At 67.7% G+C, this 57,671-nt stretch carries 37 protein-coding genes and 3 pseudogenes (1 of these 40 running past the window's edge); 27 read left to right on the top strand and 13 right to left on the bottom strand.

Annotated elements, in window-relative coordinates; all coding sequences use genetic code 11:
* The 11 genes and pseudogenes from icmH to tssA form a co-directional block, all read left to right on the top strand.
* Positions 1-19: the final stretch of a type IVB secretion system protein IcmH/DotU gene (gene icmH / locus ACDH77_RS19300; RefSeq protein ID WP_372353601.1), read on the top strand. The gene continues 1,259 nt to the left of window position 1, outside the view; the window shows 19 of its 1,278 coding nt (coding positions 1,260-1,278); its start codon lies off the left edge, out of view; it ends in the stop codon at positions 17-19.
* Positions 16-3,546, top strand: a complete 3,531-nt coding sequence (gene tssM / locus ACDH77_RS19295) for a type VI secretion system membrane subunit TssM (protein WP_372353600.1) — start codon at positions 16-18, stop codon at positions 3,544-3,546. The genes icmH and tssM overlap by 4 nt, the downstream gene beginning before the upstream one ends.
* A complete protein-coding gene (gene tagF, locus ACDH77_RS19290; RefSeq protein WP_008574079.1) occupies positions 3,543-4,118 on the top strand; it encodes a type VI secretion system-associated protein TagF in 576 nt (191 codons plus the stop codon). The genes tssM and tagF overlap by 4 nt, the downstream gene beginning before the upstream one ends.
* Positions 4,115-4,831: a PP2C family serine/threonine-protein phosphatase gene (locus ACDH77_RS19285; RefSeq protein ID WP_031424802.1), complete on the top strand. Its 717-nt coding sequence runs from the start codon at positions 4,115-4,117 to the stop codon at positions 4,829-4,831. Before tagF ends, ACDH77_RS19285 begins: the two co-directional genes overlap by 4 nt.
* A gap of 4 nt (positions 4,832-4,835) precedes the next feature.
* Positions 4,836-8,519 carry a protein kinase domain-containing protein gene (locus ACDH77_RS19280; RefSeq protein WP_372353599.1) on the top strand — a complete coding sequence of 1,228 codons (3,684 nt, stop codon included), beginning with the start codon at positions 4,836-4,838 and terminating at the stop codon, positions 8,517-8,519.
* Entirely contained in the window at positions 8,516-8,977 is a 462-nt protein-coding gene (locus ACDH77_RS19275; RefSeq protein ID WP_109290458.1) for a hypothetical protein, read from the top strand. The genes ACDH77_RS19280 and ACDH77_RS19275 overlap by 4 nt, the downstream gene beginning before the upstream one ends.
* Positions 8,974-10,650, top strand: coding sequence for a ShlB/FhaC/HecB family hemolysin secretion/activation protein (locus ACDH77_RS19270; protein WP_372353921.1), 1,677 nt, complete (start codon positions 8,974-8,976; stop codon positions 10,648-10,650). Before ACDH77_RS19275 ends, ACDH77_RS19270 begins: the two co-directional genes overlap by 4 nt.
* An 11-nt stretch (positions 10,651-10,661) precedes the next feature.
* A pseudogene (locus ACDH77_RS20910) lies at positions 10,662-13,436 on the top strand (beta strand repeat-containing protein); the annotation flags it as partial.
* Positions 13,422-13,535, top strand: a pseudogene (locus ACDH77_RS20905) (hypothetical protein); the annotation flags it as partial. The pseudogenes ACDH77_RS20910 and ACDH77_RS20905, both read left to right, overlap by 15 nt.
* A gap of 78 nt (positions 13,536-13,613) precedes the next feature.
* Positions 13,614-18,845, top strand: a complete 5,232-nt coding sequence (locus tag ACDH77_RS19265) for a beta strand repeat-containing protein (RefSeq protein ID WP_409351287.1) — start codon at positions 13,614-13,616, stop codon at positions 18,843-18,845.
* Between the two features lie 49 nt (positions 18,846-18,894).
* Entirely contained in the window at positions 18,895-19,938 is a 1,044-nt protein-coding gene (gene tssA, locus ACDH77_RS19260) for a type VI secretion system protein TssA (RefSeq protein ID WP_008571144.1), read from the top strand.
* A 355-nt stretch (positions 19,939-20,293) separates the two neighbouring features.
* Here tssA and ACDH77_RS19255 read toward each other — a convergent pair whose 3' ends face one another.
* On the bottom strand, positions 20,294-20,584 hold the full coding sequence (locus ACDH77_RS19255; RefSeq protein ID WP_008571145.1) for a DUF2782 domain-containing protein: 291 nt from the start codon (positions 20,582-20,584) through the stop codon (positions 20,294-20,296).
* Between the two features lie 76 nt (positions 20,585-20,660).
* Between ACDH77_RS19255 and polA the strand changes: the two genes are divergently transcribed.
* Complete coding sequence (polA, locus tag ACDH77_RS19250) at positions 20,661-23,462, top strand: DNA polymerase I (protein ID WP_372353598.1); 2,802 nt, start codon at positions 20,661-20,663, stop codon at positions 23,460-23,462.
* An 849-nt stretch (positions 23,463-24,311) separates the two neighbouring features.
* On the opposite strand, the gene hemF is transcribed toward polA, so the two are convergent.
* The 4 genes from hemF to ACDH77_RS19230 all read right to left on the bottom strand — a co-directional run bounded on the left by hemF (position 24,312) and on the right by ACDH77_RS19230 (position 29,704).
* Positions 24,312-25,211: an oxygen-dependent coproporphyrinogen oxidase gene (hemF, locus tag ACDH77_RS19245; RefSeq protein ID WP_008571148.1), complete on the bottom strand. Its 900-nt coding sequence runs from the start codon at positions 25,209-25,211 to the stop codon at positions 24,312-24,314.
* 402 nt (positions 25,212-25,613) lie between these two features.
* Positions 25,614-26,198 carry a hypothetical protein gene (locus ACDH77_RS19240; protein ID WP_109290462.1) on the bottom strand — a complete coding sequence of 195 codons (585 nt, stop codon included), beginning with the start codon at positions 26,196-26,198 and terminating at the stop codon, positions 25,614-25,616.
* Positions 26,195-26,911, bottom strand: coding sequence for a hypothetical protein (locus tag ACDH77_RS19235; protein ID WP_372353597.1), 717 nt, complete (start codon positions 26,909-26,911; stop codon positions 26,195-26,197). The genes ACDH77_RS19240 and ACDH77_RS19235 overlap by 4 nt, the downstream gene beginning before the upstream one ends.
* Positions 26,912-27,343: 432 nt before the next feature.
* Positions 27,344-29,704, bottom strand: coding sequence for a prolyl oligopeptidase family serine peptidase (locus ACDH77_RS19230; RefSeq protein WP_372353919.1), 2,361 nt, complete (start codon positions 29,702-29,704; stop codon positions 27,344-27,346).
* A 592-nt stretch (positions 29,705-30,296) separates the two neighbouring features.
* Here ACDH77_RS19230 and ACDH77_RS19225 point away from each other — a divergent pair.
* Positions 30,297-31,640, top strand: a complete 1,344-nt coding sequence (locus ACDH77_RS19225; protein ID WP_031424779.1) for an AMP-binding protein — start codon at positions 30,297-30,299, stop codon at positions 31,638-31,640.
* Between the two features lie 308 nt (positions 31,641-31,948).
* Here the strand turns inward: ACDH77_RS19225 and ACDH77_RS19220 are convergent, their stop codons facing one another.
* Positions 31,949-32,956, bottom strand: coding sequence for a hypothetical protein (locus ACDH77_RS19220; protein WP_008571153.1), 1,008 nt, complete (start codon positions 32,954-32,956; stop codon positions 31,949-31,951).
* Entirely contained in the window at positions 32,953-34,302 is a 1,350-nt protein-coding gene (locus ACDH77_RS19215) for an NAD(P)/FAD-dependent oxidoreductase (protein WP_014091388.1), read from the bottom strand. Before ACDH77_RS19215 ends, ACDH77_RS19220 begins: the two co-directional genes overlap by 4 nt.
* 303 nt (positions 34,303-34,605) lie before the next feature.
* On the opposite strand from ACDH77_RS19215, the gene xanC reads away from it, so the two are divergent.
* The 8 genes from xanC to ACDH77_RS19175 all read left to right on the top strand — a co-directional run bounded on the left by xanC (position 34,606) and on the right by ACDH77_RS19175 (position 41,163).
* Entirely contained in the window at positions 34,606-34,875 is a 270-nt protein-coding gene (xanC, locus tag ACDH77_RS19210; RefSeq protein ID WP_005914783.1) for a xanthomonadin biosynthesis acyl carrier protein XanC, read from the top strand.
* Positions 34,876-34,912: 37 nt separating this feature from the next.
* Positions 34,913-35,596 (top strand): hypothetical protein, encoded by a 684-nt coding sequence (locus ACDH77_RS19205; RefSeq protein ID WP_008571156.1) that lies wholly within the window; start codon positions 34,913-34,915, stop codon positions 35,594-35,596.
* Positions 35,597-35,649: 53 nt separating this feature from the next.
* A complete protein-coding gene (locus ACDH77_RS19200; RefSeq protein WP_029820684.1) occupies positions 35,650-36,399 on the top strand; it encodes a 1-acyl-sn-glycerol-3-phosphate acyltransferase in 750 nt (249 codons plus the stop codon).
* A 71-nt stretch (positions 36,400-36,470) separates the two neighbouring features.
* A complete protein-coding gene (locus ACDH77_RS19195) occupies positions 36,471-36,698 on the top strand; it encodes a hypothetical protein (RefSeq protein ID WP_223866257.1) in 228 nt (75 codons plus the stop codon).
* Positions 36,695-37,669, top strand: coding sequence for an acyltransferase (locus tag ACDH77_RS19190; RefSeq protein ID WP_017156312.1), 975 nt, complete (start codon positions 36,695-36,697; stop codon positions 37,667-37,669). Before ACDH77_RS19195 ends, ACDH77_RS19190 begins: the two co-directional genes overlap by 4 nt.
* Positions 37,593-38,240 carry a LolA-related protein gene (locus ACDH77_RS19185; protein WP_014091387.1) on the top strand — a complete coding sequence of 216 codons (648 nt, stop codon included), beginning with the start codon at positions 37,593-37,595 and terminating at the stop codon, positions 38,238-38,240. Before ACDH77_RS19190 ends, ACDH77_RS19185 begins: the two co-directional genes overlap by 77 nt.
* Before the next feature lie 138 nt (positions 38,241-38,378).
* Positions 38,379-40,745: an MMPL family transporter gene (locus ACDH77_RS19180; RefSeq protein ID WP_057681278.1), complete on the top strand. Its 2,367-nt coding sequence runs from the start codon at positions 38,379-38,381 to the stop codon at positions 40,743-40,745.
* Positions 40,732-41,163 carry a hotdog family protein gene (locus ACDH77_RS19175; RefSeq protein WP_029820681.1) on the top strand — a complete coding sequence of 144 codons (432 nt, stop codon included), beginning with the start codon at positions 40,732-40,734 and terminating at the stop codon, positions 41,161-41,163. The genes ACDH77_RS19180 and ACDH77_RS19175 overlap by 14 nt, the downstream gene beginning before the upstream one ends.
* A 9-nt stretch (positions 41,164-41,172) precedes the next feature.
* Here the strand turns inward: ACDH77_RS19175 and ACDH77_RS19170 are convergent, their stop codons facing one another.
* A complete protein-coding gene (locus tag ACDH77_RS19170) occupies positions 41,173-41,712 on the bottom strand; it encodes a hypothetical protein (protein ID WP_008571166.1) in 540 nt (179 codons plus the stop codon).
* Positions 41,713-41,894: 182 nt separating this feature from the next.
* On the opposite strand from ACDH77_RS19170, the gene fabG reads away from it, so the two are divergent.
* Positions 41,895-42,626, top strand: coding sequence for a 3-oxoacyl-ACP reductase FabG (gene fabG, locus ACDH77_RS19165; protein WP_071118000.1), 732 nt, complete (start codon positions 41,895-41,897; stop codon positions 42,624-42,626).
* A 722-nt stretch (positions 42,627-43,348) separates the two neighbouring features.
* Here the strand turns inward: fabG and ACDH77_RS19160 are convergent.
* Genes ACDH77_RS19160 through ACDH77_RS19145 form a run of 4 tightly spaced genes read right to left on the bottom strand, consistent with a single transcriptional unit; the run spans position 43,349 to position 47,758 of the window.
* Complete coding sequence (locus tag ACDH77_RS19160) at positions 43,349-44,971, bottom strand: NAD(P)/FAD-dependent oxidoreductase (protein WP_338339860.1); 1,623 nt, start codon at positions 44,969-44,971, stop codon at positions 43,349-43,351.
* On the bottom strand, positions 44,968-45,789 hold the full coding sequence (locus ACDH77_RS19155; RefSeq protein ID WP_372353596.1) for a glycosyltransferase family 2 protein: 822 nt from the start codon (positions 45,787-45,789) through the stop codon (positions 44,968-44,970). Before ACDH77_RS19155 ends, ACDH77_RS19160 begins: the two co-directional genes overlap by 4 nt.
* Positions 45,786-46,559 (bottom strand): beta-ketoacyl synthase chain length factor, encoded by a 774-nt coding sequence (locus ACDH77_RS19150; RefSeq protein ID WP_014091382.1) that lies wholly within the window; start codon positions 46,557-46,559, stop codon positions 45,786-45,788. The genes ACDH77_RS19155 and ACDH77_RS19150 overlap by 4 nt, the downstream gene beginning before the upstream one ends.
* Positions 46,559-47,758, bottom strand: a complete 1,200-nt coding sequence (locus tag ACDH77_RS19145; protein ID WP_014091381.1) for a beta-ketoacyl-[acyl-carrier-protein] synthase family protein — start codon at positions 47,756-47,758, stop codon at positions 46,559-46,561. The genes ACDH77_RS19150 and ACDH77_RS19145 overlap by 1 nt, the downstream gene beginning before the upstream one ends.
* Positions 47,759-47,977: 219 nt before the next feature.
* Between ACDH77_RS19145 and ACDH77_RS19140 the strand changes: the two genes are divergently transcribed.
* The 5 genes and pseudogenes from ACDH77_RS19140 to zwf all read left to right on the top strand — a co-directional run bounded on the left by ACDH77_RS19140 (position 47,978) and on the right by zwf (position 55,585).
* A complete protein-coding gene (locus tag ACDH77_RS19140; RefSeq protein WP_005914803.1) occupies positions 47,978-48,238 on the top strand; it encodes a YcgL domain-containing protein in 261 nt (86 codons plus the stop codon).
* Complete coding sequence (locus ACDH77_RS19135; RefSeq protein WP_372353595.1) at positions 48,231-51,551, top strand: ankyrin repeat domain-containing protein; 3,321 nt, start codon at positions 48,231-48,233, stop codon at positions 51,549-51,551. The genes ACDH77_RS19140 and ACDH77_RS19135 overlap by 8 nt, the downstream gene beginning before the upstream one ends.
* 26 nt (positions 51,552-51,577) lie before the next feature.
* Positions 51,578-51,875: pseudogene (locus tag ACDH77_RS19130) on the top strand (phosphotyrosine protein phosphatase).
* A 63-nt stretch (positions 51,876-51,938) separates the two neighbouring features.
* Positions 51,939-53,738: a glycoside hydrolase family 15 protein gene (locus ACDH77_RS19125; protein ID WP_127167708.1), complete on the top strand. Its 1,800-nt coding sequence runs from the start codon at positions 51,939-51,941 to the stop codon at positions 53,736-53,738.
* A complete protein-coding gene (zwf, locus tag ACDH77_RS19120) occupies positions 53,735-55,585 on the top strand; it encodes a glucose-6-phosphate dehydrogenase (protein ID WP_164740349.1) in 1,851 nt (616 codons plus the stop codon). Before ACDH77_RS19125 ends, zwf begins: the two co-directional genes overlap by 4 nt.
* A gap of 104 nt (positions 55,586-55,689) precedes the next feature.
* Here zwf and ACDH77_RS19115 read toward each other — a convergent pair whose 3' ends face one another.
* On the bottom strand, positions 55,690-57,501 hold the full coding sequence (locus tag ACDH77_RS19115; protein ID WP_008575111.1) for a monovalent cation:proton antiporter-2 (CPA2) family protein: 1,812 nt from the start codon (positions 57,499-57,501) through the stop codon (positions 55,690-55,692).
* Positions 57,502-57,671 lie beyond the last annotated feature (170 nt).

The following is a 57,671-nucleotide window of genomic DNA, read 5'->3' as shown; positions in this document are numbered from 1 at the left end:
GTTCCAGCCTGGGGAATGACGATGAAGACGCTGTTGTCCAAGCTGAGCGCAACGGTAGTGGTTGGCCTGCTGGCGCTGTGCCTGCTGTCGGTGCTGCTGTGGGTGGGTGGGCCGTATGTGGCGCTGGCCGGCTGGAGCCCGCTGAGCAGCGTGGCGGCGCGGCTGCTGGCGATCGTGTTGCTGGTGGTGGCGTGGGTGGGCGTGCTGGCGCTGCGCCGCTGGCGCACGCAGGCACGTGCGGCGACCTTGTCCAGCGCGCTGGCGGCGCCGGGCCGCGACGACGACCGCGAGCTGCGCAGCGGGCAGGAACGCGCGCAGCTGCAGGCGCGCTTCCAGCAGGCGATCCAGTTGCTACGCAAGCGGCGCGGCGGCGCCGATCTGTACACGCTGCCGTGGTATGCGCTGATCGGCCCGCCCGGTTCGGGCAAGAGCACCTTGCTGCAACATTCGGGCCTGCAGTTTCCGCTGGCTGCGCGCATGGGCGATGCGGCGTTGCGCGGCGTCGGCGGCACCCGCGATTGCGAATGGTGGTTCACCGACGAAGCGGTGTTGCTGGACACCGCCGGGCGCTATACCACGCAGGATTCGGACCAGGCGGTGGATGCCGGCGCGTGGCGCGATTTCCTGCGCCTGCTGCGACGCTATCGCCCGCGCCGCCCGCTCAACGGCGTGTTGGTGACGATGAGCATGTCGGACCTGTTGCTGCTCGACGATGCCGAGCGCGACACCCACATGCAGGCGATCCGCCGCCGCCTGGACGAACTGGCCGAGCAGTTGCAGGCCAGCGTGCCGGTGTATCTGATCTTCACCAAGTGCGATCTGATCGGCGGCTTTGGCGAGTTCTTCGACGATCTGACACCGGCGCAGCGCAACCAGGTGTGGGGCATGACGTTTGCGCTGGCGCAGACCCTGGACGGGCAGGCGGCGCGCAGGTTCGCCGACGAGTTCGGCGTGCTGCAGCAGCAGCTGAGCGCGCGCCTGTTCGAACGCCTGCACCTGGAACGCGACCGTCTGCGGCGTGCGGCGATCCTGTCGTTTCCGCAACAGGTTGCCGCACTCGGCGAGCGTGCGCGGCAATTCGTCGAGGGCACCTTCGCCGGCAATGCGTATGGCCCGGCACCGTTGCTGCGCGGGGTGTACTTCACCTCCGGCACGCAGGACGGCACGCCGATCGACCGCATGATGGGCGCGGTGGCGCGCACCTTCGGCCTGGAAGAAGCGCGCGTGCAGGCGCCGGGCGCGCAACGGCGCACCTTTTTCGTCGAGCGGCTGCTGCGCGAGGTGGTGCTGCGCGAATCCGGCCTGGCCAATACCCCGCCCACCCGGCAGCGCCGCAGGGCGTGGCTGCAGGCCGCCGCGTACGCGGGTGTGGCGCTGCTGACCGGCGCAGTGCTGGCCGGGCTGGGGCTCAGCTACGTGGGCAACCGTGCGTATCTGCATCAGGTACGCGCTGCGCTGGACGCGCGGCCGGCAGTGCCCGATCCCAATGCCGCCACCGGCATGCCCGAGTACGTCGCGCGCACCCTGCAGCAAGCCGATGCGACGCAGGCGGTGGTGAAGGTGGCGCAGCAGTATCACGCCGGCGCGCCGTGGTCGTTGCGCATGGGGTTGTTCCAGGGCCAGGCGGTGGGCGAGCAAGTGCAGGCCGGCTACCTGCGTCAGCTCAACGCCACCTTGTTGCCGGCCTTGGCGGTGCGCCTGCGCACCGGTCTGGTCGATAACGCACAGGCACCGCAGGCGCTGTACTACACGCTCAAGGGCTATCTGATGCTGGGCCAGCCGCAGCATCTGGACCCGGCGCAACTCAGCGCGCTGGCCGCCATCGAAGCGGCAAAATTGTTCCCGCGCGAGCCGGCATTGCAGCAGGCGCTGGGTGCGCATCTGCAGGCCGTGCTCGATTCGCCCACGCGCGTGCGTGCGCTGTCGCTGGACAACCAGCGCATCGCCCAGGCGCGCGCCAGCCTGCGCGCCGCCGACCTATCGACACTGATCTACGGCAACCTGTTGCTGACCCCGCCGGACGGCACGCCGTTGCGGCTGGATAAAGCGCTGGGCCTGCTGGCCGACACCTTCGTGCGCCGCAGTGGCACGGCGTTGTCCACCCCGGTGCCGGCGCTCTACACCCAGCCGGTGTTCGCCGCGTTGCAACGCGATGGGATCGGCCAGGCGGTGGAACGCTTCGGCCGCGACGATTGGGTCTTCGGCGGTGCGGCGCTGAATGCGTCCGCCAAGGCCACGCTGGTGCGCGAAGTGGGGCAGCGCTACACGGCCGATTACATCCGTTACTGGGATGCGTTGCTGGCCGATCTGCAACTGCGCCCCTCGGCCGATCTGGCCGGTGCCAGCGCCACGGCCGCCAAGCTGGCCGGGCCCAGTTCGCCACTGCGGCTGCTGCTGGGCGTGGTCGGCGAGCACACCCAGGCAATGGACCGCGCACCACCGGTAGACCCCGCGCAGCGCGCGTTGGCGGCTGCCGCCAACTCGGCAGGCACCAAGGCGACTGCCGCCGCGGCCAAACTCCCCGGCGGGGCGGCGATGAGCGCCGCGCTGGCCACGCCCGCCGAGGGTGGCGCAGCTGCAGCGCCGGCACCGGGTGCGGCGATCAGCGAGCATTTTCTGGCGCTCAACGCCTTGGCCGCAGGCGCGCCTGGCAGCACGCCGCTGGACCATCTGCTGAGCGTGCTCGATCAGCTCGGCAAGCAATTGCTAGTGATTTCCCAGGGCGGCGGCGATGCCGCGGCGGCCAACGCGCAACTGGCATTGGCCCGGCAGGAAATGGCGCAACTGCCGCCGCCGGTGACCGACTGGCTGCAGAGCCTGGCCGGCAGCAGCGCCACCTTGATGACCCAGGGCGCACGCGCCGCGCTGGATGCGCAGGTCAGGCAATCGGTGGGCGAGGTGTGCACGGATTTCGTGCGCGGCCGCTACCCGTTCGATCCGCAGGCGCAGGTGGAGATCCCGCTGCAGAATTTCGGCGAGTTGTTCGGTAGCGGCGGCCGTCTGGATGCGCTGTATACCGGCACCGTCAAACCGCTGCTGGACACCCAGTCCCCGCAATGGCGCTGGAAGGATGGCCCGGACGCGGTCACCGGCGCGCCCGGTCTGCCGGTGCAACTGCAACTGGCGCAGCGGATCCGGCAGAAATATTTTCGCGGCGGGCCCACGCCGCAGATCGGCTTTACCGTGCTGGCGCCCACGTTGGGCGAAGGCGTGACCCGGCTGACGCTGGATATCGAAGGCCAGCGCTACGACTACCAGCCCGGCGCGGCGCAAAGCATGCCGATGATCTGGCCCGGCCCGGTGCCGGGGCATGTGTCCATCGCCGCCTTCGGCGCCGATGGCGTGGCGCTGGGTACGCTGGACTACCAGGGCGATTGGGCGCTGTTCCGCGCGCTGCAGGCCGGGCACCTGGAAAACCCGTCGGACCTGCGCTTTGTCGCCCGCTTCGCGCTTGGCGGCCACGACGTGCAGGTGCCGCTGCGTGCCGGCAACCTGCGCCACCCGTTTCTGGACAGCGACGTCCAGCACTTCGCGTGCGGCCGATGAGCATGCCGGCGCACGAACCACTCGGTTTCCACGGCAAGTTGCCCGGCGTGGGCGACTTCGTGCAGCGGCGCCTGCCGGCCAGCTTCGTGCAGCCGTGGGACCTGCAGTTCGCCAACTGCCTGGACACGGCGCGCCAGCAACTCGGGCAGCACTGGCCTGGCGCGTATCGCAACAGCGGCCTGCGCGCGTTTGCGTTGGGGCCGGGCGTGTGCGGCGCGCAGGCCTGGGCCGGCCTGCTCGGCCCGGGCGAAGACCGCGTGGGGCGCTGTTTTCCGCTGACCGTGGCAATGCCGTTGCCGCACCTGTGCCTGCCGTCGGCGGCATGGTTCGGCGCGGTGGCTGCGTGCCTGGGCCGCAGCTTGCGCGCACGCACCGATGCGGCCGGATTCGATGCCGCGCTGCGCGCGCTCGGCGTGCCGGCCGCGCCTTCCAGCACGCATGTACCGGCGCCCGGCCAATCGCTGTGGTGGCGGTTGGGCGCGGCCGCGCAATCGATCGACGGGCTGCCCACCGCCCAGATGTATCTGGAGTGGTTGCTGGCCGAGCAGGACATCACCGAGGTGACCCGATGAGCGCGCCCTACCAATCGGCCGGGCACACCGAAACCGGCAAGGTGCGCCGGCTCAATGAAGATGCCTTGCTGCTGCGCGAAGACGCCGGCCTCTGGGTGGTGGCCGATGGCCTGGGTGGCCACAGCGCCGGCGATTACGCCAGCCAGCTGCTGGTGCAGCGGCTGAGCGCATTGGTGCGCCCGGCCGACCTGTGCGATTTCCTGGATGCCATCGACGACACCCTGGCGCAGATCAATCGCGAGCTGCTGCAGGTTGCGCGCGAGCGCCGCGTGGACATGATCGCCACTACCGTGGTGGTGCTGGTGCACGACCCGGATTTCATGCTGTGCGGCTGGGTCGGCGACAGCCGCATCTACGCGCAGCATGGCGGCCCGCTGCGCCAGCTCACCCGCGACCACGTGCACGGCGTGCGCGAGGATGTCACCCAGTTCGGCAGCGCACACGCCAGCGCCGCGGCGGCCGGCGTGCTCACCCGCGCGGTGGGTGCGCAAGAGCCGCTGTTCGTCGATTGGGTGCTGACGCCGAGCCTGCCGGGCACGCAGTTTCTGCTGTGCAGCGACGGCATCAACAAGGAAATCCCGGACCCGGAGCTGGATGCCGAATGCCATCGCTTCGGCGATCCACGCGCGCTGCTGGCGCGTCTGTTCGAATTGGCGATGGGGAGGGCGGCACGCGACAACGTCACCGCCGTCGTCGTCCGCCTGCAGGAGTGAGTGCATGCACGAAGACACCGCCACCGTGACCGAACTGGTCACCGCCATGCGCCGCGGCGCGCTCGACCTCAATGCCGTTCTGGCCGCGCTGGGCAAGCGCGCCGCGGTACCGGAGGCCGAATACCGTGCCGGGGTGGAAACGCTGTGGACGCTGCAACGCCAGCACCTGCTCGACGATGCCACCGTGACCACGCTGGTGAGCCGGCTGGATGCGTTGCGCGATCGTGCGATTGCGCCTGCGCCTGCGCCAACGCAGCAGCCAATACCCACGCCAACGATGGTCGACGACGATGCCACCGTGGTGATGCCACGACCCGGCTCGGCGCGCGTGGTCGAAGACGACATCACCCGCGTGCAACCGGCGCAGCCCCTGCCCGGCGATGCGCCCAGCCTCACCAGCCTGGGGCTGGGCACGCCCACCCACCTCGGCACGCACACCGGCACCGGCACCGGCACGGCCGGTACCGCCAGCCTGTCCAGCTGGCAGCACCTGGCCGAAGCTACCGGTGGCGATCATGCCGGTGTCGGCAGCCTGCTCAAGGGCCGCTTCCAGCTCGAACGCGAACTCGGCCGCGGCGGCATGGGGGTGGTGTATCTGGCCCGCGACGAACGCAAGGTGGAAGCACGCGACCGCGATCCGTGGCTGGCGGTCAAAGTGCTCAGCGACGAATTCCGCCGCCATCCCGACGCACTGGTCGCCCTGCAGCGCGAAGCGCGCCGCTCGCAGAAGCTGGCCCACGACAACATCGTGCGCGTGTACGACTTCGACAAGGATCGCACCCTGGTCTTCATGACCATGGAATACATCGACGGTTGCGACCTGAAAACGCTGATCCGCGAACAGGCCTACAACGGCATGCCGCTCAAGCAGGCCTGGCCGCTGATCGAGGGCATGGGCCGGGCGCTGATGCGCGCGCACGCGGCCGGCATCGTGCATTCGGATTTCAAGCCCGGCAACGTCATGGTCACCCGCGATGGCGTGGCCAAGGTGTTCGATTTCGGCATCGCACGCGCCGGCAAGCATGCGGCCGATGTCGCCGGCGAACAGACCGTGTTCGATGCGGCCACGCTGGGCGCATTGACGCCGGCCTATGCCAGCCTGGAAATGATCCGCGGACAGGCGCCCACCCCGGCCGACGATCTGTACGCGCTGGGCTGCGTGTGTTTCGAATTGCTGACCGGCAAGCACCCATTCGACAAACTCAGTGCCGAAGTGGCGCTGCGCGAAGGCCGCCGCCCGCCGCCGGTGCCGGGCCTGACCCGTCGCCAGTACGCCACGTTGTGCGCGGCCGTGGCATTCCCGGCTGCGCAGCGGCTCACGCGCGTGGACCAACTGCTCGACGGCCTGCGCCAGGTGCCGCTGCGCGAGCGCGCGCTGCCGTTGATCGGCTATGGCGCCACCGCGCTCGCGCTGGTCGGCGTGGGCGGGTGGGGCGCATCGCGTTATCTGCATCAGCGCCATCTGGATGAGGTCATCGCACGCTTCGGTGCGCAGGACCCGCAGCAGTACCGCAACGAAACCCAGGTCATGCAGGCGCTGTCCAGCCTGAGCGCAGACGACCGCCGGCGCGTGCTGATGGACCGCAGCGACCTCATCGAAGATTTCCTGCTGCGTCGCCTGGACGCGCTGTGGAATCCGGCTAACGGCCGCGACGATTACCGCGGCGCGTTGCAGGTGTTCGCCTTGCGCGACCGGTTGCGGCTGTATTCGCCCGCGCTGGATGCGCGTCGCCAGGCCATCGAGCGCGAAAAGAACCAACGCCTCAACGCGCTCGACACCACACTCAATCGCCAGCTCGATGCCGGGCTGTTGTTCCGCACCCAGCCCGACAACGCACTGGCCACGCTCGACCAGGTGCGCCGCATCGATCCGGGCAGCAGCCTGCTGCGCCATTCCGCACTGGAAGTACGCCTGGACGCGGCCATCGCGCAGGCGGTGGCGGCCGGGCAACTCACCACCGCGCGGACCGAAGTAGAACAGGCGCGCGCAGCGTTTCCGGACTCGTTGCGCCTGCAGTTGCGCAGCGCCGAGGTCGGCGTGGCCGAGCAGCAAGCCAAACGCACGCCGGTTACCGCCGCGCCGCGCGATGCCGACAGCGCGCGCAAGGCACTGGCTGCCGATCTGGCCAACCCCAGCACCGACCCGGCCTGGCGCGCGCGTATCGACGCCGCACTGGCCGCACTGCCGGTGGCCGAGCGCAGCAGCCAGGGCAGCGCGCTGGCCGAGGCCATCAGCACGGCGGTTGCCGCACAAAGCGACCCCGCACAGCTGGCTGGCGCGCAGGCGCTGGTGGATGTCGGCCTGCGCGTGGCCCCGCAATCGGCCAGCCTGCTGGCCCAGCGCACACGCCTGCAGACGCTGGAGCACCAGCTCGAACAAGCGTTGGCGCGCGAAAGCGCCGAGTCCGAACTGGCCGCGCGGATCGAGTCGCTGCGCCGCGCCGCCGCCGCCAACGATCTGGGCAAGACCCGCGATGCGCTGGCGCGCATCCGCACCCTGCAACCGGACCATCCGTTGTTGCGCAGCGAAGGCCCGCAACTGCTCTCGCAGGTGTATCGCAACACCGCCGGCGATGCGTTCGCACACGGGCGATACGCCCAGGCGGCCGACCTGCTGAGGCAAGGGCTGCAGACACTTGGCCAGCGCGACGAACTGCGCAGCGCGCAAACCCGTTATGCGGTGGCCGCCGCAGTGATGACCGCGGGCACGCTGGCGCCCGGCGAACGCCAGCAACTTGCCGGGCGCCTGCAAACGCTCTATCGCACCGACGCCAGCGCGCTGGCGCAATTGGAGGCGCAGATGAAGGCGGCCGGCCAATTGCCGGAAGGCTCGTTGTCGGCCCGTCTGCAACGCGCGCCCGCCGCCGATGCGCCGGCCGACGCCAGCGTGCCGCCGGGCGGCGCCACCGAGACAGCTGCGCCGGCCGCCGGCGCAAGACCGGCGCGCGGCAAATCCGCTGCCAAGCCCGCCGCCACCCCAACGACTGCGCGCGACCCCGCCGCTGCGGCATTGCCCGCCAACGCGGACGATACCGACAGCCTGCCGCCGGTGCCCACCGGCCCGGATCCCTGCGCCGGCCTGGCCGGGCGTGCCGCGGCGTGCTTCGACACACTCGGGCAGACCCGCGGGCCGATGCTGGTGGTGATCCCGGCCATCGCTGGCGGCAAGCCGTACGCGTTGTCGCGCGGCGAAGTGGCGGTGGCCGATTTCAACCTGTTCTGCCAGGCCACCGGCCGCTGTACCGCCCAGGCCGCCGCCACCCCGGAGCTGGCGCGCGCGCCGGTGCGCAATATCAGCCTGACCCTGGCGCGCGCCTATCTGCGCTGGCTCACCATCGGCAGCGGCGGCTGGCGGTACCGGCTGCCCAGCGATGCCGAGTGGCTGCATGCCGCGCAGGCGGCCAGCAACTGGCGGCAGGCCGAAGACAGCAATTGCGTGCCGCCCAACGCCAGTGCCGGCGATGCCGCGCGCGCACCGGTGTCGGCACGCGGGCGCGATGCCAATCCCTGGGGCCTGATCAATCTCACCGGCAATGTCTGGGAATGGGTATCGACCGGAACAGGCGTGCAGGCCCGCGGCGGAAGTTTTTCCAGCTACTGGTCCGATTGCACGGTGCAGGCCAGCCGTGCCGACAACGGCTCGGCGCAACCGGACGTGGGCCTGCGCGTGCTGCGGGAGCTGCCGTGAGCGCCGCCCCGCCGTCGCCCACCGCTGCCGCTGCGCACCCGGCCAATGCGCAGCTGAAGGCGCTGGCGTTGGCGCATCAGCAGGGCCAACTCGACCGCGAGCAGTACCGCGCACGCCGTCGGCGCGTACTGGACGCCGCCCGCCAGACCCAGGGGGTGACCCTGCGCAACGCCTTGCCGAGTTCGCCTGATGCCCGGCCGGGCCCGCTGTCGGGGCATCCGGTCGCACGCAAACTGCGCAGTCAGGTGGCAGCGGTCTTCATAATCGTGATGCTCATCGCAATAATCTTGCTAACATTGCATAAATGTACGTCGGGGTTTGATCGACGTTCAGCAAGGGGCGAGGTCAGACACGCCGATCGCCGTGCAGTCGCCGCCGTGGCGCCTGCGTGTGCAGCGGGACACGTCGGCCATGCGCAACACCGGATGGTCTCAGGGGAAATGGACGTATGCGTATGACGTGTCTGGCCGCGGCGGTGTCCGCGTGCCTACTGCTGGCCGCACCTGGGTGGGCGCAGTCGCCGACCGATGCCACGGCTGCTGCGCAGTCGGCAGCGGCGGTGCCGGCCATGAGGGACCGGACCGAGGCGGTCACCGTGCAGGTGCGCGGCTTTCGCGTGCGCGATGTGGGCCACTACCCGGAAGCCGGCATCGACCCGGCCCGCATGCAGGCCGTGGCCGACGCTGCCTTCGCCGAGCTGGCCCAGGGCCAGCCGGTGGTGGCATTGCGCTTCGATCAACTGCAGGCGGTCGCCGATGCGGTCACCCGCGCCTACCGGCAGGCCGGCTTCATCGTCAGCACGGCCTATCTGCCGGCGCAGACGCCGGGCCCCGACCAACTGATCGAAATCCGCGTGCTGGAAGGGCGCATCGGCCAGATCAGCGTGCAGGGCGCCGCACGCTACCGCGGCAACGCATTGTCGGCACCGCTGCGCCAGCTGCAGGGCCGCCCGCTGCGCAAGCAGGACGTGGACACCGCGCTGTTGTATGCGCGCGATCTGCCGGGCGTGTCGGTGTCGTCGGTGCTGCAGCCGGGCCAGAAGGAAGGCGAGACCGACGTGGTGCTGGTCGCCAGCGAGGCCGCCCGCCCGTATGTGATCACCCTGGGCGGCAACAACTACGGCACCGAGCTGACCGGCCGTTATCGCGCCCAGGCCGGCATCACCTGGAATAGCCCGCTCGGCCTGGGCGATGTGTTCGCCGCCAACTACGCCTATTCGCTGGCGCCGCGGCAGAGCCAGATCGGCGCGCTGTCCTATGGCCTGCCGATCGGCAGCGTGTCCGGCCTGAGCGCGGTGATCGGCGCCAGCCGCAGCGAACTGGAGGTGCGCAACGGCGTGTTCGCCCGGCTTGGCCTGAAGGGGCCGACCTCCATCGTCTACATCGGCGCCGACTGGAAATTCATCAACACCGAAACGCTGCAGCTGCAGGGCTCGGCGCGCTATCTGCGCGAGCAATCCAAGCTCAGCGCGCTGGGCATGCAGTTGTCCGACCAGCAGTTCGATGTCGCCGAACTGGGCCTGTCGTTGCGGCGCACCGACCTGCGCTGGCGCGGCGTGGATCTGCTGCAGGGGAGCGTGCGGCAATCCTTGCGCGACCGCTCGGCGGCGGTGGACCAGATCAGCCCCGGTCGCGACAGCTATTTCACCATCGCGCGGCTGGCCTACACGCGCCTGCAATACCTCACCCGCACGCAGCGGCTGTACTTCAAGTTCAACGGCCAATACAGCGACGACACGCTGACCCCGATGGAGCAGTTCGCTGTCGGTGGGCCCGACAGCGTGCGCGCCTATCCGGTCTCCGATGCATTGGGCGACCGCGGGTATTACACCGCGCTCGAATACCACATCGATGCCCCCGGTTTTGCCGATGCCGCATCGCCGTTCAATGGCCGGCCCTGGCGCGAATTGCTGGAGCTGGATGTCTTCGCCGACCACGCCCGCGTGTTCGCCGCCAATGGCCGCCTGGCGCCGGCCAGTTTCGATGCCGCCGGCGTGGGCCTGACCTTCCGCTTGCCGCAGTACGCCAATTTCGAGTGGCGCATCAGCGCCGCGCTTCCGACCGGTGCGCGCGATGCCTCCGACGGACGCGACGACGCCCGCATCTACACGCGTTTCGGCTTCACTTTCTGAGGGATCTGCGCATGCACGCCACCATCCATACCGCGACCTCGCCGCGCACGCTCCCGTTGCGTCACTGCCCGCTGGCCGTTGCGCTGGCAGCTGCCCTGATGGCCATGCCGGTCAGCGGCCTGGCCCAGGTGGCGGCCAACCAGCTGCCGACCGGCGGCAGCATCGCCGGCGGCACCGGCACCATCAATGCCGTCAACGGCAGCAGCCGGACCGTCGACCAGACCTCCTCGCGCATGGCGCTGACCTGGTCGGCGTTCGACATCGGCTCGTCGGCGACGATGATCTTCAACCAGCCCAGCGCCAGTTCGGTGGTGCTCAACCTGGTGCAGAGCGGCAACCCGACGCAGATCTACGGCAACATCAACGCCAATGGGCAGGTGTTCCTGCTCAACAGCAACGGCGTATTGATCGGCAACACCGCCAACATCAATGTCGGCGGCCTGGTGGTCAGTACGCTGGGCACCACCGTGTCCAAGTTCATGAGCGGCGACTACAGCCTGGATGCCGGCGGCACGACCGTGGCGCAGGTCATCAACAGCGGCACCATCAACGCCGCTGCCGGGTCGGCCGTGCTGATCGGCGGCCGGGCGTCCAACAGCGGCACCATCACCGCCACCGCCGGCAACATCACGCTCGCCGGTGCCGACGCAGCCACGCTGACGTTCGAAAGCGGCGGCTTCGGCGTGCTGATCGACAAGCCGCTGCAGCTGAGTCTGGCGACCGAAGCGGTGGACAATTCCGGCACCCTGAGCGCGCCAGGCGGCGCGATCCAGCTGCAGGCGCGTGCGGCGCAAGGCATCTTCGATCGACTCATCAACAACAGCGGCACCATTCGTGCGGCGTCGCTGTCCAATGGCCCCGACGGCAGCGTGTCGCTCATCGCCTCCGGCGGTGGCAGCTTCGACGTCGCCGGCGGCGGCAGCATCGATGCCGGCACCGGGGCGATCACCCTGAGCACCGGTCGCGGCGTGCAACAGACCGGCATCTACACCGCCGGCAGCCTGGGTGGCTTTATCGGTGGCAGTGCCACCTTCAGCGGGGCCAACAAGATCAGCGGCCTCGGCAACCTGGATGTAGGCGGCAACCTCAGCCTGACCAACACGGTCGCGTTGTCCCAATCCGGTGCGCTGGCGGTGACGGGCACCAGCCAATTCCTGCAGTCCGGCAGTGCGCTTTCGCTGACCAACGGCGGCAACACCTTCGGTGGCCTGGTCAGCGCCAGCGGCACCGGCATTGCCGTGAACGCGGCAGGCAATCTCTCGATCGGCACGTTGAACCTCGACAGCAACAGTGCGCTGTCGTTGAGTGCCACCGGCGCATTGACCTTGCCGACAACGGCGATCAACACCGGCAGCGCCAACCTCACCCTGTCCAGCGGCGGCAGCCTCAGCACGCGCGCCACGCTGACCGGGACGAACGTGGACCTCACCGGTCGCGGCGGCATCGCGCTGGCGCATGACGTCACGGCAAGCGGCACGCTGAAGTTGACCGCCACCAACAACGCGGTCACCCAGACCGCCGGCAGCGTGGCCACCACCGGCACCAGCACCATCAATGCCGGAACCGGTGCCATCACGCTGGACGGCGCAGGCAACGACTTCCAGGGCGTGGTGGCGCTGACCGGCGGCAACACGCGCATCAGCGACAGCGGCGCGCTGACACTGGGTGCGGTGAACGTCAACGATCTCACCGCCATCAGCAACGGCGCGTTGAACCTGGGCAGCGGCCGGGTGGGCGGTGCCTTGCTCGCCACCAGCAACAACGGCGCGATCACCCAGTCGGCCGGTAACTTCCTGACCATCGTCGGCACCAGCAACCTCACTGCCGGCACCGGTGCGATCACCCTGAACAACAGCGGCAACGCCTTTGGCGATCTGGTCAGCGCCACCGGTCGCGGCATCTCGTTGAACGCTGCCGGCAATCTGGCCATCGGCACCCTGAATCTTGGCAACAACAGCGCGCTGTCGCTGCGTGCCAGCGGTGCATTGACCTTGCCGGCAACGGCGATCAACACCGGCAGCGCCAACCTCACCCTTTCCAGTGGCGGCAGCCTCACCACGCGCGCCGCGTTGGCCGGCACGAACGTGGACCTCACCGGCACTGCCGGCATGACTCTGGGGCATGACGTCACTGCAAGCGGCACGCTGGCACTGACCACCACCAACAGCGCGATCACCCAGACCGCCGGCAGCGTGACCGCCACCGGCACCAGCACCGTCAATGCCGGAACCGGCGCCATCGAACTGGATGAAGCGACCAACGATTTCCAGGGCGTGGTGACGCTGACCGGCGGCGACACACGCATCGCCGACACTGGCGCGCTGACGCTGGGTGCGCTGAATACCGGCAGCCTCACCGCCACCGGCAATGGTGCGTTGAACCTGGGTAGCGGCAGCGTCCGCGGCACCCTGGATGCAACCAGTGGCAATGGCGCCATCAGCCAGAGCGCCGGACTGATCGTCGATGGCAGCGCCACCCTCAACGCCGGCAACGGCGCCATCGCGCTGACCGACGGCAGCAACGATTTCCGCAGCAGCGTCAGCCTCACCGGCACCGGCATCAGCGTGGTCGATCGCGACGATCTAAGCGTCGCCTCGATCAGCAACGGCACCAATGGCGCCATCGCCCTGACAGCCGGCGGCGCGCTCACGCTGCCCACGCAGAATCTTTCCACCGGCACCGGCGCACTCAGCCTGGTCGCCAATGGCGGTGCCTTGAGTACGCTCGGCACCTTGAGCGGCGGCAACGTCAGCCTGAGCGCGCGCGATGGCGTGGCGCTCAATCACACCGTCACCGCCGGCGGTATCCTGGGCCTGACTGCCACCAACGCCGCAATCACTCAGAACGCGGGCGTGCTCGACGTTGGCGGGCTGGCCACCGTCAATGCCGGCAACGGCGCCGTTTCGCTCACAGGCGATAACGACTTCAAGAACGGCATTGCATTGACCGGCCGCAATATCGCAGTGGCCGATGCGAACGACCTCAGCGTGGTCTCGCTCAACAACGGGGGCGCCGGCGCCATCGCACTCACCGCACGCAACTCGCTCACGCTGCCTGCCAGCGGATTGACCAGCACCGACAACCTGACGCTGCGCGCAGACAGCGGCACCCTCACATTGGGCGGCAATCTGGTCGGCAATGCGGTGTCACTGTTCAGCGCCAACGCACTGACGCTGGCGACCAGCATCGACAGCAGCACCTTGTCGGTGTCCACCAACAACGGCGCGATCAACCAGACCGCAGGCGCCTTGCGCATCGGTTCGACCTCCAGCTTCAACGCCGGCACCGGTGCGCTGGCACTGGGCAGCGCCGGCAATCACTTCGGCGGCGCAGTGAGCCTGACCGGCAACGGCGTGTCGATCAGCGACAGCGGCGCGCTGACGCTGGGCACGCTCAACACCGGCAACCTCACTGCCACCAGCAACGGCGGATTGAACCTGGGCAGCGGCCGCGTTGCCGGCACCCTGGCTGCGAGCAGCGGCAATGGCGCCATCGGCCAGGCCGGCGGGCTGATCGTCGATGGCAGCGCCACCCTCAACGCCGGCAGCGGCGCCATCGCGCTGACCGACGGCAGCAACGATTTCCGCAGCGGCGTCAGCCTCACCGGTACCGGCATCAGCGTGGTCGATCGTGACGATCTGCGCATCTCCTCGATCAGCAACGGCACCAATGGCGCCATCGCCCTGACAGCCGGCGGCGCGCTCACGCTGCCCACGCAAAACCTCAGCACCGGCACCGGCGCGCTCAGCCTGATCGCCAATGGCGGCGTAGTGAGCACGAACGGCAGCTTGAATGGCGGCAATGTGAGCCTGAGCGGCCGCGATGGCATCGTGCTCAATCACAACGTCACCGCCAGTGGCAGCCTGGGCCTGACTGCCACCACCAACGCGATCTTCCAGAATGCAGGGGTGCTCGACGTCGGCGGCCTTGCCACCGTCGATGCCGGCAACGGCGCCATTTCGCTCGCACGCGATAACGACTTCAGGAACGGCCTTGCACTGACCGGCCGCAATATCGCGGTGGTCGATGCGAACGATCTCAGCGTGGTCTCGCTCAACAACGGTGGAGCCGGCACCATCGCGCTCACCGCACGCAACTCGCTCACGCTGCCCGGCAGCGGATTGACCAGCAGCGATGACCTGACGCTGCGCGCAGAAAACGGCACGCTGACATTGGGCGGCGATCTCGCCGGCAATGCGGTCTCGCTGTTCAGCGCCAACGCACTGACGTTGGCGACCAGCATCGACAGCAGCACCTTGGTGGTGTCCACCAGCAACAGCGCGATCAACCAGACCGCAGGCGCCTTGCGCATCGGTTCGACCTCCAGCTTCAACACCGGCTCCGGCGCGATCGCGTTGGGCAGTGCCGGCAATCACTTCGGCGGTGCAGTGAGCCTGACCGGCAACGAGGTGTCGATCCGCGACAGCAGCACGTTGACGCTGGGCACGCTGAACACCGCCAACCTCACCGCCACCAGCAACGGCGCATTGAACCTGGGCAGCGGCCGCGTTGCCGGCACCCTTGCTGCGAGCAGCGGCAATGGCGCCATCGGCCAGGCCGGCGGACTGATCGTCGATGCCGCCACCACCCTCAATGCCGGCAGCGGCGCCATCGCGCTGATCGACGGCAGCAACGACTTCCAGGGCAGCATGAGCCTGACCGGCGCCGGCATCGCGGTGCGCGACAGCAACGATCTCACGCTCTCTTCGCTGACCAGCAACAACGGCGGCACGATCGCGCTGACCGCCGGCGGCAACCTGATCCTGCCAGGCACGACGTTGAACAACGGCAGCGGCGATATCAACCTGATCGCCAACAGCCTGAGCCTGTCTGCCGCACTGCTTGGCGATGAAGTGAGCCTGCGCGCCAACAGCGGCTTGGCCTTGGGCCAGAACATCACCGCGCGCACGTTGTCGCTTGCCAGCAGCAATGCCGCCATTACGCAAAGCGGCGGCGCACTGCTGGTCAGCGGCGCCACCACGGTCGATGCGGGCACCGGTGCGATTTCGTTGCTGCAAGCCGGCAATAACTTCAACAGCGTCAGCCTGACCGGCAACGGCATTGGCGTGATCGACGGCGACAACCTCAGCCTTGCCGCATTGACCAGCACCGGCAACGGCAGTGTTGCAGTGACCGCCGGCGGTACCTTGAGCCTGCCGTCGCAGGCTATCGCGGTCGGCAACAGCAACCTGACCCTGGCATCGAACGGCGGCGCACTGAGCACGGCCGCAGCCCTGGGTGGCAACAACGTGACGCTGTTCGGACGCGACGGCCTGACTCTGGGCCACACCGTCACCGCCAACACGCTCGCCCTGCGCAGCACCAACGCCGCCATCGTGCAGAACGCCGGCGCACTCGACGTGGTGGGCACCAGCACCGTCGATGCCGGTAGCGCCAGCATCGCGCTCAACAACGGCAGCAACCGCTTTGGCGCCGGCATCCGTCTCACCGGCACCGGCATCACGGTGGCCGATCGCGGCAACCTCACCATCAATGCCTTGAACGCCGGTGCCAACGGCACCATCGCGTTGACCGCCGGCGGCGCACTGAACCTCTCCGCGCAGAACCTGGACACCGGCACCGCCGATCTTGCCCTGATCGCCAATGGCGGCAGCATGAGCACCGGCGGCGACTTGCGCGGCCGCAACGTCACCCTGTCCGCACGCGACGGTCTCACCATCGGCCACACCATCACCACCACAGGCGCGCTGTCGCTGAGCAGCAACAACACCGCGATCACGCAGACCGCCGCGGCACTCGACGTTGGCACCACCACCACCGTCAATGCAGGCAGTGGCAACGTCACGCTCAATACCGCGGGCAACACCTTCAACGGCGTGGTCAATCTCACGGCAGGCGACGTGCAGATCGCCGGCAACGCGCTCAGTTTCGGCACGCTGTCCACCAATGCACTCACCGCCAACAGCAGTGGCGCACTGCATCTCGGTAACGGGGTGGTGCGTGGCGCGTTGAACGGCACCAGCGGCAATGCAGCGATCACCCAGAGCGGCGGTTTGTCGGTCGGCGGTGCATCCAGCTTGAATGCCGGCAGCGGCGACATCGCCTTGACCGATGCCAACAACGACTTCGTCGGCGCGGTTGCGCTCACCGGCAATGCCATCGCCGTGCAGGATCGCAACGACCTCAGCATCGCTGCGGTGCGCAGCGGTGGCAACGCGGCGATCTCGCTGGTCGCCGGCGGTGACTTGAACCTGCCGGCCAGCCAGATCGACACCGGCACCGGCGCGCTGACGCTGACAGCCAACGGCGGCACCTTGCGCACCGCCGGCGCCTTGCGCGGTGGCACGGTGCAACTGACCGGCGCCAATGGCATCGCGCTGAGCAACACGCTCACGGCAGGCAACGCGCTGCGCTTGAACAGCACCAACGCCGCCATCACCCAGACCGGTGGCGCGTTGCTCGTCGCAGGCGACACCACGGTCGATGCCGGCAGCGGCGCCATCACCCTGGAGGCGGCGGGCAACGACTTCCAGGGCCTGCTCACCCTGAGCGGCGGGGCCAGCAGCGTGCGCGATGCCAATGGCTTGACCCTGGGCACGCTCAACACCGGCAACCTGCAGGTCCGTAACAGCGGCGCGCTGAATCTGGGCGTTGGCCTGGTCAATGGCGATCTGGATGCGGCCAGCAATGGCGGTGCCGTCACCCAGAGCGGCGCGTTGACCGTGACCGGCAGTACCCGCATCAACAGCAGTGGCGCTGCCATTGCATTGACCGATGCCGACAACGATTTCCAGGCGGCGGTGAGCCTGAGCGGCGGCGCGGCCAGCGTGCGCGATCGCAATGCGCTGGTCTTGGGCAATCTGGAGGTCGATGCACTGGATGTCGCCAGCGGCGCCGGCCTGGATCTGGGCCAGGGGCGCGTCGGCGGTGCGCTGGTGGCACGCAGCGGGAGTGCAGCAACGGCCCAGGCCAACACGATCGTTGCCCAGGCGATCGCCGTGCCTGCGGCCACCGCTGCCGGCATTACCCAGCAAGGCGCGCTGACCGTGGCGGGCAACAGCGTGCTCGATGCCGGCACCGGTGCGATCGTGCTGGATGCGGCCGGTAACGATTTCCAGGGCACGGTGCAGGCGCGCGGCAGCAGCATCGCCATCGTCGATCGCAACGACCTGGCGGCGACTGCGCAAGCCAGCGATGCCCTGCGTCTGCAGGCCGGTGGCCAGCTCACCACCGCTGGCGCGCTCAGCGCCAACGCCATCGCCCTGCGCGGCGGCACCGGCGTGGCACTCGGTCACGACGTTGAAGGCGCCAGCGTGGCCTTGAGCAGCGGCGGGGCGATCACCCAGAACGCCGGCAACCTGCGCGCCGGTCAGCTCGGCGGCAATGCCGCCGGGGCGGTCACGCTCACCGGCAGTGGCAACGCCATCGACGCGCTCGGCGACTTCAGCGCGCAAGGCCTGAATCTGGTCAGCAATCGCTCGCTGCTGGTCAGCGGCCGCGTCGACGGCGGCCCCTCGCTGCGCCTGCGCAGCGGCGGCGAGCTGCAGCTGAGCGGCCAGCTCAGCGGCGCCACCAGCTGGTTGCAGGCCGCTGCCGGCATCCGCCAGCGCGCCGGCAGTTCGATCACCGCCGGCCTGCTCAGCGGTAGCGCAGGCGGCGCGGTGGTGCTGGGCGATGCGGCCGGTTTCGTCGACAACCGTGTCGTACGCCTGGGCGACTTCGTCGCCAGCAATGGGTTCAGCTTCACCAACGGCGGCGATTTGCTGCTTGTGCTGGCCAATGGCAGCAGCTACAGCGTGGATGCCGGCAACAGCGCGATGTTCCTGTCGGTCCGCGGCAATCTGTTCCAGGACGGCCGCGCGCCGCTGCGCAACGGCACCGGCACCTTTGCCGCCACCGGCCAGATCGGTACGCAGCAGAACCCGATCTATGTGATCGGTACCGGCACCCAGACCGTGGCGGCGATCGGCGCGCCGCCGGCGTATTTCAACGCCACGACGGTCGACGGCAGCCTGCTCGATCTGGCCGGCGGCTCCGGCTTCAATGTGCCGGCCTCGGCGTTTGCCGGCCGTGCGCAGAGTTCGGCCAGCCGCACCGTGGCCTTCGTGGACCTGTCGGCCAGCGGTACCCCGTACCGCGCCTTCGGCCTGGTCCGCCCCGGCCTGCGGTTGCCCGACGACCAGCAGCCGGCCTGCGACGCCGGCGACCCGGATGCCGTCTGCAATCCCGAGTGACCTGCCTGCCGCCGCCCACCGCGGCGGCTTCCCCGATGGAGGCCGTGCCATGCAAGACGACAGTTCCCTGGAGACCCTGCTGGCGCCGCTCGGCGACGACGCCCCGGCCGGACCGGATCTGGAATACGACCCGGAATTCCTGCGCCTGGAGCGCGAATCGTCGGCCCGCGCCGAGCGCTCGCTGGGCGAGAGCGTCATCGCCGCCGAAGAACCGGACTGGGACAAGGTGCAGGCGCTGGCGCTGGAGCTGAGCCGGCGCAGCCGCGACCTGCGCGTGGCCGGCAAGCTCGGCGCCGCCTGGCTGCGCCTGCGCGGCCTGCCGGGCTGGGCCGATGCGTTGGCGTTGATCCACGGCCTGCTCGAGCGTCATTGGGACAGCGTGCATCCGCAGCTGGATGCCGACGACGACAACGACCCGACCTCGCGCATCAATGCGCTGGTCGGCCTCAGCGACCCGATGGGCCTGCTCGGTGCGCTGCGCACCACCGCGTTCGTGCAGTCGCCGCGGCTGGGCCGCTTCAGCCTGCGCGATCTGCGCGTGGCCAACGGCAGCATCAAGCTGCCCGACGGCCAGAGCGGCCCCAGCCTGGCCGAAATCGAAGCCTGCTGCCAGGACTGCGCGCCGGAAACGCTGGCCACCTCCGCCCAGGCCATTGCCGAGGCGCTGCGGCAGGCGCGCGCGATCGATGCGCTGCTGAGCGAGCGCGTCGGCACCGCTGCGCCGGACCTGCGGCCGCTGCTGACCGACCTGCGCGATCTGGAGCGCTTCGTACTGCCGCATTGGCAAGCGCGGCAGGGCGTCCTTGCGGTCACTGAAGACGGTGAGCAGGCTGCCGGCGAGGGCCACGCCGCCGCCACGGCAACCAGTGCCACCCGCCGCAACGACGAGATCGCCGGCCCCGAGGATGTGAAGCGGCGGCTGGAAGAGATCTGCGCCTATTACGCCCGGCACGAACCATCCAGCCCGGTGCCGATGCTGCTGCGCCGCGCCCAACGCCTGGTCGGCTGCGATTTCCTGGCGCTGATGAAGGAGCTGGCCCCGGCCGGCATCGACGAACTGCAACGCGTCACCGGCCCGCTCGAAGAAACCTGAGCCGCATCGCCAGGCAAGAAACCCGAGCACCTGGTGTCCCGCCGGGCAGGGAACGCCGAGCAGCGGTTGCGCTGGACAGGCAGGGCACCTGAGCGGTGCGCCCAGCGATCGTGAACACGGTTGAGTAGCGCCCAATCGTGTGAAAGAGCGCCGGGCACCGCTGCATGCCGGCAGCCCATCGTCAGCGCTACCGCAAGCGCACCACGCGGGTGTGCGGCGCGCTGTGCGCGAGGGGACATCTCCGGGCACGGCGGCAATTCGGCCAAGGCAATGAACCGCAGATCAAAAACGCAACGCCACCGGGCGTCTCAACGCCCGACGCATGCCCCACGAATCGCGAATCCCAACTCCCCAATCACCAGCTATAGAGCTGCCAATACACCTTGTTGACCTTGTCCTTTTCCGCGTCGGTATGCCCGTCATGGTCGCGGTCGTACAGGAAGTAGGGCGCCCCGCGCGCCGGCGTCACCCGCACCATCTCCAGCTGACCGTTGACGCGGTATTCGTCGACCTTGTCGCCGTTGCCCATGGTCTTGCTGGTGACATCGGCGCCAGCCGGGATATCGCCACCGGCGCGGTCGCCGCCGCCGGTGGCACAGCCGCCGAGCAGCAGTAACGGCAGCAGCAAAAGACGTGCTTTGTTCATTGTCGTTATCCGTGTTGATCGCCAGCCAGTATGCGCTGGCGCGGTGTGCCCTGGGCGTGCAGCGTAGAATCGGGCCATGAGCAGATTAGTCCTGATCGACGGGTCCAGTTACCTGTATCGCGCGTTCCACGCGCTTCCGCCGCTGACCAATGCCCAGGGCGAGCCCACCGGCGCCTTGTTCGGCGTGGTCAACATGTTGCGCGCCACCTTGAAGGAGCGCCCGGCCTACATCGCCTTCGTGGTGGATGCGCCCGGTAAAACGTTCCGTGATGACTTGTATGCCGACTACAAGGCCAACCGACCGTCGATGCCCGACGACCTGCGCGCGCAGGTGCAGCCGATGTGCGACATCGTGCATGCGCTGGGCATCGACATCCTGCGCATCGACGGCGTGGAAGCGGACGATGTGATCGGCACGCTGGCGCTGCAGGGCGCCGCCGATGGGTTGAGCGTTACCATCTCCACCGGCGACAAGGACTTCGCCCAGCTGGTGCGTCCGGGCATCGAACTGGTCAACACCATGAGCGGCAGCCGCATGGATTCGGACGCGGCGGTGATCGCCAAGTTCGGCGTGCGGCCCGATCAGATCGTCGACCTGCTGGCGTTGATGGGCGACACAGTCGACAACGTGCCCGGCGTGGAAAAGTGCGGCCCCAAGACCGCCGCCAAATGGCTGGCCGAATACGACTCGCTCGATGGCGTCATCGCCAACGCCGACAAGATCAAGGGCAAGATCGGCGACAACCTGCGCGCCGCATTGCCACGCCTGCCGCTCAACCGTGAGCTGGTGACCATCAAGACCGATGTCACCCTGGCCAGCGGCCCGCGCGCGCTGGACCTGCGCGAGCCCAACGCCGAGGCGCTGGCGGTGCTGTACGCCCGCTACGGCTTCACCCAGGCGCTGCGCGAACTCGGTGGTGCGGCCGCCCAGGCGGGCCTGCTGGCCGAGCCGGTGGCGCTGGGCGCTGCTGCTGCCACTGCGCGCACCGAACCGGGCCGCGCGCGCGGCACCGGCTTCGTCTCCGGCCCCGTCAACGCCGCGGTGGATCTCGATCCGTCGCTGTCGGCGCCCGGCCAGTACGAGACCATCCTGACCCAGGAGCAGCTCGACAGCTGGATCGCGCGGCTGCGTGCCGCCGGGCAGTTCGCCTTCGATACCGAAACCGACAGCCTGGACCCGCTGCAAGCCGATTTGATCGGCCTGAGCGTGGCCGCCGAGCCCGGCCAGGCGGCGTACCTGCCGTTCGGCCATCACTTCCCCGGTGCGCCGGCCCAACTCGACCGCACCCAGGCATTGGCGCAACTGGCGCCACTGCTCACCGACCCGGCCGTGCGCAAGCTCGGCCAGCACGGCAAGTACGACCTGCACGTGATGCGCCGGCATGGCGTGGCGCTGGCCGGCTATGCCGACGACACCCTGCTGGAGAGCTTCGTGCTCAATTCCGGCAGTGCCCGCCACGACATGGACAGCCTGGCCAAGCGCTATCTCGGCTACGACACCGTCAAGTACGAAGACGTCTGCGGCAAGGGCGCCAAGCAGATCCCGTTCGCCCAGATCAGCCTGGAAGACGCCACCCGCTACGCCGCCGAGGACGCCGACATCACCTTGCGCCTGCATCGCGTGCTCGGCCCCCGGCTGGCCAGCGAACCGGGCCTGGAGCGCGTCTACCGCGACATCGAAATGCCGCTGGTGGACGTGCTGGCCCGCATCGAAGCCAACGGTGTGTGCGTGGATGCGGCCGAACTGCGCCGCCAGAGTGCGGACCTGTCCAAGCGCATGCTCGCTGCCCAGCAGAAAGCCACCGAGCTGGCCGGGCGCAGCTTCAACCTGGATTCGCCCAAGCAGCTGCAGGCCCTGCTGTTCGACGAGCTCAAGCTCCCCGCCGTGGTCAAGACGCCCAAGGGCCAGCCCTCGACCAACGAAGAAGCACTGGAAGCCATCGCCGACCAGCACGAGCTGCCACGCGTGATCCTGGAGTACCGGGGCTTGGCCAAGCTGCGCAGCACCTACACCGACAAGCTGCCGGAGATGATCCACCCGCAGTCCGGGCGCGTGCACACCAGCTACCACCAGGCTGGCGCCGCCACCGGGCGGCTGTCCTCGTCCGATCCGAACCTGCAGAACATCCCGATCCGCACCGAAGACGGTCGTCGCATCCGCCGCGCCTTCGTCGCCCCGGCCGGACGCAAGCTGATCGCCTGCGACTATTCGCAGATCGAGCTGCGCATCATGGCGCACCTGTCCGGCGACCCCGGACTGGTGGGCGCGTTCGAATCCGGCGCCGACGTCCACCGCGCCACCGCCGCCGAAGTGTTCGGCCGCACCATCGACACCGTCAGCGGCGATGAGCGCCGCGCCGCCAAGGCCATCAACTTCGGCCTGATGTACGGCATGAGCGCCTTCGGCCTGGCCCGTCAGCTCGGTATCGGCCGCGGCGAGGCGCAGGACTACATCGCGCTGTACTTCAGCCGTTACCCGGGCGTGCGCGACTTCATGGAAACCACCCGCCAGCAGGCGCGCGACAAGGGCTACGTGGAAACGGTGTTCGGGCGCCGGCTGTATCTGGACTTCATCAATGCCGGCAGCCAGGGCCAGCGTGCCGGTGCCGAGCGCGCCGCCATCAACGCGCCGATGCAGGGCACCGCCGCAGATATCATCAAGCGCGCCATGGTCAACGTGGACGGCTGGATCGCCAACCACGCGCAACGCGCGAAGATGATCTTGCAGGTGCACGACGAACTGGTGTTCGAAGCCGATATTAATTTCGTCGATACGCTACTGAGCGAGGTCACCACGCGCATGGCGGGCGCAGCTGAATTACGCGTGCCGTTGGTGGTGGATTCGGGCGTTGGCGATAATTGGGACCAAGCGCATTGATGCGGTGAATGGCTGCGATATGCTGAATACGCAGATCAGCAATAATCCGTTCCAAACATAATGTGAATTCAGCTGAGTTAATGGAATGAATACCCCCTAAATTCTACATTTTTTTAACAGTTATCTTCACGATCCATCAATGTAGAAAATGTTGTTATATCCCTCGACGGGCGCAACGCCTGTCGGTAGATCTCTCCCATCCCCTGGAGCAGATCTCGGAGCGGAAACTCCTCCCCAAGTTTCCGTTCCCTGGCCCCGCCGACCTCCCCCTGGTCTGCGGGGCTTTTTATTTGTGTCCTTCCACTATGCGCAAGCGCTGCAGCGTTAACAGCGATGCTGCAGGTGCCTTCGGTGTGCGCAGGGCGCGTGGCGTGTAGCGACACCACTCCAAGACCCTGCGCAGGCAACGCATTCGCTTGGCGCCAAGCCCCAATGCATGCCGCGTTGCAGCGTAAATGCCCGCTCATCGTCGGGTGCGGCGATGCAGAGGGAATGCTGCGCCGGCGGTACGAGGCCATGCTGCTCATTCAGTTTATGGGCGGGCAGCACGCGTATTCATCTATCGATTTACGGTTGTTGCGTTTGCGCGCGCCTGCCATGCACGCTACCGCTACCGCTACCGGCGCTGGTGGGCGAGTTTCATTCTGCCAAGGAACAGGGCGCCGTCGCGTCGCGCGATCCGCGCCTGTGCGGCCACTGTCGCCGGGCAGCGTGGCCCACCGATGACGCGCAGTGGATCGAGCCGTCAGCAGGCAACGCACTTGCTCGCGACGCGCTGTAACGTGCCCGCCAGTGCCACCGCCTGCGTGGACGCCCGCCAGCACGCCGCGCCTTATGGCGGCGGTTCGATCAACCGAGCCAGTCGCGTGGAATCAGGTAATCGGCCAGCCGCGCTTCTGCGCTGCCCGGCTCCGGCGTGAAGCCGTACTCCCAGCGCACCCGCGGCGGCAAACTCATCAGGATGCTCTCGGCGCGCCCACCGCTCTGCAATCCAAAGAGGGTGCCGCGGTCGTAGACCAGATTGAATTCCACGTAGCGCCCACGACGGTACAACTGAAACTCGCGTTCGCGCTCGCCGTAGGGTGTGTCCTTGCGCCGCTGCACGATTGGTATGTACGCATCCAGAAAGCCATCGCCCACTGCGCGCTGGTAGGCGAAGTCGCGCTCGAAATCCTGACCCAGATCGTCGAAGAACAGCCCGCCCACGCCACGCGTTTCATTGCGGTGGCGCAGGAAAAAGTATTCGTCGCACCAACGCTTGTGCGCGGCATAGCGCTCTTGGCCAAACGGCTCGCACAGCGCCTGTGCAACGCGGTGCCAGTGCTGCACATCCTCATCGAAGGGATAGAACGGAGTCAGGTCGAAGCCACCGCCAAACCAGGCGGCCACCACCTCGCCATCGCGCTCGGCGCGGAAGTAGCGCACGTTCATGTGCGTGGTCGGGATATACGGGTTGTGCGGATGAAACACCAACGAGACGCCGCATGCACGCCAGGTCGCACCGGCAAGCTCGGGCCGGTGCGCACTGGCCGACGGCGGCAGGCGCGTACCGGACACATCCGAAAAACCGATGCCGGCCTGCTCGAACACCGCGCCGTCGCGCAGGATGCGGGTACGGCCACCGCCGCCTTCCTCGCGCTTCCAAAGGTCCTCGGCGAAGCGTGCCTTACCGTCGGCAGCTTCCACAGCGGCGCAGATGCGGTCCTGCAGGTCGGTCAGATAATCGCGTACACGGTCGAATTCGTTCATGTCCCAATTCTAAGCCGTGCGCTCCGCGCGGTGCATCCCGCGCAAGCGCGCCCGTTTGTCGCAGTGCGATGCGGGATGACGGCGCAGTGATCACCGCTGGGCAATGACCAGTCGAGATGGTCGTATGCCAGCGCAACCGAGGGGCGAGACTCGCTTGTTCTACAGCGCCGTTTCCGTATCAGGAGCTACTTCATAAACTGCCGACCAACGTGTGGTGCAGTGTCCTTGCCGCAAGGATGGGTTCACGGCGTGTGCCGCGAGCGATGCGGGCGCCGTGCATTCGAGCTGGGATTGAAGATAGCCAGGCAACCGCACACGCAAGCTCTCAGTTTTCGATGCGCAACTGGCGAGCGAGGCGTATTTCGTTGCAAGGCAGCTGAACTGCTGCAGGTTGCAACGTCCTTACCGGCTATCAGGTCGCTCAGCTTGCGAAAACTCCGCGCGGACAGCGGGCGTGCATAGCCGCCATGCCAATGCTGCGTGGACGCAGCCGATCGCCAGCGCACCCAGGCCGGTGAGGACCAGTGCCATTTGCTGGGTGGCCTGCAAACGTGCCTGCATCTGCGGCCACTCCGGGCTTTGCAGCACATCGGCGGGCAGCAGCGTCTGCACGCCGTCGAACAAGGGCCCGATCAACGCCAGTCCGCCGAAATTGAGCAGCCCGGTCACCAGCAACACCGCCACGAAGCCACGCCTTGCCCACTCGCGCCGCTGCAGCAGCGCCCAACTCAACCAGCAGAACGCAGCCGAGAGCACCACGCCGGCGACCGATAACGACAGCGCGTGATCGATCAGCCATTGCCAGGAGGGGGGCAGGGTGATGCCTTGGGGCAGCCCTAGCGATGCCGCACCTGGCGCCAGTGCGATCATTGCGATCTGCATCAGATTGGCCAGCACGCTGACCGCCCCCAGCAACAGGGAAACCCCAGCCAGCGGAGTGACGAAGCCACCGCGCTGGCGCGCCGATGCTGGCCGGACGGCGCTCATCGTAGTGATGCGATGTGGGCAGCCACCATCGCCTGCCCGGGCGGATCCAGCGCAGGTTGCAGGCGCGCGTACCACTCGGGCACTGCGTCGGCTGGCAGGCATTGGCGCAACAGCGGCGTGCTGCGCTCAAGAAATGCTTCGAGAAACGGCAGCCCGCGCACGTACAGGAAATGGCTGTCGGTAATGGACATGCCAGCATATGCCTCGCGCAGCCATTCCAGGTGCGGCAGCGCGTGCGCCCCGTGGCCGGCGCGGGTGAGCGCGGTGAGGAAGCTGGTACGCGCGGTCGCCGGCGAGGTGGACCGCTCCTGTGCATTGAGATCGTCGAAGGTCAGCAACCACTGCTCGCCCTGGGCGATCTCGTTGCACATCACCGAGGTGGTTGCCAGCTGCAGTGCGTTGTGTGCCGTGGGCTCCAGCGCATACAGCGCCAGCCAGTACGGGTAGGCCTCGCGATAGCGGTCCAGCGCGCTCAACGACAGCGCGCACAGGCGCTGCGCATCGGCACCAAGGTGGCGCTGCGTCTGCGCAGCGTTGTAGGCAGCCACATGGTCGCCGCGCTGAAACGCGCTCAGCGCCGGTTGCAGTGCGGGATCGATCTCGGCCCCCGCCTCCGAGACGTCTGCGGCAGCGACAGGCGCAGCCGTCGGTGCCGTGCGCGGCGTGTTTGCCGCAGTGCTCTTGCGTCCAAACAAACGGTCCCACAGGCCCATCGCGTCTCCCTTCCCTGCGCCCGTGGTGAGTGGAAGCGCCGTCATGCCGGCGGCGCACCGGTCATGCGGCGGACCGGTGCAGCAGCACGCGTGCAGCGATGGCGCGTTACCGGTCCAGCGCCAAGCTTAGAGCCACTGGCGTAGCAACAGGTGAGCGGGAAGCAACCCAGACGCCGGTGTTGGTTTGCCCGCGCACGTGCCGCGTCGTTGATCCTGATCGCAGCGTCGTCGCTGCAGTTGGCCGGATCGGCTACGTTCTGCGCGGTTGGTCAGGGCGCATCGTGACTGCGAGATGGCCTGACCCCGGCATCTGCGTGCAGGACGCGCGGCGCCCGCCCCGTGCCGCTGGCGGCCGACCCGTGGGCAAGGCGCACGCCCTGTCTCGACGCGCCACAGGACGCTTCGCCCTCACCTCGAAGTACCTGGCATGCTCTAAGGCTTCACCTGCTCATTGAACAGCTCGAGGATGCGCTTGTACTCGTCCAGCCACGAATCGGCGCGCGTAAAGCCGTGGCGCTCCAGCGGGTACGGCGCCACCTGCCAGTTGTCCTTGTGCAGCTCGATCAACTTCTGCGTCATGTCCACCGAATCCTTGAAGAACACGTTGTCGTCGATCATGCCGTGGGCGATCAGCAGGTGGTCGCGCAAGCCCTCGGCGTAATTGATCGGCGAGGAGATCTTGTAGGCCTCTGGATCGAGCTCGGGCGTGTTGAGGATGTTGGAGGTGTACTCGTGGTTGTACTGCATCCAGTCGCCGACCGGGCGCAGCGCCGCCCCGGCCTTGAACGTGCCAGGGCTGCGGAACAGCGCCATGTAGGTCATGAAGCCGCCGTACGAGCCGCCGTAGATGCCGGCGCGTGTGCGATCACCCTGCTTGGTGGCGACCAGCCAGTCCAGGCCATCCAGATAATCTTCCAGCTCGGGGTGGCCCATGTTGCGATAGATCGCCGTGCGCCAATCGCGGCCGTAGCCTTCGGAGGCGCGATAGTCCAGGTCCAGCACGATGTAGCCCTGCTGCACCAGCAGGTTGTGGAACATCTGCTCGCGGAAATACGGGGTGTAGCGTTCGGAGACGTTCTGCAGATACCCGGCGCCGTGCACGAACATCACGATCGGATACTGCTTGCCCGGCTCGGGCGTCTTGGGGCCGTAATACTTGCCCCAGACCGTGCCGGCACCGTGTTTGGACGGGATTTGCACGTACTGCGGCGCAATCCACGGCTGCGCCTTGAAGGCTGCCGTGCGGGTGTCGGTGAGCACGGTGGCCTGACCGCCTGTGGCCGGTACCACGGCCAGTTGGGTCGGCAGATAGCTGCCGGAGTAACGCACCAGCAACTGCTGCCCGTTGGGCGAGAGGCTGAAACCTTCCACACCGTTCAACGCCGTGATCTCGGTGAGCTGATCGTTGCGCAGATCGAGCTTGCAGACTTCGTAATCGCCCGGCCATTTCTGGTTGCACAGGAAGAACATGCCGCTGCCGTCGGCGCTGGCCACCGGCATCGACACTTCCCACTTGCCGCGCGTGCGCTGGCGCGGTTTGCCGTTGCCTTCCACGGTGTACAGCTGCGAATAGCCGGATTCTTCCGACAGCAGCCACAGCGTACGGTTGTCGGGCAGCCAGCCGAAATCGTTGAAGTCCCAGTTGATCCACGCGCTATCGCTCAAACGGTGACGCGGCTGCAGCCTGGCGTTGTCCAGGTCCACGCTGGCGATCCAGCGGTCCTTGTTGTCCACCGCGCGAATTTCCACCGCCACGTTGCGGCCGTCATCGCTCCAGTGCACGGCCGGCCCGCTGCCGTCGCCATCGCTTTCCACGCGCACCGCGCGGTTGCCCTTCAGGGGGTCGCGCTTGGCGGCTTTGCGCAAGGCCGCCAGCGGATCGGTGGCGATGCCGGGGAGTGGGTCGAACGACAGCGATCTGGCCGTGCCCGCGCCAACATCCACCAGCCACAGCGCATGCGCTGCCGGGGCGTTGCGGCCGACACGGGTGCGCACTTCCTGGAATTCTTCGTAACCGGATTCGGTCACGTATCTGGGCATCTTGCCGGCCTGACCTTCGTCGGCGTTCTTGGCCTGTGTGACCACCAACAGATGGCGGCCGTCCGGCGACAACGCGCTGTCGACGATCTCCACCTCATCGCCCAGATACACCGGCGCCGCCGCACGCGTGGCATCGGCGCGGCGCCAGGCGTCTTCCTGCGTGCGCAGCGCGTCGCGTTGCTCCTTGTCGCGGCGCAAGGTGGCCAGCGTCGCCAGTTGCTGCTCGCGCAGCACATCGGCCTTGGGAGCGGCGTTGGGGTCGCGCTCGGCCTTGACCACCGCCACCTGCGCAGTGCCGCCGTCGGCGCGCCAGTGGTACCAATTGTTGCCCGCGCGCCAGATCGCACCGCCGTCGCTGGCGAACTGCGGACGCGATTCGGTCTCGTTGCTGCGGGTCAGCTGGGTCAGCGCACCTGTGCGCAGATCGCGCAGGAAGATGTCGCCGTTACGTGCGAACAGCATGCGCTGGCGGGTGGCATCGTAACTGGGGTTTGCCGCATCCAGGCCGGCGCGCGCGGTATCGGCCACACGCTCGGCGGTGCCGCCGCCGGTGCCCTGGCGATAGGTGTCGCGCACCGGGCTGCCATCGCGCTTGAGCAGGTATTGCACCTGTTTGCCGTCCCATTGCCACCAGGCCTGGTCCACCGCCGGCCCGATCCAGTCCGGGTCGGCCATCGCCTGTTCGATGGTGAGCGGGGCGGCAGCCTGCGCATGCGCAGTGGTGGCCAGCAGCAGAAGGGTCAACGGCAACAATCTAGGCATCGGACACGGCTGGACGCAAAGGAGAGCGCGCAAGCCTAGCAGTTCGCCTTCGCAGCAGGCTTGGGCCACAGGTCATGCGTGCGTGGCTGCATGCAGCGCCCGGTAGCACCTGTAAGCGCGCAATGAGCGGGCGCGACCATGGGCCGGCGCTGCGCAAGCATGCACTCGCAGATGAGAGCGGTGCGCGGCATCGGCGCTGCACGACACGACAGCGCAAATGAATCCTTCAACGCCACGGCACTGGTAACGCCACGCGCTCAACTGGCACACGCGCCGACGAACGCAACGAAAATCTCGTATGGAAGCGCACCTGCGCAGAGGCGCCGCACGAGTGCCCTGCACACCTGCAGCCCGTCGGCGTATCGCACTGCCCAGCGCAACCACGCACTGGTGAAGACTTGCCGCGTGCAGCGACGATGATGTGCCATGCCGCACAAGGCGCGCGTCGCACACCAACTGGCCCGGCCACCCGCATGCCACACCCCGGCGGCGATCCACTTCGCGCGTCGCAGAGGAAAACCCCTGACTTGCCAGCGGCGCAGGTGGCGGCCAAGCTAGCGCGCTTTTGCGACCGTCGGTTTCCATGTCCAGCCTGCCTGCCCCCGCTATTTCCCATCCGATGGCTGTTGGTGCGCCCGACCGGCCGCTGGCCTGGCGCGCGGGGCAGTCGGTCGATCTGGCGACCTTCATCGCGCACGTGCACGGCCTGGCGCAGCAGCTGCCCGCGGGCCGCCATGCGGTGAATCTGTGCGAGGACCGCTATCGTTTCATGGTGGCGTTCTATGCATGTGCGCTGCGCGGGCAGGTCTCGCTGCTGCCGTCCTCGCGAGCGCCGGCAGTCGTGGGCGAAGTGCAGGCGCGTTACGTCGATACGTATTGTCTGGGCGACCTGACGCTGGAGCTGGCGCCGCCGCGGTACTGGCAGCTGCCGGCCGAGTTGCCGCAGGCCCAGGGCCCGATTCCGCAGCTGGCCGACGATGCGCTGGTGGCGATCGGTTTCACCTCCGGCAGCACGGGCAGCCCGCAACCCAATCCCAAGACATGGGGCAGTTTTTTGACCAGCACGCGCCAGGATCTGGTTGCGCTGCAAAGTCTGTGGACGCACACCGATGCCGTCCCGCACGTGGTCGCCACCGTGCCGCCGCAGCACATGTACGGCATGGAGTTGTCGGTGCTGCTGCCGATGGTGACCACGCTGGCGGTGCACGCCGGGCGCCCGTTCTTTCCGGACGACGTGGCACGTGCACTGGCCGATATTCCCGCGCCGCGTGTCTTGGTGACCACACCGGTGCATCTGCGTGCGTTGGTCGAATCCGGCGTGGCGCTGCCGCCGCTGGCCGGCATCGTGTCGGCCACCGCGCCGCTGGCGCCGGAGATCGCCGCTGCCGCCGAAGCGCGTTTTGGCGGTGAGGTGCGCGAGATGTTCGGCTCCACCGAAACCTGCGTGTTCGCCGTGCGCCGTACGGCGCTGGAAGCGGCGTGGACGCCTCTGCCCGGCGTGCGCCTGGAAACGCAGGCCTCTGGCACGCTGGTGCATGCGCCGCATCTGGCCACGCCGGTGCTGTTGGCCGACATGATGGACGTGGCCGACGACGGCCGCTTCCAGGTGCGCGGCCGCCAGGCCGACCTGCTGGAAATCGCCGGAAAGCGCGCATCGCTGGCCGATCTGACACGGCGCTTGCTCGCCATTCCCGGCGTCATCGACGGGACCATCGTGCAGCTCGCGCCCGACCCCGGCCAGGCGGTCGGCCGCATCGCCGCGCTGGTGGTCGCCCCCACCCTGGACGAAGCCCAGGTGCTGGCCGCGCTCCGCGTCAGCGTGGACCCGGTCTTCCTGCCGCGCCGCCTGCGCAAGGTCGCCGCCCTGCCACGCAACGAAACCGGCAAGCTGCCGCGCGATGTGGTGCTGGGATTGCTCAACGGCTGAGCGTGACCTGCCGCGTGTGCGCAACGGCAGGCGTCATGGACGCGGCAGTCAGCGTGGCGATGAATGGCCGCAGACACAGCGCGAAGAACGCGCGGGCAGGCGTGGTCGACGCAGGCCACAGAGCGTTGCCGCCTTGCTGGTCGTCATCTGCGCGGTGGTGTTGTCGGCGTTCATCGGCACCTGTGTGGCGCCTTCGATGCGGGGTCAGGGATGCGCGGCACGAATGCCCGCATCAGGTCAGCCCGCATCGCGCCATCCGTGGGCGCTGCTCGATCGATCGCCGCAGATGGCCTCCGCGGCACGTGGCATCACCCATGCACCCCATCGATCTCCACCGCCAGCTCATCGCGGCAGATCACGGCGTGCAGCAGCAGGCGCGGGACCGCATCGCCGAAGCGGGCATCCAGTGCCTGCGCAACCCGGGGCAGGTCGTCGCGCTCGCGCACATAGACTTTCAGGCGGGTGCCGGCGCCGAACTGCGCCGGTAACGCCGGTGCATGCTGACGCGCGGCGCCAAGCAGGGCGTCGAAGTTGGCGAAGGTTTCTTCCAGCTGCGCCAGCAATTGGCCGGTGTGCATCGAGGCGTGGCCCACCACCGCAGCGGTGCCTGACAGCAGCAGCGGCATGTCGCTGCCGGCCGGTGGCAGCATGGCACGGGCGAAACTGGGCGGCTGCGGGCCGTACTGGCGCGGGTAATGGTAGGCACTGACCTGGCGCGGGTTTTCCAGCGGCGTGCCGGCATTGGTGGCGGCCAGCCAGTAGATCTGGATGATGCGCTCGGCATCGCAACGGCCCACGGCGGTGGCCGCCGGCAACTGCGCGGTGTCGAATGCGCCCAACCCGCGTGCACGGCCCACGCAGAACTGCCGGTAACGTTCGCGATCGCCGCTGCCCAGGGTGATGGCGTCGAGGTAATTCCAGATCCGCAGCAACCGCGGCGTCTGGCCGTTGCTGACGAAGGCGGTGATTTCCGCATATGCCCTGGCAGCGGCTTCTTCGATATCGACATCCTGCTCGTCGATCTCGATCACGCCGAACTGCAGGTGCCCATCGCTGGACCAGGCGATGTTGCCATCGCGGCCGCTGCTCACCGGCGCATCGGTGCGCCAGACTTCCAGCACGCTGGCCTGGTACGGCTGCAGCGGCACGCGCAGATAACGCGGGTCGTGCAGGCGCGGCGCCGCATCGCCGAAGCCGAACACGGCCAGCACCTGCGGGTCGGTCAGCAGCACGGCAGGGTCGGTCTGGTCGACATAGTCGACCTGCAGCCGGGGATGGCGCACGGCGTGCGTGGTCTGGGCCTGGGAAGCGGTCATTGAGCGTCTCGTTGTTGCGTGTCGCATTGCAAGGTGTCGCCGTCGAAGCCGAGCTTGGCCTGACGCCGGCGATGGCGCCACGACTGCCAGGCGCGCGGCATCATCGACAAGGTGGTGAGTGCGTACAGGGCGCGAAAGGCGCGCAGGCGGATGCGGACTTTGGGGGCGTCGAAGACATCGCCGGCCAGCATTGCCACCACCGCCTGTTCCACCTGCCAGGTGTTTTGCGGGTGCGCGAACAAGGCGCGCATGGTGGGCGAAGTGAAGCGGTAGATGAACCACTTGAATTCATCCACACCGCGCGTCAGTTCGCGCTGCAGGGCACGCTGCAGTTTCGCCTCCGACTGCGGTGCGCGTAGTGCCGCATCCACCATCGCCGCGCCACGTTCGGCGCTGTGCATGGCCAGGAACACGCCAGAGGAAAACATCGGGTCGACGAAAGTGTAGGCATCGCCCAGCATCAACCAGCGCGGCCCGGCCATGCGCGTGCATTCGTAGGCGTAATTGCCGGTGGCATGCACCGGCGCCACGCGCTCGGCGCCGAGCATGCGCGCGTTGAGCTCGGCATTGAGCGCCAGCGTGCGCATCAAGAAGCCCTCGCTGTCGCCCTTGCGGGTCTTCATGTACTCCGGGTAGCAGACCGCGCCCACGCTCATGATGTCGTCCGGCAGCGGAATCAGCCACATCCAGCCGTGCGCATGCCGGTAGATGCTGATGTTGCCGGCATCCTCGCCCGGGCGTCGCGTCACGCCGCGGAAATGGCTGAACACCGCGGCCGACTGATGCGTTGCATTGGCGCGTTTGAGCTTGAGGCGGTTGCCCAGAAAGGTGTCGCGGCCGCTGGCATCGAGTAGATAGCGCGGGCGGAACTGCTGCACGCCACCGTCTGCCGTGCGTGCCTGCAGCACCGGTTGTTCGCCGTCGAATGCGACCTGCTCCACGCAGACCTGCTCGCGTGCATCCACGCCCACCGCACGCGCACGCTGGAACAGCACGTGGTCGAATTGCGCACGTGGCACCTGGAAGGCGAAATCGGCCTTGGCATCGAGCGCGTGGGAGAAACGGAACGTGTTGTAGCCGCCGCTGTCGTTGGGAAAATCCGCCCCACGCTTCAGAACGCCGATGGCGCGCACGTCTTGCAGCACGCCGAGGCGTTCAAGAATCGGCATGTTCATCGGCAGCAAGGACTCGCCGATATGAAAGCGCGGGTGCTGCGCCTTCTCGAGCAGGGTCACGGACCAACCGAGCTCGGCAAGTGCGATGGCCGCGGTGCAGCCAGCCGGGCCGCCGCCGACGATCAGAACATCCGGACACTCCGGTCCGGGAGCCGGCCCGGCTGCCGGCATGGCGGTCGGGGTAAGGCGAACAGCGGTGGAAGTCATCCTGGAACGAACCTGCGGCGGGCGAGCGTCATGCAGTCATGATAGCCTGACAGGCGGCCCGGCCAGCTTGCGGCCCGCCGATTCATATGTGAAGAACGACCGGCAGCACGTGCAGGCACCGGCCAGCCGCGCGGCAGATGCTCGGATTGGCAGCGGCGGCAACGTACACTACGGCCCGGCGCGACGCTCATGCATGCCGATGCTCGTCCGCGCTGCTCCTGCTTGTTCTCACTCTTGTTGCCCGACCCTGACCTGTGGAAATCCTGGATGTCCTCGCAAACCGCTGCCGAACGTGAACTGGCCGAACTCCTGGTCGAAAGTCTGAACCTGGAAGACGTCCAACCCGCCGACATCGATCCGGAGGCGCCGTTGTTCAATACAGGGCTGGGGCTGGACTCGATCGACGCCCTGGAACTGGCGCTGGCGATCAGCAAGCGCTACGGCTTCCAGCTGCGCTCTGACAACGACGAAAACCGTCGCATCTTCGCGTCGCTGCGCGCACTGTCGGCGCATGTCCAAGCCAACAAGACCGTCTGATCTGCCAACTGCGCCATCCCCCGACGCACCCGCGTGGGTGCTGGGGCTGGGCGTTCTGCTGGCGGTGGCGTATTCGCCGTTGGCGCATTGGGCCAATGCCAGTCACCGCCCGGAATTGGCCGTCATCGCCGGTGGTTTGCTGGTGCTGATGGTGTTGATCGAACCGATGGTTGCACGCCGGCCCTGGGCCTGGGCGTTGGCGCTGTTGCTGCTTGCCGGGCTGGGCGCGCTGTGGCATTCGCCGTATGCGATGTTGGTGCTGGCGGCGCCGCCGGTGGTATTTACCGGTTGGGTGGCCTGGTTTTTCGGGCGCAGCCTGCGGGCCGGACGCACGCCGCTGATCACGCGCATCGTCGAGGGCCTGTACGGCCAGGCCGGCATGCTGATCACGCCCGAACAACGCCGCTATACGCGCCGCCTCACGCTGGCCTGGGCAGTGCTGCTGTGCGGTCTGACCCTGGCCAATCTGGTGCTGGGTCTGTGCGCCGAGCCCAGCGGCGTGCTCGCGCAGCTGGGTCATGCCTCGCCGCTGCCGATCAGCGACGCGCGCGCCTCGTTGTTCGCCAACCTGCTCGCCTATGGGGTGATTGGCGGCTTCTTCGTTGGGGAATATCTATTGCGTGGCCGCTGGTTTCCACAGCGCCCCTATCGTAATCTGCCAGACTTCTTGCGTCAGATGGCGCGGCTTGGGCCGGATTTCTGGCGCGATCTGCTGCGCTGAGTGCGTGGCCTGGGGCAGCGACGGACGTGCATATTTTCGGGGACAAGACAAAAATGCCGTTGGCAAGGATGCCGTCGCGCCTGGCGTGGGCTGTGTTCAACCTGTTGCAATTGGCGTTCACGCTGGCCTTTACCGCTGGCGGGATCGTCTACGCATTGGCATCGCTGGCGATCACGCGCGATGCCGACCGGATGTTGCGCATGGGCAGCTGGATGTGGGCGCCGGTGCTGTTCCGCGGTGCGGGCGCCACCGTCATCGTGGAAGGGCGCGAGCGGGTGGATTGGTCCAAGAACTATCTGTTCGTGAGCAACCACCAGTCGATCATCGACATTTGCGCGCTGTTCCATGCCTTGCCGGTGCCGCTGCGTTTTTTACTCAAGGAAGAAATGCGCAAGGTGCCGTTCGTGAACTGGTATGCGCGCGCCGCCGGCATGCTGTTTTTGGACCGCGACAGCCGCAGGGCAGGGGCGCTGGTGCGGCGCCAGGCGGCCGCATTGCTGCGCGAGGGCAAACAGTTGTGTCTGTTTCCCGAAGGCACCCGCAGCCGTACCGGCGCATTATTGCCATTCAAGGCCGGGCTACTGCAGGCCGCTATCGATGCTGGCGTGCAGGTGGTGCCGGTGGCGCTGGATGGCTGCGGCAAGGTCTTGCCGGTCGATGGCCTGTTCAGGGTGAGGCCGGGCATCATCCGCGTGCGGATCGGTGCGCCGATCGCGGTGACCGGGCCGGATGCGCCGGATCGCCAACAATTGACCGAGCAGGCACACAAGGCCGTGGCTGCAATGCTTCAACCCAGGATCTGAGTTCTGCGCTTATGGATTTCGTTGTGCCGCATGATCATCCCTGCCTGCCCGGACATTTCCCGGGCCGCCCCGTGGTGCCTGGCGTGGTCGTGCTCGACCATGTGCTGCAGGCGGTGGAAGCCCTGCATGGTCCGCGCGCGGCCATGCGCCTGCCGCAGGTGAAATTCGTGCAGCCCTTGCTGCCCGGCCAGACCGCCTCGGTCACGCTAGAAGGCGATGGCCCGCGCTGGCGCTTCCGCGTGCAGCGCGCCGAGGCGTTGCTGGTCAGCGGCGAACTGGTGGCCGAGGCGGCGGCATGAGCAAGCACTGGAAACAGCGTCCGGAAGGTGGCGGGCGCTTTGCGTTGTGGCTGATCCGCGGCATTGCACGGCACGCCGGACGTGCGGTGGGGCGTGCGCTGCTGTATCCGATCACGCTGTACTTCCTGCTGGTGCGTGGCCCCGAGCGCGCTGCCTCGCGTGCCTATCTGGGGCGGGTGCTGGGCCGCCCGGCCACGCTGCGCGATGTGGCGCGGCACATCCATACCTTCGCCTCGACCATCCTGGACCGGGTGTACATGCTGTGCGGGCAGATGCAGCGTTTCCGCGTGGACATCACCGGCCTGGATCAACTGCACACGCAAATGGACCGCGGCCGCGGCGTGCTGATCTTCGGCTCGCACCTGGGCAGCTTCGATGCGCTGCGCGTGCTGGCCACCGAGCGCCCGGACGTGCAGGTCAAGGTGGTGCTGGACAAGGCGCACAACCGCGCCATGACCGACCTGCTGGGGGCGCTCAACCCGCAGTTGGCCGCCAACATCATCGACGCCGGCATGGATGCGACCTCGATCGTCATGGCGATCAAGGAAGCCACCGATGCCGGTGCGCTGGTGGCGCTGCTGATCGATCGTCCGCGCGAAGGCGACCCGGCGCTGCCGGCGATGTTCCTGGGTCGCAATGCGATGTTCCCGACCTCGCCGTGGTTGATCGCCGCGGCGCTCAAGGTGCCGGTGGTGCTGGCGTTCGGCCTGTATCACGGCGGCAATCACTACGAGCTGGCGTTCGAAACCTTCAGCGAGGGCCTGGACGTGCCGCGTCGTCAGCGCGCCCCGGTGCTTGCGGTACTCATGCGCGATTACGCTGCCAGGCTGGAACATTACACCTGCTACGCGCCGTACAACTGGTTCAACTTCTACGATTTCTGGAACACCCACCATGCCGATGTGCCGCACCCTGCCGTGGATGCTGATACTGCTGTTCAGCGCCGCACCGCTATGCGCCGCACCGCCTGAGACGCTGGACGTCGGGCAGGTGCTGCAGCGCCTGGCGCGCCCCGCACCGGTCAACACCGAATTCGTCGAATTGCGCGGCTCGGCCTTGCTGAAGACGCCGTTGCGCGTGGAAGGACACTACCGTCGCCCGGACGCGCAGACGCTGGTGCGCGAGGTCAGTGCGCCGTACCACGAAACCACCACGCTGACCGGCGACGAAGGCGTGCTGGAACGCGAAGGCAAATCGCCACGCCGTTTCTCGTTGAGCCGCGTGCCCGAGCTGGCCGGTTTGAAGTCCGGCTTCGGCGCGTTGCTGTCCGGCGACCGCGCGCTGCTGGAGCAGCACTACCGCGTCAGTGGGCAGGGCCAGCCGCAGGCCTGGCAGCTGACGCTGCAGCCCAAGGACGCTGCCGTGGCCAAGCAGGTGCACGAATTGCGCCTGTACGGAGGCAACGACGAACTGCGGTGTATCGAAAGCGTGCCCGCCAAGGGCGACATGCAGCGCACCCTGCTGGCCGGTGCCGCGCGCGCGGCCGCCGGCGTGACCGATGCCGCCGCGCTGACCGCGCTCTGCCACGGTTCGGGCGCGTGACCGCGCGCGGGATGGTTGCGCCGGTCGTCTCTAAACACATCACACCCTTCGCAGCTGAAACCCGCACGTTGCCAATAACGACCGATGTCGCGCGTGCGGCCGGCGGGCGTTCGGCCGCTGCAGCAGGATATGCATGCCATGGCGCTTGAATTGAACGCAAACCGCCGCATCGGCCTGGCGCTGTTTTGGCTGGCCTTGCTGGCAGTGGCTGGCTTCTGGTTGAGCGAGACGCTCAAGGTCACTGGGGACTTGCGCAAGTTCATGCCCGCCCCGCGCACGCCGGCGCAAAAACTGCTGATCGAAGAACTCGGCGAAGGCCCTGGATCGCGGTTGCTGCTGATGGCGTTGTCCAACAACGATCCGGTCACCTTGGCCGAGCAGTCGCAGCAACTGCACCAGGCGCTGTCCGCGCAGCCGGCGTTGTTCGAACTGGTCAGCAATGGCGGCAATGCCGGATTGGAGGCGATTCCCAAGCGCTTGCTGCCATACCGCTATCTGCTCAGCGACAGCTTCGACAAGACCCCGCTCGACGCGGCGACGCTGGAAGCGGCGTTTCAGGCGCGCGTGCAGGATCTGGGCTCGCCGGCAGCGGCCATGGTGGAGCCGTTGTTGCCGCGCGACCCCACGATGGAAATCCTGCATCTGGCCGAAACCCTGCAGCCGGCAGCGATGCCGCGCACGCGCAATGACGTGTGGTTCGATCGCGCCGGCACTTCGGCGCTGTTGATCGTGCAGACCCGCGCGGCCGGCTTCGACCCCACCGGCCAGCAACTGGCCTATGACGCCGTGCAAGCGGCGTTCGCGAAGGTCAGCAAGGGCACCGCCACCCGGCTGACGCTGACCGGGCCGGGCGCATTCGCGGTGGAAATCACCGCGCGCACGCAGGGCGAGGCGCAGTGGATCGGCACGCTGGATACGGTAGGCCTGGTGTTGCTGCTGCTGGTGGCCTACCGCAGCTGGAAGATTCCGGTGCTTGGCGTGTTGCCGCTGGCCAGCGCCGGTCTGGCCGGCCTGGGTGCGGTGGCGCTGCTGTTCGACGGCGTGCATGGCATCACCGTGGCATTCGGCTTCACGCTGATCGGCGTGGTGCAGGATTACCCGATCCACCTGTTCAGTCATCAGCGCCCCGGTCTGGATCCGCGCGAGAACGCACGGCACCTGTGGCCGACGTTGGCCACCGGCGTGGTCTCTACCTGCATTGCCTATGTGACCTTCCTGTTTTCCGGCGTGGACGGCCTGCGGCAGTTGGCGGTGTTCACCATCGCCGGACTTGCCACCGCCGCGGTCACCACGCGCTGGCTGTTGCCGGCCTTGATCGACCCGGCCCCGCGCGACTACGCGGACTCGCGCCTGCTGGCGGTGCTGTGGCGTGGCATTGCGCGCCTGCCGCGGCCACGCATCAGCCTGGCGGTGATGGCCGTGATCGGCATTGCGGTGATCGTGTTCGCGCCCGGGCAATTCTGGCAGAACGATCTGTCGAAGCTGACCCCGGTGCCACCCAAGGCCTTGGCGCAGGACACCCATCTGCGTCAGGAGCTGGGCGCGCCGGATGTGCGTTACGTGCTGGCGCTGCCGGCAGCCAGCGATGAAGCGGCGTTGCAGGCCAGCGAGCAGTTGCGCCCGCGTCTGGATGCGCTGGTGCGCGATGGTGCGTTGCTCGGTTACGACATGGCGGCACGCTATCTGCCCAGTGCCAAGACCCAGCGTGCGCGACAGGCCGCATTGCCCGATGCCGCCCAGGCGCGCGCGCTGACCGAGCGCGCCGTGGCCACCACGCCATTCCGCAGCGATGCGTTTGCGCCGTTCCTGCAGGATCTGGACGCCGCCAAGCGCGCCGCACCGCTGCTGCCGAAGGATCTGAGCGGCTCGCCGCTGGCCACGTCGGTCGGTGGCCTGCTGCTCGGCCGTGGCGATCGCAGCACCGCATTGGTGTCGTTGACCGGCCTGCGCGATCCGGCGGTGTTGGCGGCCGCCGTGCAGGGCAGCGGCGCGCAATTGCTGGATCTGAAGGACGCCTCCGAATCGCTGGTGGCCGCCTACCGCGGACGCGTGCTCGGTGCGCTGGTCCTGGCTGCCTTGTTGCTGGCGGTGACCGTGGCGATTGCATTGCGCAGCCCGCGCCGCATCGTGCGGGTGCTGCTACCGATGGCGCTGACCACGGTGCTGATCCTGGCGATCCTGCGCGGCACCGGGGTGGAGCTCAATCTGTTCCATCTGATCGCGCTGATCCTGGCCGCCGGTCTGGGCCTGGATTACGCGCTGTTCTTCGATCATGCCGGCGACGATCACGCCGACCAGCTGCGCACGCTGCACGCGTTGATCGTCTGCAGCCTGATGACACTGCTGGTGTTTGCGCTGTTGGCCGCTTCCAGTATCCCGGTCTTGCGTGCCATCGGCAGCACGGTGGCGCTGGGCGTGTTGTTCAATTTCATTCTGGCCTTGCTGGTGTCGCGCGAACCGGCGCTGGAACGCACCGCGAACGGAGAGCCGCATGCAGGGACGTGACGCAATCGCTGCGCTGATTCCGCATCAGGGCAGCATGTGCCTGTGGGAAGAAGTGATTGAGTGGGATGCACAGCGCATTGTGCTGCGCAGTCACGCACACCGCAGCGATACGCATCCGCTGCGGTGCAACGGGCGTTTGCGCGCGCTGCATCTGTGCGAGTACGGCGCGCAGGCCATGGCCGTGCATGGCGGATTGCTGGGTCGCCAATCCGGCATGCCGGTACGCCCGGGCATGCTGGTCGCGCTGCGTAGCGTGGAATTGCACGTGGTGTATCTGGACACCTTGCCGGATGCGATCCACTGCCAGGCGCAGGTGTTGATGCAGGGCGACGACAGCCAGCAATACAGTTTTCGCCTGACCCATGGCGAGCAATTGCTTGCCGAAGGACGCGCCACCGTGATGCTGGGTGCCGCCTGAGGCCTGCGCTCAGGGATTGACGGGTGTCTTCGCCGCGATGAGCGCGCTCAGATTGCCGACGCCGGGCAGGCGGTGCGCATACAGCCGCGCGATGTCACTGCCGCTGTGCAGATGCTCGAAATGCTCCAGACCGATCGACAGGAATTCCGCACTGCCATCGTGCGGCGTCTTGATCTCGCCGACTTCGAGTGCCTTCAAGGCGCTGATCCAATGGAAGGACTGGCCAGCGTCTTCGCGATTGAAATAGGCGTACCAGACCGGAATGCGGAACAGCCGCTCAAACGCCACCGCGCGTCTGAGTTCATCCTCATAGGGCAGGCTGTAACAGGTTTTCTTGTACCTGTTGCGGTTCTTGACGTCGATGGCGATCAAGCCGATCGACTCCAGCAGCAGCAGGAAATCCGGCCGTTTGACCGCTGTGCCGAACAACGGCGCGAAGGTGTCCGGCGCTTGGCAAATGGCCACATAGCTGAAGCCATGGAGCTGCAACCATGCATTCATCGCGTCCTCGCCTTGCTTGCCAAGGCCCGCCAAGTTCACTGCATTCATCTCGTTTCGTTCATCGCCGCCCGTGTTCGAAAGCTACCAGCCGGATTCGAAAGCGCTCAAGCGGCAGCGATCGGATTTGCGGCATGGTCAGGCAAATACGCGAGAAGTACCAAGAGTCCGTCCTTCAACGGGCAGCTTGATCTAGGATAACGCTCCTTATCTGCTCATATGGTTCGTGGCTTATGAACTCAGCTGCAAGACGCGCACTTGTTACCGGCGGCAGCGGCGATCTTGGCGGTGCGATCTGCCGGCACCTGGCTGCGCAGGGCCGGCATGTCATCGTGCACGCCAACCGCAACCTGGCACGTGCGGACGAGGTGGTTGCCGCGATCGTGGCCGATGGCGGTAGCGCACAGGCAGTGGCCTTCGATGTGGCCGACGCGCAGGCAAGTTCGGCGGCGCTGGAGAGCTTGCTGGACGCTGGCCCGATCCAGATCGTGGTCAACAACGCGGGCATCCATGACGACGCGCCGATGGCAGGCATGAATGCCGAGCAGTGGCACCGCGTCATCGACGTGTCGCTGCACGGTTTTTTCAATGTCACCCAGCCGTTGCTGCTGCCGATGGCGCGCACGCGTTGGGGCCGCATCGTCAGCGTGTCGTCGGTGGCGGCCGTGCTGGGCAACCGCGGGCAGACCAACTACGCCGCCGCCAAGGCGGCGTTGCACGGCGCCAGCAAGTCGCTCTCGCGCGAAATGGCCAGCCGCGGTATCGCAGTGAATGTGGTCGCGCCGGGCGTGATCGAAAGCGACATGGTCGGCGACAGTTTTGCGCCGGAGGTGATCAAGCAACTGGTGCCGGCCGGCCGCGTCGGCAAACCCGATGAAGTGGCCGCGCTGGTCGCCTTTCTGTGCTCGGAACCGGCCGGTTACATCAATGGCCAAGTGATTGGCGTCAATGGTGGGATGGGCTGAGGACGACCAACAAAACGAGTGCGTAGTGCCAGTCGGGCGCGGCCTGCTTTGGGGTCGCTATCAGTACACGGCTAGGCTGGCAGTTGAGAGCACCATGTAGTCGAAGCTTTGAGTTGCTGCAGGGTCCTTGCCCGCTCACCATCGCGGGACACGCTGCAAGTACGTCCTTGTAAGCTCTTTGGCGGCATCCATGCCGCCAAAGGTCCCGCGACGGCGAGCGGGCAAGGACCAGTTGGGATGGTTGGTGCGCGCAGGTTTCAACAAGCGAGCATCGAACCGCGCGACGCGGTGTCCTCGCTCTTCAACAAAACCACCAGCCAATTGTTGGTGCGGTGTCCTTGCCGATTGCGGGACCGTTGGCGGCATGGATGCCGCCAACGAGCCCCCATGGACGGGTTTACGGCGTGTCCCGCGAGCGGTGAGGGCACCGCGCGCTCGACGCCGTGCGTTTGCTGCTGGTTCTTGCTTGCCCATCATGGCGGGACAGGCTGCCACTATGTCCCTGTAGCTCTCCCGTGGTGTCGATGCCGCGTCAGGTCGCGCTGCGTGGGCCGGCGAGGACCAGTCGAAAGTGTCGGTATGCAGGACTGCGAGCAAGGCATGCCGGCTTGGCCGCCGGACTCTTCTTCTCTTCATGATCAGAGCGCGCCTGCGTGAAGCACGTGCCGCTAGAGAACATGCGTTTCTAGGGAAAAGCGCCAGGGTTGGCGCGTTCCACAGCCTCACGCCGCGTCGGCATACCACGGCGCCGTAAGAATCGCCTCGCCGCTGGCATCGGCCGTGAGCGCATCCAGGCCGTGATCGGGCAGGTCGGGGTAGCGTTGGCGAGCCTGTTGCAGGATCTCGCGCGCCAGCACTGCCATCTGCGCGACATTGCCGTGGATGCGTGCGACAAACGCATCATCGTCGAGTGTGTCGTTCAAGGCGCCATTGAGTTCGTTGAACCAGCCGATCAGGTATTGGTCCAGCAGCCGTCCGCTGCCGGCGGCGATGCCCTGGGCGGTATTGCGCACGCCCCATGCATGCAGCACCTGCTGCATTGCCAGGTTCATGTCGCGCGCGTGCAGGAAGTCGTTCTTCATGCGCGAGAGCAGGCTGAGATGGGCGATGCGACCGCTGCAGAACAGCGGTGCCAGCAACGACCAGTAATAGGTGTAATCCCAGATCACCTTGACCGGCATGACCTGCTCGTCGCCGAACAGCGCGTACTGATCCTGATACAGCGTCAGCGTGTTTTCGTAGAACGAGAAATACAGCTGCTGGTACAGCTCCACGTACGGGCTGAGCGACTTGCCGGCGCGGTCGCGGCCGATCAATTCGCAGATGTAGGTGTTGGAGATGGCGATGAAGTCGCTGCCCGGCGAATAGAACGGGTCCAGGAATACGCCCGCTTCGCCGGTCAGTGCCCAGCGCTGTGACGAGAACACCTGCTTGCAGCCATACGAGAAGTTGCGCAGGAACAGAAAGTCCTGCAGCCGGTAATCGGCCTGGTCGAGCGTGGCGGCCACCTGCGGCTGATGCGTGCGCAGCCAGGTCATCGCCTTCTCGTGGGTGTTCATGCTCTCCAGCGGATGCAGGTCTGCATCGCAGACGATGCCCAGCGAATGCGCACCCGACGACAGTGGGATCAGCCAGAACCAGTAGCCGGGCCCGCACATGTGATTGGTCGAACGCCAGCGGTCCGGCGGCGTGCAGCGTTGCAGCCAGCTGCTGTCCTGCGACCAGCCGTTGGGGTCGATCAGGCCTTCCACGCGCCACCACACTGCATTGGCGTTGTGCGCGTTGTCCTGCGCCAGACCGAGCTTGCGCTTGAGCAGGCCGGCACGTCCGCTGGCATCCACCACCCAGCGCGCACCCAGCGTGCCTGGCGTGCCGTCGCGTTCGAAGCGCACGGCGTGGTCGCTGTCGTCTTCGGACAGGTCCACGCCCTTGACGCTGCAGCTGTCGATGAAGGCAATGCCCTGTGCACGCGCGCGTTCGCCCAGAAAATTTTCGAAGCGGCCGCGGTCGATCTGCCACGACGGCGTGGGCAGGATCTTGCTCACGCCCAGTTCGGTGCAGCGGTCGATGTCGTGGCGTTGGTCGGAGAAGAAGAACCGGAAACCGAACTTGCGGATCTGCTCGGTCTCCAGATGCTCGCGCAGGCCCAGTACGTCGGCAAAATAATGCGCGCCGATTTCCACCGTGGATTCGCCGACCTTGAACGCGGCCTCGCGGACCGGATGCGCGCGCCGTTCCAGCACGGTGATGGCAAGCTGCGGATCGCGCTGCTTCAGTTGCAGGGCCAGGCTCAGGCCAGCCAGGCCGCCCCCGGTGATCACGACATCGGCGCGCTGTGCATTCATGAGGAGTGCTTGCTCTTGGTGACCGCGGGGACAGTAGCAAATTCGCCATCGGGATCGTCAACGATCACCGGGTTGGCGCGCACGCGCCGATATTCGCGCCACACATGGCCGTGTGCCCACACCTGTTTGACCACGTGCGAGGTGATATTCCACAGGTCGCGCACCAGCCGGAAATGGCTCTTGCGGAAGGTGCCCGGCGAGGTGCCGGCGTAGCGGGTCTCGATCGGCACGGCGACCACGCGCGCGCCAGCCTGGCGTGCGGCCGAAATCAGCAGCTGCGCTTCGAACACGAAGCCCTCGCCGGGCACGTTGGGCAGGGTGAACACCGAGGCCGGATACAAGCGTTGGCCGCTTTGGCTGTCGATCAGGCCGAAGCCGCACCCCCAGGCAATGCCCCAGTCGCCGAAATCATTGCCGATGCGGCGGATGGTGGGCTGGGCGGCGCGCTTGCGCATGCGCGCACCGATGATCACGCAGCCTGGGTGGCGGTTGGCGGCGGCCAGCAGGCGCGGGAAATCGGCCGCCTTGTGCTGGCCATCGCCGTCCATGGTCATCACCGCGCGCATGCCAAGCCGCTGTGCTTCGGCAAAGCCACTGCGCAGTGCCGCGCCCTTGCCCATGCGCTGCGGGTGACGGATCAGCGTGACCGGCATGCCGGCGATGCACTCGGCGGTGCCGTCGTCGGAGCCGTCGTCGATCACGATGACGTGCGCGCAATAGGTCAGCGCGTCGGTGACCACTTCGCGGATGCGCAGCGCCTCGTTCAAGGCCGGCACCAGGATGGCGGTGTCCTCGCGGCTCAGCGGTTGCCGGCTCATTGCCGGACCTCCACGCGCAGCACCCGGCCCGGCGTGGCATACAGCGCCACGCTGCCGCCATTGCCGGCCAACAGGTCCAGCAGCGGCAGCATCGGCGCCATTGCATTGCCGGCGATGTGGCGCGCCAGCGCGCCATCGCCGGGCGAGGGCGCGCCGTCGTCCAGATGTGCGTGCAGCTGCGGCTTGCCGGCCTGGCCGGGGGCGCCCAGCACCAGCGCGCTACCCAGCAGCCCCTGGCTGGGGGCGACGCGCCCGAGCGGCCCGACCGAGCGGGCGTCGTAGCTGGCCAGCAGCACGGCCTGGGCGCCGGCAGCGCGTTGCACCAGCGCTTCCAGCAGGCCCTGCGCAAAGCTGCCCAGGCTGGCGCTCATCGCCGTGGCCGGGGTCATCGCACCGGCGCCGATGGTCCAGTAGCCGGCGGCGGCGTTGTGCACCGAGTTGTGGAACTTGGTTGGCGAAATCGCCAACGGATCGCTGGCCAGCGTGGTGCACATGTAGTCGGAGATGGCCAAGTCGCCGTAGGTCGAGGTAAAGATCGACGGCAGGCTGGCCGGGTCGCGGCCTGCGGCGTTACAGGCGGCCAGCGCGGCTTCCAGCGACACGGCCACCGTATCCGGCGCACGCCGGCGTTCGTTGGCGGCCAGCAGCTGCGGCGCCGGGCGGGCGGGGGTTTCCTGCAGGGCGCCGCCGCGCGCGAAGGCGCTGGCAGCGTCCCAGTTGGGCAGACCCTGGGTCCAGAAGCCGATCCCTTCGATGGTCGCGGTCAGCATCAGCGGGCCCGCCCGAACAGCAGCGAACAGTTGTTGCCGCCAAAGCCGAAGGAGTTGTTCATGGCGTAATCGATGCGGGCATGGGCGTTGTCGAAGCGGATTTGCGGGCCACAGGCCGGGTCGGGGATGTCGCTGTTGAGCGTGCCGGGCAGCACCTCGTCGCGCAGCGCGAGCAGTGCGATCACCGATTCGACGATGCCGGCCGCGCCCAGGGTGTGGCCGGTCCAGGCCTTGGTCGAACTGGCGTGCAAGGTGCCGGGGAAGATCGCTGCCACTGCGGCGGCTTCCACGCTGTCGTTGGCCGGCGTGGCGGTGCCGTGCAGATTCAGATAGCCCACTGCGGCCGGCTCCAGACCGGCGCGGTCGAGCGCACCGCGCATCGCCAGCTGCGCGCCCAGCCCTTGCGGATGCGGCGCCGACATATGGTGCGCGTCGCTGGATTCGCCGTAGCCGTACAGCCACAGCGCGGCATCCGGTGCGGCGGCCGGGCGTTCGAGCAGCGCAAAGCCGCCGGCCTCGCCCAGGCTCAGGCCGACCCGGCGCGCGTCGAACGGCTGGCACATCTCCGGCGCCACCACCTGCAACGAGTTGAAGCCGAACAGCACGCTGCCGCACAAGGTGTCCACGCCGCCGACCAGCGCCGCGTCGATCACGCCGGCCTCCATCAGCCGCGCCGCCTGGGCGAACACCTTGGCGCTGGACGAACAGGCCGTGGCCACGGTCACGCACGGGCCACGCAGGCCGGTGGCGTGCTGCACGAAGTCGCCCAGCGAATGCGGGGTGTGCACGATCGGGCGATTCAGATCCTCGGGGAAGCGCGCGCCGTCGGCGTCGTCGACCAGCCGCGTATACGCTTCTTCGCTGGCGCCGATGCTGGAGGTGGAGGTGCCGATGATCACCGCTACCCGCTCGGCGCCGTAGCGCTGCGCGGCGGCCTGCACGGCCTGCGCCATCCCGTCCTGCTGCAGGGCCAGCCAGGCCAGGCGGTTGTTGCGGCAATCCCACGCGTGCAGAGAATCGGGCAGCACAACCTCTTCAACGCCATCGACGCGCCCGACCCAGCAGGGCAGCAGCGGTTGCGGCCCGAAATCGTTGCGACGCAGGCCGCTGCGTCGGGCGGTCAACGCGGCGGCCTGGGCGGCAAGCCCGGCACCGAGTGCGGTGGTGGAAGTGAACGCGGTGACGGCAACCGGGGCCATCTGGGACGAATGCTGCGCTTGGCTCACGATGGTCTGGCTGGCAAAAAGTGCGGTCAGTATATCGATGGCGCGCGTGGGTCCCGTGGACGGCGCAACTGAACGTCACCGTCATGTCGCTGACGCGGCTGGGATTTTTCGCACAGGCCGCGCTTTCGCCGTCGCCGCAATTGCGACACAATCGACGCGACACATCTCTCTTCCGAGCGCGACCACGCGCGCATGCACGCCTACGTCTATAAAAGCCAACGCAAGCAGGACACCTTCGTCTATCTCGCCACACGTGACGATTTCTCCGGTCTTCCTGCCGCCGTGCAGGCGCAGCTGGCGCCGTTGACGTTCGTGCTGGATGTGGCGTTGACGCCGGAGCGCCGGCTGGCGCAGGCCGACGCGGCCACGGTGCGCGAGGCGCTGGGCAAGCACGGCTTCTATCTGCAATTGCCCAAGACCATCGTGCTCGCAGGCGAGTGCGACCATGACTGAGCCTGTGCGTGGCGCACGGATGCGCGCCGCAACGCTGGCCGGTGCGGCTGGCGTGGTGCTCTGCCTGCTCGGTGGCATTGGCGGCGTGGTTGCTGCGCTGAGCTTGTGGCTGGCGCAGCCGGCGTTCGCGCTGGCGGTGTCGTGGGCACGTGGGACGCGCGCAGTTCCGGGCCAGCCGCGCGCGGTCGCGCAGGCGCTGCCGCCGTTGCTGGCCATCTGGGGCGTGGGCCTGCTGGCGCTGGCTGCGCTGATCAGCTGGCCGCTGACCGCCCTGCGCGACAGCGGCAGCCTGGCTGCCGCGCTGGCGCTGAGCGTCGCAGTCAGCGCGGCCTTGCTGGGGCTGTGGCGGACCTGGCCGTTGTGGGGCGAAGTGGAACGCGACGGCGGCGCGCTGGCGCCACGCTGGCAGGCGCTGGCCGCGCAGGAATTGCATGCCTGGCGCGGCCTGCTGGCGGCTGCACTGGTGCTGGCAGTGTGCACCCTGGCCGTGGTGCTGGCCTGGCCGGGCTGGTTGTCCGGCGGCCTGCGCTGGGGCTTGGCGGTGGCTGCCGGTGTGCTGCTGCCGGTGGCCCATCTGCTGCTGCAACGCACCGCCGCACCCATGCGCAGCGATGCGCCGCATACGCGCCAGGCCGCCGATTTCTTCTCCGAAGCCGCCGCCGAACCGCGCCCGCTGGAACCGGTGGCCCGGCATCAGCTGGTGCCCGAACTCTTCGAGGCCGCGCGCAGTGGCCGGGTGGACCGCGCGCTGCAATTGCTCGAGGCCGGTGCCGACCCGCAGGCGTTGCCGCTGCCGGAATGGCGCGATCAACGCAGCCTGCCGGCGCTGGCGGCCGTACTGCCGGATCTGCGCCTGCTGCGTGAGTTGATCGTGCGCCGCGTCGACGTCAATCAACCGCATCGCGGCATGACCCCCTTGCTGGCCGCCACCCGCGACAGCTGGCACGGCCGCCCGGATGCGGTGATGACCTTGCTGGCCAACGGCGCCGATCCGCGCGCCAGCGACAACGACGGCAACACCCCCTTGCATCACGCCGTGCGCAGTTCCGACCCGGGCGTGGCCGCGCTGTTGCGCGATGCCGCCGCCGAGCTCGACGCGCTCAACAACGAAGGCCATTCGCCGTTGGCGATGGCCTGCCAGGTCGGCAACTGGCGGCTGGCCAAATTCCTGCTGGAGCGCGGCGCGCAGTCCGAACCGGAGGGCGGCGCCCCGGTGCTGCTGGCGGCAGCCGGTACCGAAGAAGACGACCCGGCCGGCGTGCAGTTGCTGCTCAAGCACAAGGCGCGTGTGGATGCGCGCGATCGCCAGCGTCGCAGTGCGCTGCACGAAGCCGCGCTGGCCGGCCACGGCGACATCGTCGAGGCGCTGTTGTCGGCCGGAGCAAATCTGGAAGCGCGCGATCTGCTGGGCCGCACGCCGTGGCTGGATGCCGCGCGCCAGGCACGCAGCGCCGTGCTCGAACGCCTGGTCGCGCGCAAGGCCGATGTGCTGGCCATCGATGGCGACGGCCGCAACGCGTTGATGCTGGCCTGCGCCGCCGACAATGTGTCGCCGGCGCTGATCCGCCGCCTGCTGGACCTGCAGGTACCTGCCGACAGCGTGGATGCGCACGGTCGCCGCGCGGTGGATGTGGCCGCCGAGGCCGGACGTTGGGCGATCGTGCAGCTGCTCGATCCCGCTTACCCGTTGCCGGCCGCGGTCAGCGACGCGCAGGGCGAGGCGCCTGGCGTTGCCGTGCTGCCCGATCGCCCGCCGCTGGTGCTGCTGCGCGAAGGCCTGCAGCTCGGGCAGCGCGACGGTCTGGTCGCGCTGGCGCGGCTATGCGCCCCGGAAGAACTGGGCGGCCTGCTGCACGACGCGCATCTGGCCTTGAACGCCGAGGCGGTCGACTGGCTGCTGCGCCATGGCGCCGATGCCGAAGTGCGCGACGCCTGCGGCGATGTCCCGATGTTTGCGCTGCTTTCGCGCGGCGTGGAGGCGGTACCGGCGCTGCAGGCGTTGCTGCGGCATGGCGCCTCGCCGGCAGGCGCCGGTGGCCTGACCCGGCTGCTGAGTGCCTGCGTGCAGCACGATGCGGCATCGCGCGGGCTGGAACAGTTCGCGCTGGAACTGCTCGAACGTGGCGCCGACCCCTTCGCTCCGTCGGCTGCCGGCGATCCGCCGTTGTCGCTGGCGGTGCGGCTGGGCTGGCTGCGCCTGCAGCAGTGGTTGCTGGAACATGGCGTGGACCGCGAAGCGCGCGACAGCCACGGCATGACCGCGCTGCATCTGGCCACCGCGCTGGGCCGCGATGCCTCGCTGAAACTGCTGGTCAAGCAGGGCGCCTCGCCGGAAGCGCGCGCTGCCGACGGGCAGACCCCGCTGGGCGTGGCGCTGTCGATCGGCCGCCGCGATCTGGCCGACTGGCTGGACTGGCGCATTTGGTCGCTGCCGCGCCGCACGCTGCGCGAAGCGGATGTGCCGGCCGCCGCGATGACCGGCGATACCGATGCGGTGCGTCGCCTGATCGATCTCGGCCTCGCCGTCGACGCCGTCGACGCGCAAGGCTGCACCGCACTGCTGCGTGCTGCCGGTGGTGGCCATCTTGGCGTGGTGACGCATCTGCTCGGCCGCGGCGCCGATCCGCAGCGCGCGGCCAACAGCGGCGCCACGCCGTTGTCGGCGGCCGTGAGCATGCGCCAGACCGAGATCGTGGCCGCCTTGCTGCAGGCCGGTGCGCAGATCGAACACCGCCTGCCGGGCGGGGTGACCGTGCTGATGCTGGCCTGCGCGTTGGGCCTGCCGGACATCGTGGCGCGCCTGCTCACCGCTGCGGCCGACGTGCACGCCACCGACAATCAGGGGTTGGCGCCGCTGCATTGCGCGGCGTTGTACGGCTTCACCGCGCGCGACAAGAACCGCCTGTTGGCCCTGCTGGACACCTTGCTGCTGGCCGGTGCCGACCCGGACTACCTGGCCGGTGGCCGGGTCAGCCCGTTGCTGCTGTTGCTGGGCGCGCGTGCCGAACCGGGTACCTCCTGCGACGAGCAGGTGGTGCTGGCCGGCGTCGAACGCCTGCTCGACGAAGATGTCTCGCTGGATGTGGCCGACCAGCGCGGCTTCGGCCCGCTGCATCTGGCTGCACTGCACGGCCTGCCGCTACTGGTGCAGCGCCTGCTGCGGGCCGGTGCCGATGCCGACCGCCGCGATGCGCTCAACCGTACCCCGCGCGAGATCGCCATCATGCGCGGCTTCATCGACGTGGCCGGCCAGTTCGAACCCGCGCTGCCAGGCGTCTCTTCGATGGCGCGCTTCCTGCGCGAAGGCCGCTGAACCAGCGCGTCGGGTAACCGCTGCGGGTGCCGTTCGTGTGCAGCCGCACCCGCCTGCGCAGCCCCACCGCCGAGCGCGTCTTCGCCGACTGGCCCGGCGTGCAGGCGCAATCGGCCGGCTGGCGGCCGATGCGCAAGTGCAGGTCAACCCGGAGTTCCTGCAGGACGCAGGTGGTGCTGGTCATGGAGCGTCGCCGCGCACCTACGCCATCGCCGGGTGATCTGCCTGCAGCGTCCCGACGAGGATGCGTCTATGCACCCGGCACTGGTACGCCGCCTGGAACACACGGTGCCACCGCTGCTGGGTTTACCGGCGCAGTCGTAACCTGATCCCGACACGACCCATGCAAGACTGCGCGTTCTTTCGCCTGAAGGAAGCGCCCAACCAATGAGCGTGCGTATCGAGGACCACGCAATGCTGGGCAACTGCCACAGCGCGGCCCTGGTCGACCATCGCGGCACCATCGACTGGCTGTGCCTGCCACGCTTCGATTCCGATGCGGTGTTCGCTGCCTTGCTGGGCGAGGAACAACACGGGCAATGGGCGTTGTCGCCGGCTGCCGACTTCCGCAGCGAGCGCGCCTACCAGGACGATAGCCTGGTGCTGTGCACGCGCATGATCACCGACAGCGGCGCGGTGGAACTGATCGATTTCATGGTCGCCAGCGAAAACGGCGAAGTCCATCAGCATCTGGTGCGTATCGTGCGCTGCGTGCAGGGCAGCGTGCCGATGCACATGCGCCTGACCTTCCGCTTCAACTACGGCCGCACGGTGCCATGGGTGACGCGCATCGTCGATGGCATCCGCGCCATCGCCGGCCCCGACCAACTTGCATTGCGTTCGCCGCAAACGCTGCGCGGCCAGGACATGGGCACCGAAACCGACTTCACCCTGCGTGAGGGCGAAAGCACCTGGTTTCTGCTCAGCCACGGCGCCTCGCATCAAGCCACGCCGCCCTTGATCGACGCCGAACAGGCGCTGCAACGCACCACCGCGTTCTGGCACGGCTGGGCGCGCCGCTGTACCGATGTCGGGCCGTGGACCGAGCAGGTGCGCCGCTCGCTGGTGGTGTTGAAGGGGCTGAGTTATCTGCCCACCGGCGGCATTGTCGCCGCGCCCACTGCCTCGTTGCCGGAGCATCTGGGCGGCACGCGCAACTGGGATTACCGTTACTGCTGGCTGCGCGATTCGGTGTTCACGCTGATCGCGTTGTTGCAGGCCGGGTACCGCGACGAAGCGGCAGCCTTTCGCGATTGGGTCCAACGCACCATTGCCGGTTCGCCGGATCAATTGCAGGCGCTGTATGGCATTGCTGGCGAGCGCCGCTTGCAGGAATGGGAAGCGCACTGGCTGCCCGGCTATGAACATTCCGGCCCGGTGCGCATCGGCAACGGCGCGGTGGATCAGTTCCAGCTCGATGTGTATGGCGAGTTGATCGGCGCGTTCCATTACGCCCGCGAAAAGGGCGTGGGCCTGCCGTCCGACGACGACGGATCGTCTGCGTCGCTGCTGGAAAAGATTCTGGAAACGCTGGAAACCCTGTGGCGCGAACCCGATGAGGGCATCTGGGAAATCCGCGACGAGCGCCGCCACTTCGTGCATTCCAAGGTGATGGCCTGGCTGGCCTTCGACTGCGGCGCGCGCGATGGCATCACCAATGCAGACGCAGAAAAACGCGCGCACTGGGGCCGCATTGCCGAAGAGATTCGAGCCGAAGTCCTGGAAAAAGGCGTGCATCCGGACGGTCACTTCGTGCAGAGCTATGGCTCGGACCGGCTGGACGCTTCGCTGCTGCTGATCCCCATCGTGGGTTTTCTGCCGCCGGACGATCCGCGCATCGCCGCAACTGCCGATGCGATCGCACGCGATCTGACCATCGACGGGTTGGTCGAGCGCTATCGCGCCGACGACAGCGCCGACGGTTTGCCGGCCGGCGAGGGCACCTTCCTGGCCTGCAGTTTCTGGCTGGTGGAAAACTATGCATTGCTCGGCCGCACCGACCAGGCGCGTGCGCTGCTCGAACGTCTGCTCGGGCTCTGCAACGACGTCGGTCTGCTCGCCGAAGAATACGACCCGCGCAGCAAACGCATGCTCGGCAACTTCCCGCAAGGGTATTCCCACGTGGCCCTGGTCAATGCGGCATTGCGCCTGCATGGACGCATGGGCGAAAAGGAAACGCATCCATGAGTGAGCAAGCAACCACACCGCCGTGCATCATCGTGGTGTTCGGCGCACGCGGCGATCTGACCAAGCGCCTGGTCATGCCGGCGCTGTACAACCTGCGCCGTTCCGGTGCGCTGGGCGATGAGTTCGCCATTGTCGGCATGGACCATGGCGACATCAGCGAACGCGCGTGGCGGACCAACATGGGGCAGTCGATGACGCAGCTGCTCAGCAGTCGCGATGCCGAATTCCAGACCGATGAATTCGACACCGCCACCTGGGACTGGTTGCGCGAGCGCATGCATTACCTGCGCGGCGACTTCACCGATCAGGGAGCCTACCGATCGCTGGGCGGCGTGCTGGACAAGCTGCACAAGCGCTATGGCACGCAGGGCAACGTGCTGTTCTATCTGGCCACCGCCGCGCGCTTCTTCGAGCCGGTATTGCTTAACCTGGGCGAGGCTGGCCTGGTCAGGCAACGCGAAGGCGAAGGCTGGCGCCGGGTGATCGTGGAAAAACCCTTCGGCCACGATCTGCCCAGCGCCCAGCATCTCAATGCCACGGTCGCCAAGGTGCTGCACGAAGATCAGGTGTTCCGCATCGATCATTTCCTGGGCAAGGAAACCGTGCAGAACATTCTCGCGTTCCGCTTCGCCAATGGCTTGTTCGAGCCGGTGTGGAATCGCGATCGCATCGACCATGTGCAGATCACCGCGGCCGAAACCATCGGCGTGGAAGGGCGCGGACGGTTCTACGACCCCACCGGCTGCCTGCGCGACATGGTGCCGAACCATCTGTTCCAGCTGCTGGCGATGATTGCGATGGAACCGCCAGCGGCGTTCACGACCGAGGCGATGCATCGCCGTCGCGCTGAAGTGATCGAGGCGGTGCGCCCGATCAAGCCCGAAGATGTGGTGCGCGGGCAATATGCCTCCGGCGCGGTCAATCGCAATGCGGTGCCGGGCTACCGCGAAGAAGACACCGTCCCCGACGATTCGGACACCGAAACCTACGTGGCGATGAAGCTGCAGGTGGACACCTGGCGCTGGGCCGGCGTGCCGTTCTACCTGCGCACCGGCAAGCGCCTGCGCGAACGCACCACCGAGATCGCGATCCGCTTCAAGCCCGCGCCGCTGGCGCCGTTCCGCAGCACCGAGGTGGGCGGCTACGGCCCCGACTGGCTGGTGCTGCATATCCAGCCGGACGAGGGCATCTCGCTGCAGTTCGACGTCAAGCGCCCGGGCGCGCAGGTGGCACTGGCGCCGGTGCGCATGGACTTTCGTTACCGCGACTGGTTCCCCAAGGAATACACGGTGGGCTACGAGCGCCTGCTGCAGGACTGCATGAACGGCGAGGCCGGCCTGTTCCAGGATGCGGCGATGGTGGAGGGCGCATGGCGCATCGTGCAACCGATCCTGGATGCATGGAAACAACCGCCCAGCGACTTCCCTAACTACGCCGCAGGCAGCGCCGGCCCCTCGGCCGCCGACGCATTGCTGGCCATGAACGGCGGACACGCCTGGCGCGCCCTCACGCCCGGCCGCAAACCGCCGCCGCGCCGCCCCCCAGAAGCGCGTGCTGGTGCTGCGACGCCGGTGAAGAACGCCACCCGGAAGACGGCAAGCAAGGTCGGCAAGGCACCGGCCAAGAAAGTCACCAGGGCGTCTGCCAGACGCGCGTCCGCCGCTACAGCGAAGTCCTCGCAGGATGCGGCGACGTCGTCTGGCAGCGCGGCCAAGAAAGCGGTGCGCAAACGCGCCACCAGCAAGGTCGCAAAAACCGCCGCCAAGACGGTGAGCAAGACCGCGGCGGGCAACGGTGCAGCGAAGAAATCGGTGAGCAGAACCGCAGCGCGTACGCCACGCCGCTGAGGACGCGAGCGGCATGCACTCGCTGCAAATGTAGGAGCATGCCCGCGCGCGGCGGGCTTTCCGTTGACGCCTGTTCGCGCGCAGGCGCGTTCCTTCGGAAGAGCTCAGCGGTCCTGCGTGGTGGGTGCAGGTTCCCCATCCACATCCGCCTTGACGTCGGCTTCGAACAGATTCATCAGGTCGGCACGTGCATCGCGCGAGGTCTGGATGACCTTGGCTTCGTCGTCGTAGACCAGGTGCTGGCGGCGTAGCAGGTCTTCGTCGTGCTGGCGGAAGCGTTTGACGTGATCGTGTGCGAGGGCTTCGCCCAGGCCGAGCGAGGTGAGGACGCGTTCGCTCAGCTCCAGGCTGGAGGCGAAGACCTCGCGGAACGGTTCTGCGCCCAGGTCCATCAGTTTCCAGGCATGTTGGCGGTTGCGCGCACGCGCCAGCACGGTGGCTTGCGGGTACAGGCGACGGATCAGCCGCACCGTCTTGATGTTGGTGTCCGGGTCGTCCACCGCGATCACGAACACCTTGATGCGCTCGGCACCGGCAGCGCGCAGCAGCTCGGGGCGGGTGGGGTCGCCGTAATACAGCTGGCTGCCGAACCGACGCAGGTCTTCCACCGTGTCCGGGTTGTGTTCCAGCGCGACGAACGGCACATGCCGTGCGGTGAGCAGGCGCGCGACCACCTGGCCGAAGCGGCCCATGCCGGCGACCAGCACCTTGGGGGTCTGTGCATCGATGGTGTCGTACGGGCGATCAGGCTTGGGCGCGCGCACGCGCAGCGGCCCGTTGAGGATGCGCTGCATGCCGAGCAGCAACAGCGGGGTCAGTGCCATCGACACGCCCACGATGGCCACCAGCCGGTCGTGATTGGCCGGCTCCAGCAGGCCCACGCGGTCGGCTTCGTTGAACACCACGAAGGCGAATTCGCCGCCCAGCCACAGCACGCTGCCCAGCATCAGGCTGCTGCGCAGCGGTAGCTTGGCCACGCTGCCGATACCCACCAGCAGCGAGAACTTCACCACCAGCAACATCGCCACGCCTGCTGCGATCAACCACGGCTCGGCCACCACGCGGTGGAGATCGATCCCCATGCCCACCGAGATGAAGAACAGGCCCAGCAGCAAGCCTTCGAACGGTTCGATCTGCGATTCCAGTTCGTGGCGGAATTCTGAATCGGCCAGCAACACGCCGGCGATGAAGGCGCCCAGGCTGGCGCTCAATCCGGCCTCCTGCATGATCCAGGCGGTGCCCAGCACCACCAGCAAGGCGCTGGCGGTGAACACCTCCGGCATGCGCGTGCGCGCCACCACGTTGAACAGGTGACGCAACACAAAGCGCCCGCACACGATCACCAGCGCCAGGGCCGCCATCGCCTTGGCCACGTCCTGCCATTGAAGCGTTGCATTCTTGCTGCCGCCGAGCAGCGGGATGGCCGCCAGCAACGGGATCGCAATCAGATCCTGGAACAGCAAGATGGCAAACGCCAGCCGCCCGTAGTCGCTGCTCAGCGCCTTGCGTTCGGCCAGCAATTGCAGCCCCACCGCGGTGGAGGAGAGCGCCAGCGCCACGCCGACGATCAACGCGCTCTTCCAGCCCAACTGGGCTGCCATCAACAAACCGCCCAGGATCACCGCCGTCACCAGCACCTGGGTGGCGCCAGCGCCGAACACCGAATGGCGCATCACCTTCAGGCGCGCCGGCGACAGTTCCAGCCCGATCACGAACAGCAGCATCACCACGCCGATCTCGGCCGCGCCGCTGATGCGTTCGGCATCCTGCACCACGCCCACGCCATCGGGCCCGAGCACCACGCCGGCGACCAGGTAGGCCAACACCGCACCCAGGCCGAAGCGCTTGAACACCGGCACTGCCACGATGGCGGCCAGCATCAGCACCAAGGCCAGTTCCAGACCACCGCTATGCATGCGTACTCTCCATTGAGGCACGCATTATGACGCGCAGTTCCGTTGGCCTGCGCGCACGCGTGTGCCATCTGCACGGCGACGACGCGCGGCTGCGCGATGCGGCCCGGCACCTATCTGCGGATGCGCGCGCGGATCAGTCCGGCACCGCCTGCGCCTGCACGGTCAGTGCG

Origin of the sequence: Xanthomonas axonopodis pv. maculifoliigardeniae (genome assembly GCF_041519315.1) — a bacterium.
Classification (GTDB): Bacteria; Pseudomonadota; Gammaproteobacteria; order Xanthomonadales; family Xanthomonadaceae; genus Xanthomonas; species Xanthomonas euvesicatoria.
Note: the sequence above shows the minus strand (reverse complement) of the source record. Positions and strands in the feature narration are given on the sequence as shown.

What these genes read in the sequence shown, in the direction of transcription:
- tssM (WP_372353600.1), top strand. Translation starts at nt 16, where the DNA reads ATGACGATGAAGACGCTGTTGTCCAAGCTGAGCGCAACGGTAGTGGTT.
- tagF (WP_008574079.1), top strand. Translation starts at nt 3,543, where the DNA reads ATGAGCATGCCGGCGCACGAACCACTCGGTTTCCACGGCAAGTTGCCC.
- ACDH77_RS19285 (WP_031424802.1), top strand. Translation starts at nt 4,115, where the DNA reads ATGAGCGCGCCCTACCAATCGGCCGGGCACACCGAAACCGGCAAGGTG.
- ACDH77_RS19280 (WP_372353599.1), top strand. Translation starts at nt 4,836, where the DNA reads ATGCACGAAGACACCGCCACCGTGACCGAACTGGTCACCGCCATGCGC.
- ACDH77_RS19270 (WP_372353921.1), top strand. Translation starts at nt 8,974, where the DNA reads ATGACGTGTCTGGCCGCGGCGGTGTCCGCGTGCCTACTGCTGGCCGCA.
- tssA (WP_008571144.1), top strand. Translation starts at nt 18,895, where the DNA reads ATGCAAGACGACAGTTCCCTGGAGACCCTGCTGGCGCCGCTCGGCGAC.
- ACDH77_RS19255 (WP_008571145.1), bottom strand. Translation starts at nt 20,584, where the DNA reads ATGAACAAAGCACGTCTTTTGCTGCTGCCGTTACTGCTGCTCGGCGGC.
- polA (WP_372353598.1), top strand. Translation starts at nt 20,661, where the DNA reads ATGAGCAGATTAGTCCTGATCGACGGGTCCAGTTACCTGTATCGCGCG.
- hemF (WP_008571148.1), bottom strand. Translation starts at nt 25,211, where the DNA reads ATGAACGAATTCGACCGTGTACGCGATTATCTGACCGACCTGCAGGAC.
- ACDH77_RS19240 (WP_109290462.1), bottom strand. Translation starts at nt 26,198, where the DNA reads ATGAGCGCCGTCCGGCCAGCATCGGCGCGCCAGCGCGGTGGCTTCGTC.
- ACDH77_RS19235 (WP_372353597.1), bottom strand. Translation starts at nt 26,911, where the DNA reads ATGGGCCTGTGGGACCGTTTGTTTGGACGCAAGAGCACTGCGGCAAAC.
- ACDH77_RS19225 (WP_031424779.1), top strand. Translation starts at nt 30,297, where the DNA reads ATGTCCAGCCTGCCTGCCCCCGCTATTTCCCATCCGATGGCTGTTGGT.
- ACDH77_RS19220 (WP_008571153.1), bottom strand. Translation starts at nt 32,956, where the DNA reads ATGACCGCTTCCCAGGCCCAGACCACGCACGCCGTGCGCCATCCCCGG.
- ACDH77_RS19215 (WP_014091388.1), bottom strand. Translation starts at nt 34,302, where the DNA reads ATGCCGGCAGCCGGGCCGGCTCCCGGACCGGAGTGTCCGGATGTTCTG.
- xanC (WP_005914783.1), top strand. Translation starts at nt 34,606, where the DNA reads ATGTCCTCGCAAACCGCTGCCGAACGTGAACTGGCCGAACTCCTGGTC.
- ACDH77_RS19200 (WP_029820684.1), top strand. Translation starts at nt 35,650, where the DNA reads ATGCCGTTGGCAAGGATGCCGTCGCGCCTGGCGTGGGCTGTGTTCAAC.
- ACDH77_RS19190 (WP_017156312.1), top strand. Translation starts at nt 36,695, where the DNA reads ATGAGCAAGCACTGGAAACAGCGTCCGGAAGGTGGCGGGCGCTTTGCG.
- ACDH77_RS19185 (WP_014091387.1), top strand. Translation starts at nt 37,593, where the DNA reads ATGCCGATGTGCCGCACCCTGCCGTGGATGCTGATACTGCTGTTCAGC.
- ACDH77_RS19180 (WP_057681278.1), top strand. Translation starts at nt 38,379, where the DNA reads ATGGCGCTTGAATTGAACGCAAACCGCCGCATCGGCCTGGCGCTGTTT.
- ACDH77_RS19175 (WP_029820681.1), top strand. Translation starts at nt 40,732, where the DNA reads ATGCAGGGACGTGACGCAATCGCTGCGCTGATTCCGCATCAGGGCAGC.
- ACDH77_RS19170 (WP_008571166.1), bottom strand. Translation starts at nt 41,712, where the DNA reads ATGAATGCAGTGAACTTGGCGGGCCTTGGCAAGCAAGGCGAGGACGCG.
- fabG (WP_071118000.1), top strand. Translation starts at nt 41,895, where the DNA reads ATGAACTCAGCTGCAAGACGCGCACTTGTTACCGGCGGCAGCGGCGAT.
- ACDH77_RS19160 (WP_338339860.1), bottom strand. Translation starts at nt 44,971, where the DNA reads ATGAATGCACAGCGCGCCGATGTCGTGATCACCGGGGGCGGCCTGGCT.
- ACDH77_RS19155 (WP_372353596.1), bottom strand. Translation starts at nt 45,789, where the DNA reads ATGAGCCGGCAACCGCTGAGCCGCGAGGACACCGCCATCCTGGTGCCG.
- ACDH77_RS19150 (WP_014091382.1), bottom strand. Translation starts at nt 46,559, where the DNA reads ATGCTGACCGCGACCATCGAAGGGATCGGCTTCTGGACCCAGGGTCTG.
- ACDH77_RS19145 (WP_014091381.1), bottom strand. Translation starts at nt 47,758, where the DNA reads ATGGCCCCGGTTGCCGTCACCGCGTTCACTTCCACCACCGCACTCGGT.
- ACDH77_RS19140 (WP_005914803.1), top strand. Translation starts at nt 47,978, where the DNA reads ATGCACGCCTACGTCTATAAAAGCCAACGCAAGCAGGACACCTTCGTC.
- ACDH77_RS19135 (WP_372353595.1), top strand. Translation starts at nt 48,231, where the DNA reads ATGACTGAGCCTGTGCGTGGCGCACGGATGCGCGCCGCAACGCTGGCC.
- ACDH77_RS19125 (WP_127167708.1), top strand. Translation starts at nt 51,939, where the DNA reads ATGAGCGTGCGTATCGAGGACCACGCAATGCTGGGCAACTGCCACAGC.
- zwf (WP_164740349.1), top strand. Translation starts at nt 53,735, where the DNA reads ATGAGTGAGCAAGCAACCACACCGCCGTGCATCATCGTGGTGTTCGGC.
- ACDH77_RS19115 (WP_008575111.1), bottom strand. Translation starts at nt 57,501, where the DNA reads ATGCATAGCGGTGGTCTGGAACTGGCCTTGGTGCTGATGCTGGCCGCC.